The sequence below is a fragment of the Streptosporangium amethystogenes subsp. fukuiense genome (assembly GCF_042665875.1).
In the GTDB taxonomy this organism is placed as follows: Bacteria; Actinomycetota; Actinomycetes; order Streptosporangiales; family Streptosporangiaceae; genus Streptosporangium; species Streptosporangium fukuiense.
In genome coordinates this window covers 5,153,197-5,210,867 of sequence record NZ_JBHTEE010000001.1, presented here as the reverse complement: position 1 = coordinate 5,210,867, position 57,671 = coordinate 5,153,197, and the positions used below count along the sequence as shown (strand labels likewise).

Here is a 57,671-nt window from a genome sequence, read left to right as displayed (position 1 = left end):
GGTGGGCGGCGCGCGCGTCTCCTCGGGTGCGCTGGAGGTCTCCTCGCTGATCGCCTTTCTGCTCTACCTGTTCTACCTGGTCGCCCCCATCGGCCAGCTGGTCCAGGGCGCCACGCAGTTGCAGAACGGGCTGGCCGCGGTGTGGCGGATCCGTGAGATCGAGGCGCTTCCCGTGGAGAAGACGGGCGGCACGGTCCACGAGGCCGGCAGCACCCCGGTCGGGGTCTCCTTCGAGAGGGTGTCCTTCCGCTACGGAGACGACAGGCCGGTCATTCACGACGAGGTCTCCTTCGAGGTGCCCGCGGGCGGGCTGACCGCTCTGGTGGGGCCGTCCGGTGCGGGCAAGTCCACGGTCTTCGCCCTGCTTGAGCGGTTCTACGAGCAGCAGTCGGGGACGATCAGGGTCGACGGCCGCGACATCGAGAACTGGCCGCTGGCCGAGCTGCGCGCCTGTCTCGGCTACGTCGAGCAGGACGCGCCGGTGCTGGACGGCACGCTCAGGGAGAACCTCGTCTTCGCCGCGCCGGGCGTGCGGGAGGACGACATCAGGCGGGTGCTCGCCCGCACCCGCCTGGAGGACCTGGTCTCCAGGCTCCCCGAGGGGCTGGACACCAGGGTCGGCCATCGGGGGATCCTGCTCTCCGGCGGTGAGCGCCAGCGGGTCGCCATCGCCCGCGCCCTGCTGCGCAGACCCCGGCTCCTGCTGCTCGACGAGGCCACCTCCCAGCTCGACGCGGTCAACGAGCTGCGGCTCCGCGAGGTGATCGCGGAGGTGGCGGCGGAGACGACGGTGCTGGTGATCGCACACCGCCTCTCCACGGTGACCGGGGCCGACCGGATCGTGGTGATGGAGGCGGGCCGGGTGCGGGCCGTGGGCACCCATGGCGAGCTGCTCGCCGACGACGCCCTCTACCGTGAGCTGGCCGCCACCCAGCTCCTGCTGCCCGGCTAGTCCCGCCGCCCGGCGGCTGTCCGGCATGGTGAAGGCCGCGCGGTGGTACTGGCGTGGTTGTGTAAATTCATATCGTTCACAAAGGAATAATTCGGACACCGGGCCGATGGTCTGGTTCGCTGTCCGGCGAACCGGGCATCCCCGCCTGTGCGAAGCCTCTCCTTCGCACCGGGGTGCCCCATCGGGCGCGCGCCGCATTCGATCTCCCGATCCCGTCCGTGCGGGACGAAGATCGGGGCGCGACGATCGTTACGGCCACCACCGGGGGGTGTCGCGGGCGTGCCGCTCGCGGCACCCCTTGCCGTGATACGCCTTCCCGGGTTGACCTGTAGCCTCCAGGTGACAAATATGAATGTATTCATTCATTCTTGATGGGGAGGTCCGGGCATGACCGGCAGCCGGGTTGTGCGCGCGCCGCGCGGTACCACGCTCACCGCCAAGGGATGGCCGCAAGAGGCGGCGCTTCGCATGCTCCAGAACAATCTGGATCCCGAGGTGGCCGAGCATCCGGAACAGCTCGTCGTCTACGGCGGCTCGGGCAAGGCCGCCCGTGACTGGCGCTCCTTCGACGCGATCACCCGCACCCTGACCACCTTGGAGGGCGACGAGACACTGCTGGTGCAGTCCGGCCGCCCCGTCGGCGTGTTCCGCACCCACGAGTGGGCCCCGCGGGTGCTCATCGCCAACTCCAACCTGGTGCCCGACTGGGCCGACTGGGAGGAGTTCCGGCGCCTGGAGGCCGCCGGACTGACCATGTACGGGCAGATGACGGCGGGCTCCTGGATCTACATCGGCACCCAGGGCATCCTGCAGGGCACCTACGAGACCTTCGGCGCCGTGGCCGCCAAGCGGTTCGGCGGGAGCCTCGCGGGAACGATCACGCTGACCGCCGGGCTCGGCGGCATGGGCGGCGCGCAGCCGCTGGCCGTGACCATGAACGGCGGCGTGGTGATCTGCGTCGACTGCGACCCCAGGTCGATCGACCGGCGGATCGAGCACCGCTACCTGGACGTCCGCGCCGCCGACCTCGACGAGGCGCTGCGCCTGGCGTACGAGGCCCGCGACCAGCGCAGGCCGTTGAGCATCGGGGTCGAGGGCAACGCGGCCGAGATCGTGCCCGAACTGCTCCGCAGAGGCGCCGAGATCGACGTCGTCACCGACCAGACCTCCGCCCACGACCCGCTGATGTACCTGCCGATCGGCGTGGCCTTCGAGGACATGGCCGACGAACGGGAGAAGGACCCGGCGGGCTTCACCCGCAGGGCCCGCGAGGCCATGGCCAGGCACGTGGAGGCCATGGTCGGCTTCCAGGACGCCGGAGCCGAGGTCTTCGACTACGGCAACTCGATCCGGGGCGAGGCCCGGCTGGCGGGTTACGGTCGCGCGTTCGACTTCCCCGGCTTCGTGCCCGCCTATATCCGGCCGCTGTTCTGCGAGGGCAAGGGCCCGTTCCGGTGGGCCGCGCTCTCCGGTTCCCCCTCCGACATCGCCAAGACCGACCGCGCGATCCTGGAGCTCTTCCCTGACAACGAGCCGCTCGCCAGGTGGATCCGGATGGCCGGGGAGAAGGTCCACTTCCAGGGCCTGCCGGCCCGTATCTGCTGGCTCGGATACGGGGAGCGCCACCTGGCCGGAGAGCGGTTCAACGACATGGTGGCCTCGGGGGAGATCGAGGCTCCGCTGGTGATCGGCCGCGACCACCTCGACTGCGGCAGCGTGGCGAGCCCGTACCGGGAGACCGAGGGCATGGCCGACGGCTCCGACGCGATCGCCGACTGGCCGCTGCTGAACGCCATGCTCAACGTCGCCTCCGGTGCCGCGTGGGTCTCCATTCACCACGGCGGCGGCGTCGGCATCGGCCGTTCCATCCACGCCGGCCAGGTCACCGTCGCCGACGGCACCAGGCTCGGTGCCGAGAAGCTCAACCGGGTACTCACCAACGACCCGGGCACGGGGGTCATCCGTCACGTCGACGCGGGCTACGACGAGGCCGTCGCCGTGGCCGAGGAGCGGGACGTCCGCATCCCGATGCGCGAATCCTGACCGGAGGCGCGGGTCCCGGCCGGGTGATCGGGCTCCGGCCGGGGCGCGCCGGCCCTGATCGGGAGGTGCGCGCACCGATCCGCGTACCGTGTCCCGGCCCCGGGGGGTGAATCCTGCCGGCACCGCTCACTCCCGCCCCGTCCGGGTGTATGAACTACAGCGGGGCGGGGTGGGGGAGGGGAATGCTCGTGGAGTGTCGAGCGGTTGGAGGGGGCGTGGGGGACGGACTCGATCAGCTTCTGGAGGGGCGGCGGCTGTCGCCGGTGCAGCGGCGGATCGCGCGCTACCTGGGCGACCACCTGTCCGAGGCCATCTTCCTGTCCAGCGTGGAGCTGGCCGAGCGGGCGGGGGTCAGCCAGCCGTCGGTGACGAGGTTCGCGATGGTGCTCGGTTTCGCGGGGTATCCCGAGCTCAGACAGGCGCTGCGGCCCCTCGTCGTGGGCGGCCGGAGGCCGTCGCGGGCCAACGACCTGCAGGCGGCCATCGACGTGGAGATCGACAACCTGCGGAGCGTACGCGACGCGCTGGCCGACCCCTCCGACATCTCGGAGCTGGGTGCCAAGCTGGCGGGATGCGAGCCTCTGCCGGTGGTGGGCCTGCGGGTGTCGAGCGGGCTGGCCACCACGTTCGCCTACTTCGCGCGCCGGATCCACCCGGACGTCCGGCTGCTGACCCACGGCGGTTCCGAACTGGCCGACGGCCTGTACGCCGCGCGCCGCGCGGGGGCGAGCTGGCTGGTCGCGGTGATCCTGCCCCGCTACCCGGCCGAGGCGGTGCAGGCGCTGCGCGGCGCCCGGGACCTGGGCCTGCGTACGGCGGTGATCACCGACCGGCGGGACGTGCCCTTCGAGGCCGACGTGGTCCTGGCCGCCCCCGTCGGGGAACGGCTGGTCTTCGACTCGCACACGGCGCCACTGGCCCTGGCCATGGTGCTGGTGGAGGCCATGGCGGACGCGGCGCCGCTGCGCACGCAGGCCCGGCTGGAGGAGTACGAACGGATGACCGACCAGGCGGGGGTCTTCACCGAACGGTTCTGCTGATCCGGATAGGGTGATCGACATGTCTGTACGTCCGACCGCACTGGTCACCGGTGCCTCACGAGGGGTCGGCGCCGCGATCGCCCGCGCCCTGGCCCCCACCCACGACCTGCTGCTCGGCGGCCGCGACTCCGAGGCGCTGGCCGAGACGGCCGCCGCCCTGCCCGGCGCGCGGCCCTGGCCGGTGGAGCTCACCACCGTCACGGAGGCCGACGTCGCCGCCATCGACCGGCTCGACGTGCTGGTGCACAGTGCGGGCGTGCTGCACCTGGGGCGGGTGGAGGAGACCCCGGCCGAGGTGTGGCGGCACACCATGGAGGTCAACGTGATCGCGGTGGTCGAGCTGACCCGGCTGCTGCTGCCCGCCCTGCGCGCGGGGCGCGGTCACGTGGTGCTGATCAACTCCGGCTCCGGGCAGCGGGCCAGTGCCGGCTGGGGCCCCTACGCGGCGAGCAAGTTCGCGCTGCGCGCCTTCGCCGACGCGCTCCGCCTGGAAGAGCCGGAACTCCGCGTGACGACGATCTACCCCGGACGGGTCGACACCGACATGCAGCGTGAGGTGCGGGTCCGGGAGGGCGACTCCTACCGGCCGGAGAAGTACCTGAACGTGGACTCGGTGGCCAGGGTGGTGCAGGCGGCCCTGACCGCGTCACCCGACGCCCACGTCACCGAGATCACCGTCCGTCCCGCCGCAGGCCGCCTGAACTGAGGGGCCGTACGGTTTCTCGCCCGGCGAGGCGGAGCGGCTCCGCGGAGCAGGGGGAATCGGGCGAAGGTGCGGCGGACTCGCCAATGAATGGGATCATTCACATAATGGGAGGGTGTTCGACGAGATGTGGGGTGCCATCGAGCACCTCGGACGTGATGGCCGGACCCGGGGCTACCTGCGAGACGCGTGGTCGCCGGCGGATCTGGAGCTTCGGCGCTGGTTCGGACAGGAGGCGGCCAGGCGCGGCCTCGACCTGAGGGAGGACCGCAACGGCAACCTGTGGGCCTGGTGGGGTGACCCGTCGGTGCGGCCGGGCGTGGTCACCGGCAGCCACCTCGACTCGGTACGGCAGGGCGGCGCCTTCGACGGCCCCCTGGGAGTCGTGTCGGCCTTCGCCGCCCTCGACCTGCTGCGGGCCAGGGACCTCCGGCCCGCGCGCCCCCTGGGGATCGCCTGCTTCAGCGACGAGGAGGGCGCCAGGTTCGGCGTCCCGTGCGTCGGCTCCCGGCTGCTGACCGGAATCCTGGACCCGGACAGGGCGCGCGCGCTGACCGACGACGAGGGCGACTCGCTGGCCGAGGTACTGCGCGGGGCAGGACGCGACCCGGGCGCCCTGGGCCGGGACGAGGAGACCCTGCGGCATGTCGGGGTCTTCGTAGAGCTCCATGTCGAGCAGGGCAAGGACCTGGTCCACCGGGACGCGCCGGTCGGCGTCGCCTCGGCCATCTGGCCGCACGGCCGCTGGCGGTTCGACTTCCACGGCCAGGCCAACCACGCCGGCACCACCAGGCTGGCCGACCGCGACGACCCGATGCTGCCCTTCGCCCGTACCGTGCTCCACGCCCGCCAGGCCGCCGAGCGCGGCGGCGTGGTCGCCACCTTCGGCAGGACGCGCGTGTCGCCCAACAACGCCAACGCCGTCCCCGGACTGGTCAGTGCCTGGCTGGATGCCAGGGGCGGTGACGAGGACGCGGTCAGGACGTTGGTCGCCGAGCTGACCGAGTTCTCCGGTGCCGAGGTCACCGTCGAGTCGTGGACCCCGGTCGTCGACTTCGACGCGGTCCTGCGCGAGCGGGTCGCCGCCGCCGCCGGGGGCGCACCCGTCCTGCCGACCGGGGCCGGACACGACGCGGGCATTCTCGCGTCCGCGGGTGTGCCCAGCGCGATGGTGTTCGTCCGCAATCCGACGGGCATCTCTCACTCTCCGGACGAACACGCGGAGACGGCCGACTGCCACACGGGGGTCGCCGTCCTCGCCGCGGTTTTGGAGGACCTGTGCGCGAGCTGAACTACTGGTGCGAGCTGGCCTGGCTGCCGCCGGGCGAGGCCGTCGCGGGAGTGCTCGTCAAAGTCCACGACACGGTGATCTCCGAGATCGTCACCGGTGTGGCGACCCCGCCCGGCGGAGCCGTCCGGCTGGCCGGGCTGACCATCCCGGGCCTGGCCAACGCGCACTCCCACGCCTTCCACCGTGCCCTGCGCGGGGCGACGCAACGGGAGAAGGGCAGTTTCTGGACCTGGCGCGAGCAGATGTACGAGGTGGCGGAGACCCTCGACCCCGACTCCTATCTCAGACTCGCCAGGGCCGCGTTCGCCGAGATGGCGCTGGCCGGCATCACCTGCGTCGGGGAGTTCCACTACCTGCACCACAGTCCGGGCGGCAGGCGCTACGACGACCCGAACGCCATGGGCCACGCGCTCGTCCAGGCGGCGCGCGAGGCGGGGCTGCGCATCGCGCTGCTGGACGCCTGTTACCTGACCGGTGGCGTCGGCACCCCGCTGAGCGGTGTCCAGCTGCGGTTCGGTGACGGCGACGCCGACGGGTGGGCGGCACGGGCGGAGGCGCTCACCACCCACTACCGGGACGATCCGGACGTGGAGATCGGTGTGGCCGTGCACTCGGTCCGTGCGGTCAGGCCCGAGCAGATCCCGGTGGTCGCCGAGTTCTCCCGCCACCACGCGGTCCCGCTGCACGCCCATGTCTCCGAGCAGCGGGCGGAGAACACCGCCTGCGTGGAGGCGTACTGCGCGAGCCCGGTCCAGCTGCTGGAGGCGCACGGCGCGCTCGGCCCCCGCTCGACCGCCGTGCACGCCACGCACCTGTCGGACGTGGACATCGCGCTGCTCGGCGGCTCCGGCACGCGCGTGTGCATGTGCCCCACGACCGAGCGCGACCTCGCCGACGGCATCGGACCGGCCAGGGCGCTGTTCGACGCGGGGTCGCCCGTCACGCTCGGCTCGGACAGTCACGCGGTCGTCGACCTGTTCGAGGAGGCCCGCGCGGTCGAACTGGACGAGCGGCTGGCCACCGAGCGGCGCGGTCACTGGTCGGCCGCCGAGCTCCTGCACGCCGCCACGGCGGCGGGACACGACTCGCTCGGCTTCGCCTGCGCGGGCATGCTCGTCCCCGGCGCGTGGGCCGACCTGGTGTCGGTGCGCCTGGACTCGGTCCGTACGGCGGGCGCCTCCCCGGCGCACCTGGCCGAGACCGTCGTGTTCGCCGCCACGGCCGCCGACGTGCACTCCGTGGTGTCGGGGGGCCGCCGCGTGGTCACCGAGGGCAGGCACGTACTCGGTGACGTGGGCGGCATGCTCACCGAGGCGATCATCGAGGCACGAGCGGGGAGGTCGGTATGACGAGCGAGGGCCGGCAGGTGAGGAGCACCCTCTTCGATCGCATCGGACTGCTCTACACGGGTGATCCGGCGCGGGAGGAGATCGAGGACGCGGCGCTGGTGGTGCAGGACGGCGAGGTGGTGTGGGCAGGGCCCGCCGGTGCGGCTCCCTGCGCCGACGAGCGGGTGGACGTCGACGGACGTTGCGTGATCCCCGGGTTCGTCGACAGCCACGCCCACCTCGTCTTCGCGGGCGACCGCACGGCCGAGTTCGCCGCCCGGATGGCGGGCCTGCCCTACACGGCCGGTGGCATCCGCACCACGGTGTCGGCCACCCGCGCCGCCTCCGACGTCGAGCTCGTGACGCTCACCGCCGCCCTGGTCTCGGAGATGCTCGCCCAGGGGACGACCACGGTGGAGATCAAGAGTGGTTACGGCCTCACCGTCGAGGACGAGCGCAGGTCCCTGGAGATCGCGCGGGGGTTCACCGAGGAGACCACCTACCTGGGCGCGCACGTGGTGCCCCCCGACGCCTCCTCGGCCGACGAGTACGTCCGCACGGTCACCGGGGAGATGCTGGAGGCCTGCGCGCCGCACGCCCGGTGGGTCGACGTGTTCTGCGAGCGCGGCGCCTTCGACGCCGACCAGAGCAGGGAGATCCTCCTCGCCGGGATGAAGGCGGGGCTGCTGCCGAGGATCCACGCCAACCAGCTGGGCGCGGGCCCGGGGGCGCGGATCGCCGCCGAGGTGGGCGCGGCCTCCGCCGACCACTGCACCCATCTGAGTGACGACGACGTCTCGGCGCTGTCGTCGGCGGGAGTGGTGGCCACCCTGCTGCCCGGTGCGGAGTTCTCCACCCGCTCGCCCTACCCGGACGCCCGCCGCCTGCTGGACGCCGGGGTGACGGTCGCGCTGGCCACCGACTGCAACCCGGGCTCCTCCTTCACCTCCTCGATGCCCTTCTGCGTGGCGCTGGCGGTCCGCGAGATGCGGATGACGCCGCTGGAGGCGATCAGGGCGGCCACGTACGGCGGGGCCAGGGCGTTGCGCCGCGGGGACGTCGGCACGCTGCGGGTGGGAACCAGGGGGAATCTGGTGATCCTGGACGCCCCGACGTACGTCCATCTCGCCTACCGGCCGGGGGTGCCGCTGGTGACACAGGTGTGGAAGGAGGGGCGCCGTCTGGTTTAGCCCTCTTCGCCGGGGGCAGCCGCGGGCCTTGTCGTGGCGCCGGGAGGCATCCTCCCTGAGGAGGAGTTCGGAACCATTCTCCAGGCGTACTTCTTGAGGGAATCTTTGCCCTGATCCAGCCGTTGAAAAGTCAAGCGACGTGTCCGCGCGCATGGGGCGTTGAGCGAGCGGGCGGACACGTCATAAGCAGCCGGAGCGAGGTGCCATCGGATGGCAAGGCCGACGGGGAATCGGACGCAGGATCAGCACGTCTCTGACAGGGATCTGCTCGGAACCTACCTGGCAGAGATCGGCAGGGTGCCCCTGCTCACCGCGGAGGAAGAGGTGGAACTCGCCAAGCGGATCGAGGCGGGTCTCTTCGCTGAGCAGTTGCTGGACGGCGGGTTGACGGAGCCGCGGATCGCGGACGCCGCCGATGAGGAGCTTGAGCGTTTGGCCGTTTCCGGGCGGAGGGCCAAAGATGAATTCATCCAGGCCAATCTACGTCTTGTGGTGGCCGTCGCGCGCAAATATTCAGGGCGGGGAATGCCGCTGATCGATCTGGTTCAGGAGGGAAACCTGGGGTTGGTCCGCGCGGTCGAGAAGTTCGACTACCGGCGCGGTTACAAGTTCTCGACCTATGCCACCTGGTGGATCCGGCAGTCCGTGGGGCGTGCCATTCACGAGCAGGCCCGGCCGGTCCGCCTGCCCACCCACGCGGGTGAGCAGATGACCAGGCTGATGCGGGTCCGCCGGGACATGCTGGCCGAGTTCGACGCCGAGCCGACCGACGCCGACCTGGCGGCGGTGCTCGAACTGCCCATCGAGCGGGTCCGTGAGCTCCGCCGCTGGGCCTCCGACCCCGTCTCCCTGCAGTTGGGCGTGGGCGACGAGGACGAGACCGAACTCGGCGACATGATCGCCGACGACACCTGGGCCGATCCCGAGCAGCAGGCGATGGACGTCCTTGAGCGCGAGCGGCTGGAGGAGTGGCTGACGGGGCTGGAGGGACAGACCCGCGAGATGCTCCGCTGGCGTTACGGCCTGATGGACGGCCGTGAGCACACGCTGACCGAGGTCGGCGAGCGCTACGGCATCGGCAGGGACCGCGCCCGACGCATCGAGCGCGACGCCCTGGCCCGGCTGCGGAAGATGGCCACCGCGGCCTGAGCCGTCTGCGATCCGGCACGCTCCCCGCGGGGGGCGTGCCGGATCGTTTTTTTGGGTGCTTTGGCTCTGTGCTTTGGCTCTGTGCCCGCTGCGGTGGGCGTTCCGGGCGGCCGTCTCAGTTGCCGTCTTGAGATTCAGGCCTCCGGCCTGCTCGGGCGCCATGGTTGCGGGCTTTTTTTAAGCCGCCCGGAACGCCCACCCACCTCCGCTGCACGCGGTCTCGCCGTACGGCGTGCGGGCCGTAGTGGGTTTCTTTCCGGCCGTCCAGTGTGCTGTGCGTGGCTGAAGCGATCTTTACGGGACCGTTCGGCGAGGCGCCGTAGCTGAAGCGCCACTGCGGGAAGGAGCGCAGGGTCGGGCTAGGAGGTACGGGGCCGGGGCGATCAGTTCGTTCCTTCGCCGGGTAGGGAGTACGGCCCAACGTATTCGCCCGGATGAGAGGACATGACGGGCGTGGCGGGGGTCATGCGCGCGGTCATCGGCGGCCCTCGGAAGAGTCGGGTGGTCGCTCACCTGGGCATCTTTTGGGTCATTGGTAAGTCGAGACATGCCCGGTCCGAAACCCGGCGGAAACATCGTGTGGCCGAGATTCACAGATGTGAAACACACAGGGTCGCGCCTTGAAACGGCGGAAGAACACGCTGTGGCGCAACGTCAGTGCGCGGCCGGTCGACGGAGCCCTGGAAGCGTCCACTGCATGTGAAACCGGCAAAACGCCAATTGGAAGGAGGGTCGCTTCGCATGGAGATCGATAGCGGCTCCACAGCCTGGATGCTCGCGAGCACCGCACTCGTCCTGCTCATGACGCCAGGTCTCGCTTTCTTCTACGGGGGCATGACCAGGGCGAAGAGCGTTCTCAACATGATGATGATGTCGTGGGTCAGCATCATCGTCGTGACGATCGCCTGGGTTCTCTACGGTCACTCGCTGGCCTTCGACGCCGTCGGAGACGGCTCCGGATTCCTCAACAAGATCATTGGCGGGCTCGACAACATCGGGTTGAGCGGCCTGGTCGAGACGGCGACCAAGGATGACGGCACCGGTATGCCGAGTCTGGTCTTCTCGACGTTCCAGATGACTTTCGCCATCATTACGGTCGCGCTGATCAGCGGCGCGCTCGCCGACCGGGTCAAGTTCGGCGCCTGGGTGGTCTTCGCCCTCGTCTGGGCGACGGTCGTCTACTTCCCCGTGGCCCACTGGGTGTGGGGCGGTGGCTGGCTGAGCACCCTCGGCATCGAGGACTTCGCCGGAGGCACCGTCGTCCACATCAACGCCGGCGCCGCGGCCCTGGCGGTCGCGCTCGTGATCGGCAAGCGTGTCGGCTGGCGCAAGGACCCGATGCGGCCGCACAACCTCACGCTCGTCCTCCTCGGCGCGGGCCTGCTCTGGTTCGGCTGGTTCGGCTTCAACGCGGGCTCCGAGCTCGCCGTCGACGGCACGACCGGCCTGGCGTTCATGAACACCCAGATCGCCACCGCGGTCGCGGCCGGCGCCTGGATCCTGGTCGAGAAGCTCCGCGACGGCCACTCCACCACCCTCGGTGTCGCCTCCGGTGCGGTCTCCGGTCTGGTCGCCATCACCCCGGCCTGTGGTTTCGTCGACCCCTGGGCGGCGTTCGTGATCGGCGCGCTGGCCGGTGTCGCCTGTGCCTACGCGGTCGGCCTGAAGTACAAGCTCGGCTACGACGACTCCCTCGACGTGGTCGGCGTTCACATGGTCGGCGGTGTCGTGGGCGCGGTGGCGCTGGGCTTCGTCGCCGCCTACCCGTTCGCCGACGGTCAGGAGAAGGGCCTCTTCTACGGCGGTCCGATCTCCCAGCTCGGCGTGCAGGTGCTCGGTCCCGTCGCGGTCGGCGCCTACTCCTTCGTCATCTCCTGGATCATCGCGAAGATCATCGACAAGACGATGGGCTTCCGCATCACCCAGGAGCAGGAGATCGCCGGCGTCGACATCACCACCCACGCCGAGACCGGTTACGACCTCGGCACCATCCACTCCTCGGGTGTCGCGGCCGTCAACGGTCCGGTTTCCACCCCGGCGTCTAAGAAGGTGGACGCATGAGACTCATCACCGCGATCATCAAACCGTTCAAACTCGACGACGTGAAGGCGGCCCTGGAGCAGTTCGGGGTCAAGGGCATGACGGTCAGCGAGGCCAGCGGCTACGGCCGCCAGCGCGGCCACACCGAGGTCTACCGGGGCGCCGAGTACCAGGTCGACCTGGTGCCCAAGGTCCGCCTCGAAGTGCTCACCGAGGAGGACGACGCCGAGGACGTCATCGACGTCATCGTCAAGGCCGCGCAGACCGGCAAGATCGGCGACGGCAAGGTCTGGTCCGTTCCGGTGGACACGGTGATCCGCGTCCGCACCGGGGAACGCGGACCTGAGGCGCTCTAACCGGTGAGAGGCGACACTCGCTCGTACGCCGCGGCTCGTAAGGAACGGGCCGCGGACATCGACCGCTGGCTGACGGACCTGGTCAGGACCGCCTGCGGCACGCCGTACGGGCACAACGGGGGAACGACGAGAAACGACGAGCGCGGCGCCCTCAGCGGAGTCGCGCTCGTCGCGGTCGGGAGCCTGGGCCGCTCGGAGCTCGCGCCGGGCAGTGACCTCGACCTGGTCCTGCTCCACGACGGACGAGATGATGTGGCGCGTATCGCCGACCGCATCTGGTATCCGATCTGGGACTCCGGGATCGGCCTCGACCACTCGGTGCGGACCGTGGACGAGGCGGCGAGGGTGGCCGGGGAGGACCTCAAGGCGGTCCTCGGGTTGATCCAGGCCCGGCACGTGGCGGGAGACCAGGAGCTGACGCGGTCGGTGCGCGAGGTCGTGCTCGCCGAGTGGCGGGCCGACTCCCGGCGCCGGCTGGGTGAGCTGCGCGACGCGGCGGACAAGCGGGCGGAGGCGAGCGGGGAGCTGGCGTTCCTGCTCGAACCCGACCTCAAGGACTCCCGCGGCGGCATCCGTGACGTGCAGGCGATGCAGGCCGTGGCGGCGGCCTGGGTCGCCTCGGCTCCCGGTCCGCGAGTCCGCGAGGCCTACGAGCTGCTGCTCGACATCCGGCACGGGCTGCACCTGGTGACCGCCCGAGGCGCCGACCGGCTGGTGCTCCAGGAACAGGACGCGGTCGCCGGGATCCTCGGCCTGCTCGACGCCGAGGCGCTGATGCGCAGGCTCGCCGAGGCCGCCAGGACCATCGGGCACGCCTTCGACGCCACCTGGCGCACCGTCGACCGGCTGCTGACCGGCCCCACCCCCCGTGGCCGCCGCCCGCTCGCCGACGGCGTCGTCGAGCACGGTGGAGAGGTCGTGCTGGCCCGCGGGGTCAACCCCCGCAAGGACCCGATCCTCGTGCTGCGCGCCGCCGCCGCGGCGGCCGAGGCGGGGTTGCCACTGGCGCCCGCCACGGTCACCACGCTGGCGGCCCAGTCGCCGCCACTCCCCGTGCCCTGGCCGGATGAGGCACGTGATGCCCTGGTGGCCCTGCTGGGCGCCGGGCGTGCGGCCGTGCCGGTCTGGGAGGAACTGGACCAGGCGGGGATGCTGGTCCGCCTGCTGCCCGACTGGGAGCGGGTGCGGCACCGCCCGCAGCGCAACCCGGTGCACCGCTACACGGTCGACCGGCACCTGATCGAGGCCGCCGCCGGGGCCGCCTCGTTCACCCGCGAGGTCTCCCGGCCCGACCTGCTGCTGATATCGGCGCTCCTGCACGACATCGGTAAGGGATACCCCGGGGACCACTCCACCACCGGCGCCGTCGTCGCCCGCGACATCGGGGCCCGGATGGGCCTGCCTCCGGCGGACGTCGACACCCTGGAGACCGTGGTCCGCCACCACCTCCTGCTGCCCGAGACGGCCACCCGCCGTGACCTGGACGACCCGGTGACCATTTCCCGGGTGGCCGAGGCCGTCGGTACGCGCGAGGTCCTCGAACTGCTGGCGGCCCTCGCCGTGGCCGACGGCCACGCCACCGGGCCCGCCGCCTGGAACTCGTGGAAGGCCTCACTGGTCACCGATCTGGTGCGCCGGGTCCGTTCGGCGCTCTCCGGCACCCCGCTGCGGCCCGCGCCCTCGCTCTCGGTGGAGCAGGCGTCCCTGGCCCGACACGGCGGAGGAGCCGTGCGGATCAACGGGGGAGCGGTCACCGTGGTCGCGCCGGACCGGGCCGGGCTGCTCTGGCGTGCGGCCGGGGTGCTGGCCGCGCACCGGATGGTGGTCCGCGCCGCGTCGGCCGCCTCGGCGGGGACGACCGCCGTGATCGAGTTCTCGGTCGTTCCCGAGTACGGCTCGCCGCCCGATCCCGCGACGCTGGAGGCCGATCTGCGGCTGGTCCTGGCCGGTCGCCTGGACATCGAGCAGCGCCTCGCCAGGAGGAGCAGGTCGATGCGCCCGGCACGGGTGCCGGTGGCGCCGCCCAGGGTGAACCTGGTGGATGACGCGTCGAACACCGCGACGGTCATCGAGGTGCGGGCCCATGACCGTCCGGGACTTTTGTGGCGGATCGGTAGAGCATTTGGGGAATGTGGCCTTGACGTACGGGCTGCCCGTGTGGAGACTCTCGGCGCAGAGGCGGTGGACGTCTTCTACGTGGTCGACAGAGCCGGTCGTCCGCTGACCGACGAGGTCCAGCGAGCTCAGATACGAGATCAGGTGCTGGCTGCCCTGAGGTAGCCGCGGATGATCACCCCTTGTCGCCTTAGTAACAATTAAAGGCGATATGTCGTTTTTGTCGATTCTTTCACGTGACCTTGTGGTCTGATGTTGTTCATCTGTGTCGTGATTGAGGGGTAGCGAGAGCTGTGGCGAGGGCGACATCCGATAGCGGGAGTGCTCCGGCACCCGACCGTGGCAAGCGGCTTGCCGCTCGGTTCGGCCTGAAGAACTGGCGTGTCCGTTCGCGTCTGACGGCTCTGATCCTGGTGCCGACCACGGTGGGTGTCGTGCTCGCGGGCACGCGCGTGGTGGCCTCCGTCGACAGCGTCGCCGGGCACCAGCGGACCGCCGCCGCGGCGGAGTACTCCGGCGGCCTCCGGGATCTGGCGCAGGCGCTTGGATTGGAACGTGACAGGGGCGCCTGGGGGTCGTTCCAGCCTTCGGATAAGGGGTTGAAGAAGAGCGAGGAAGCCCAGCGGAAGGTGGTCGACGCACTGGTCAGGAAGGTGCAGCTGGAGGTCCGGGCGATCGACGACTCCTACGGCCCCCGAGCCGTCGAGGCGGCCAAGAGCGTCGCCTACCAGCTGGAAGGCCTTCCCGAGCTGCGTCGCCTGCCGGGTACGACCCGGGTGGAACGTTACAGTTACATGATCGCCCCGCTGCTCAAGCTCCACGAGGAGCTCACGCTGGCCGGCGACGATTCGGAGATCGCCGGCAACACCCGCGCGCTCAGCGCCCTGGCGTACGCCAAGGAGGAGGTCTCCAGGCAGCGCGCCCGCCTGCTGGCCGGGTACTACGCGCCCTCGCTGATCAACCCGCAGGAGATCGAGAAGTTCATCGCCTCCCGTTCCCGTATGAGCGAGTTCGAGGCGGACTTCAGCGTCGAGGCGAGCCCGGCCAACAGCCGGCTCCTCGCCGGCGCCATGATCGACGAGAGGGTGCACCGGGCCGAACTGACCAAGGCCAGGGCGATCGTGCTCGCCAGTGACCCCCGGTACACCGGACGGCTGCTGTCGGGTTCCAACGACGTCAAGCAGTGGTTCTCGGACAACACCGCGGTCCTCGACCTGATGCGGAAGGTCGAGATCAAGGTCGCCGGTGACGTGGTCGCCAGGGCCCGGATGCTGGAGGACGACGAACAGCGCAATGCGATCATCACGTCCGTCCTGATCCTGCTTCTGCTCCTGCTGGTACTCGGCCTCACGGTGGTGATCGCCCGCTCGATGGTGACGCCGCTGCGCCGCCTGCGCGCCGAGGCGCTGGAGGTCGCGGGCTTCAGGCTTCCCGAGGTGGTGCAGCGGCTACGGGTCTCCGGCGACACCAGGACGCCCGAGATCGCCCCCATCCCGATCGAGAGCACCGACGAGATCGGCGAGGTGGCCAAGGCCTTCGACGAGGTCCACCGGCAGGCCGTGCGCCTGGCCGCCGAGGAGTCCGAGCTCCGCTCCAACGTCAGCGCGATGTTCGTCAACCTGTCGCGTCGCACGCAGACCCTGGTCGAGCGGCAGATCTCGCTGATCGACGGGCTGGAGAAGGGCGAGGAGGACGGCGGCCGCCTGGCCGACCTGTTCAGGCTCGACCACCTGGCCACCCGGATGCGGCGCAACTCCGAGAACCTCCTGGTCCTCGCCGGTCACGAGCCGCCCCGCAGGCGCAGCAGGCCGGCCAAGCTCGTCGACGTCGTGCGTGCCTCCCTGTCGGAGGTCGAGGACTACGAGCGGGTCCAGGTCAGGGTGCACCGTACGATCTCGGTCGCGGGCAGTGCCGCCAACGACGTCGTGCACCTGGTCGCCGAGCTGGTGGAGAACGCCATCCAGTTCTCCCCCCGGGCCAGCCGGGTCGTGGTCTCCAGCAGCGCGATCGAGGGCGGCGGCGCGCTGCTCGCGGTCAGCGACCCGGGTATCGGCATGACCCACGAGGAGCTGGTCGAGGCGAACCGCAGGCTGGCGGAGCCGCCCGTCGTCGATGTCTCGGTGTCGCGGCGCATGGGCCTGTTCGTGGTCGGCCGCCTGGCCCTGCGCCACGGCATCCGGGTGCAGCTGCGCCCGCAGGAGGGCGGCGGCCTCGTCGCCATGGTGCTGTTCCCGCCGGAGCTCGTCACTCAGGAGGACCAGCCGGCGCGGACTCCCTCCTGGGGAGCGGAGCAGGCCGCCTCGGGGGACTTCTCCGCCCAGACGTCCACCGGCCGCCCACCCGTCCGGCAACCCTCGTACGGGCAGGGCCAGTCCTCGTTCGAGCATTCCTCGTTCGGGCAAGGGTCGTTCGGGCAGAGTTCTTTCGGTCATGACTCGTTCGGGCAGGTGTCCATCCCGGACGCGTCCTCGTTCGGCTCCGCCTCGTCGCCCGGTGACCATCTCGCCGCGGAACAGCGAGCCTCCACCGGTCAGACGGATTCGTCCGGTGCTCCGGCAGGTGGCGCGCCGCTGCCCAAGCGCCAGGTCGGCGGGCTGAAAGGCGGCGGGGGTGTTCCCGCCCAGGGACTCTCCTCATGGGGTGAGTCCTCGTACGAGTACGGGTACGAGAACCCGGCGGCGGGGGCGATGCCCACGGTGGGCGTCTCCCCGCTCGAAGCCGAGCAGGAGGAGTACCTGCCCATCTTCGCCTCGGTCGAGTCGGCCTGGTTCCGCCGGGTGGACGGCCCGGCGGAAGGAGGGGGGCCCGCGTCCTTCGCACCGGAGAGCACGTCCGACGAGCAGGCCCCCCCACCGGGGGGCGTACCGGTCCACCAGGCGGCCCACGAGCCGTCGGTGGAAGCGGAGGCGGAGCGATCCGCGACGGCGGGCGACCCGGACGGCTGGAACACCCCGTCCGACGCCGGCTGGCGGGCCGCCCAGGCGGTGAGCGACCCCAGTCTTGGCGGGATCACCGCCGCGGGTCTGCCCAAGCGCACTCCCCGGGCGAATCTCGTACCGGGCACGGCCGCTTCCACACCGTCCAGCCCGATGCCGTCCAGTCCGACGCCGTCCGTGTCCCCGGACAGGGTGCGCAACCGTCTGACGAGTTTCCAGCAGGGGGTGCGACGAGGTCGCGCCGAAGTAGCCGAAGCCACTACCAGGAGCCTTACCGACAAGGAGGAGGATGGCTCGTGACGACCCTGAGTCATGAGGCGCGCAGGTTCGACTGGCTGATCACCGAGTTCGTCCGCGGCACGCCCGGTGTCGCACATGCGGTGTGCGTCTCCGCCGACGGACTGAGGATCGCCGGTTCGGAGGGATTTCCGGTCGACAGGGCCGACCAGCTCGCCGCGGTCGCCGCGGGCCTGCTCAGCCTGACCGTGGGGGCCTCCCGGGTGTTCGACGGAGGCCCGGTCACCCAGACCGTGGTCGAGATGGAGCGCGGCCTGTTGCTGGTCATGGCGATCAGCGACGGTTCCGCGCTCGCCGTGCTGGCCTCTTCCGACTGCGACATGGGCCTGGTGGCCTACCAGATGACGATGCTCGTCGAGCGGGCCGGTCAGGTGCTCACCCCCGCGCTCCGCGCCGAGCTACAGTCCCTCCGGGGCCGGTAGTGACCGGGGCCGTGTCGGGTTTTTCCAGGGGAGGGGCCAGTGCGGGGGATTGACAGGAGCGAGGACGACGAGCCGCTGTTCCGCCCGTACACCGTCACCGGTGGCAGGTCGGAGCCCCGTTTCCAGCTGGCCATGGAGACGTTGGTCTCCTCTTCCTTCATCATGGAGGAGGACCTGGCTCTGCTCACCCCCGAGCAGGATGCGATCATCAGGCTCTGTCGCTCGTACCGCTCTGTGGCTGAGATCTCGGCTCTGCTGAAGGTCCCGCTCGGCGTGGCCCGCGTTCTGGTGGCGGATATGGTCGACGAGGGCTTCGTCCGCATCCATCAGCCGCGTCTTAACGAGGGACAACCGGATCTCAACATGCTCGAAAGGGTTCTCAGTGGACTTCGCAGGCTCTAGCCAGGGTGGCCTGACGTCAACGAAAATCGTTGTCGCGGGCGGGTTCGGTGTCGGCAAGACCACGTTCGTGGGGGCGGTGTCGGAAATCCTGCCGCTGACCACGGAGGCGGTGATGACCGACGCCAGTGCCGGGATCGACGACCTGGGGTTGACTCCGAACAAGACCACCACCACGGTCGCGATGGACTTCGGCCGTCTTTCGCTGGACCGTGACCTGATCCTGTACCTGTTCGGCACGCCGGGCCAGCACCGGTTCTGGTTCATGTGGGACGACCTGGTCCGCGGCGCGATCGGCGCGGTGGTCCTGATCGACACCCGGCGGCTGGCCGACGGCTTTCCGGCGATCGACTACTTCGAGGAGGCCAAGCTCCCCTTCCTGGTCGGCATCAACGGCTGGAACGGAGAGTTCCCGCACAACGAGGACGAGGTGCGCGAGGCCCTGACCCTGGCCCCGCACATTCCGGTCGTGCGGACCGACGCCCGTTCCCGGGACTCCGTCAAGGGCACGCTGATCACTCTGGTCGAGCACGTTCTGCGGGTCCGCGCGGCCTACGGCACCTCCGTTTAGCCCTCGTCGCATCCGGGTGGGCCGGTGACCACCCGGATGGAGGCGTCAGTCGGGGAGCCACTCCTTCCAGATGATCCTGTTCGCGTCGATCCACTTCTGGGCCGCCCGGTCGGCGTCCAGGCCGTTCTCCGTCATGTCGTTCGCCACCGCGTTCTGCTGGTCGTTGGTCCAGGTGAAGTTCCTCACCAACTCGTAGGCCCCGCCGCCGGTGTCGGCGAACCGCCTGCTCACGATCTTGTCGAGCAGGTAGGGCGGGTAGTCGCACCTCACCTTGGCGGGGTCGGCGTCGCAGCCGATCGCGTACGGCGGAAGGTTGACCTTCGCCAGCTTGACCTGGGTGAAGAGCCACTGCGGCTGGTAGAAGTACATCAGCAGCGGGGTGCGGTCGCGGGTCGCCCGTCTGGCGGCCTCGATCAGTGCCTTCTCGCTGCCCGCGTAGACGACCTTGTAGTCGAGGTCGAGATTGCGCACCAGGGCCTCGTCGTGCGTGACATATGAGGCGTCCCCGTCGAGCAGTTGGCCTAAATTGCCCGACTTGTCAGTTTTGAAGAGATGGGCGTACTTGTTGAGCTGTCGCCAGTCGGTGATGTCCGGATACTCGTCCACCATCCACTGCGGGACGTACCAGCCGATGACACCCCTGCTGCCGTTTCTTCCCGCGGAGACCGCGACCTTTTTCTCCTCGATGTAGATCTGCTTCTCCGCCTCCCGTCCCCAGTTCTCCACGATCACGTCCACCGTGCCCTTTTCGAGGCCCTCCCAGGACTGGGCCTCGTTGAGCTTGACCGTCTGCACCGGGTAGCCGAGCTCCGTGGTCAGCAGCCGCCCGAGGACCGCGGCGCCGGCCTCGTAGCCCGCCCAGCCGTTGACGGCGATCCGCACCGGCCCGTTGTCGGCGGCCGACGCGGACGGCTGCTCGCCCGTGCACGAGGTGAGCGGCAGGACCAGCGCGGTGACCGCACCGAGCACCGCGACGCGGGTGAGCGCCGAGAGGCGGCCGAGTGCCGGAGGGCGGGTGGGTGGGCGCGGCCCGCGAACCTGGCTCGCGGCGTCGCCGGGTGTGGCCACGTTCTCCTCCAGGGCCCGTCGCTCGGATCAGGTGAACCGAGGACGTGGTGGACTGCGGACGTAGGAGGTCACGATATGGGGTGACTGTGATGACCCACAATGTTGTGATCTTCCAGGGACGGCGTGATTCCGTCCGGCGCTGCTGAGCCGCCGAATGGAACGATGCAAACGACCGTGCGGGCCGGTAAATGTGCGACAGGGGTATTCGGACCACTGAAACCGATGTTCCAGTCATATCTGGAGCTCCAGGTTCTGGTCACCGCTTCACCAGGAATACGCATTTATTGAGCTGTGTTCGCTTGGCCCCATAGGTCGAGATGTGCTCGAATTGCCGGGAACCGCGGGAAATTCGACCAGGGGTTCATCCACCGAGAGGCAGCGTTCGGTGAGCACACAGCGGATCCAAGACGCGGGCAGCGGCCTACGCCCGCGGAACTGGCGGGTGCGACGGCGCCTTGTCGCGCTCATCCTGGTGCCCACGATCGCCGCGGTGCTGCTCGGCGGGGTCCAGGTGTTCGCCTCGATGAGCGCCTCGGACGACTACCGGCGGATCAACGACCTCGCCCGGCTCTCCGGCCACGTCGGCGCGCTCACCCACGAACTGGCCGAGGAACGTGACCACACCGCCTGGTTCATCGCCCTCGGCCGCCCCGCGAGCGGGGTGGAGAACGTGCGGGCCCAGATGGACCTGGTCGACGGTGCCGTGACACGCGTTCGCGAGAGCGGCGCCCTGCTCGGCGGGGAGGTGAGCGGCCGTACCCGGGACGAGGTCGAGACCGCGATCACCCGCCTGGACGACCTCCCCCCGCTGCGTACCCAGGCCCTGGGGCCGACGCTGCTGCCCGACGCGGTCATCGCCGCCTACAGCCTGGTCATCGCCGATCTGATCTCCCTCCACGACGAGCTCGGCAAGGGCACCGCCGACGACGTCCTGTTCGGCCAGGCCCTGACCCTGGACGCGCTCGCCCGCGCCAAGGAGGCGGTCTCGTTCCAGCGGGCGCTGCTGACCGTGGTGCTGGTGGCGGGGCGGTTCGAGCAGGAGCAGATGGAGTGGTTCCTCGGCGCGCTCTCCACGGAGCGCAACGAGAGGAGGACCTTCGCCGCCGAGGCCGGAAGCCGGGACCGCCGCCTCTTCGACGAGGCGGTCAACGGCCGCACCGCCGACCGCGCGGAGTTCCTCCGCGAGCTGGTCCTGCTCCGCGCGGCCTCCGGCACCTCGCTGAAGGGGCTGGACCTGGCGGAGAAGGACGACGCCAAGGAGTGGTACGACGCGGCCACCGTCGTCGTCGACCACATGCGCGGGGTCGAGGAACGGCACGCCCGGGACATCGTGGTACGCAGCCAGCAGCTCGGTGACGCCGAGCAGAGCCACGCCCTGATGGTCGCCATGGCCGTCGTCACCCTGCTGGCGCTCGTGCTGGTGATCACCATCTGGGTGGCGCGCTCGCTGGTCAGCCCGCTGCGGCGGTTGCGCGGGGAGGCACTGGAGGTCGCCGGGGAGCGGCTGCCCGCCTATGTCCAGCGGGTCCGCGAGTCGCGTGAGGGGGAGGTCGTCGCGGACGTGCCGCCGATCGGGGTGCTCTCCCGGGACGAGATCGGCGAGGTCGCCAGGGCGTTCGACGAGGTGCTCAGGGAGGCGGTGCGGCTGGCCGGCGACGAGGCCAAGCTGCGCAACACGGTGAACGCGATGTTCGTCAACCTCTCCCGGCGGAGTCAGAGCCTGGTGGAACGCCAGCTCAGCCTGGTCGAGCGGCTGGAGCGCGGCGAGCGCGACGACCAGCGGCTGGCGGATCTGTTCAAGCTCGACCACCTCGCCACCCGCATGCGCCGCAACAGCGAGAACCTGCTCGTCCTCGCCGGGCAGGAGGTGGCGCGGCGCTGGAGGCAGCCTGTCGAGCTGATGGACGTGGTCAGGGCGTCGCTGTCGGAGGTGGAGAACTACGAGCGGGTGACGAACCGGGTCCGGGCGGAGGTCGCCGTCGCGGGCCCCGCGGCGAGCGACGTGGTCCACCTGCTGGCCGAGTTGGTGGAGAACGCCGTCTCGTTCTCGCAGACGAACACCAGGGTCACGGTGTCCAGCAGCCGGATCGAGGGGGGAGGCGTGATGGTCTCGGTGACCGACCAGGGCATCGGCATGACGCTCGACGAGCTCTCCCAGGCCAACTGGCGGCTGGCCAACCCGCAGGCCGCCGACGCCTCGGTCGCCCGCCACATGGGTCTGTTCGTGGTCGGCCGCCTCGCGCTCAAGCACGGCATCCGCGTCCAGCTTCGCCCCCAGGGGGCCGGCCTGACCGCGATGGTCCTCCTCCCGGAGACACTCCTCGTCACACCACCCCCGGCGCCCCAGCAGGCCGGTTACCCGCGGCTCCCCGCCGCCTTCCCCAAGGGCGTCGTGCCCCTCGCCGGCCCGTCGTTCCCGCAGGCTCCCGGTGCCGAGGGCCTGCCCCCGAGGGTTCCCCTGCTCGCGGCGCCCACCGCGCAGACGTGGCCCGCACCCGCGTGGGACGGGCGGGCGGACGCGGGCGCGCCGAGCGTGTGGAGCCCGCCCCCGGAACGGTCCCGCCCGCGTGGGGAGTTCCCGGAGCCGCACCCCGACCCGCTCGGCCCCCTCCTCCGTCCGGCCCGGGCGGACGAGACAGGGCCGCCGGCGAAGCAGGACGACTTCCTGCCGATCTTCGCCTCGGTCGAGTCCGCCTGGTTCAGGATCGCCGCCTCCCGGGATCCCGGCGAGGCCACGGGCGACCCCGTCCCGGAGAGCCCTCGCAACGAGCCCGAGCCGTGGTCCTCTCCCGGTGACGGGGGCTGGCAGGCCGCCCAGGCGGCGAGCGCGCCCGCACACGGCGGCACGACCGACGCCGGCCTGCCCAAACGCACCCCCAGGGCGAACCTGGTGCCCGGCTCGGTGGCGCCGCCCGCCCGGTCTCGGCCGAACCCGGAACCGGGACCGGGCGCGGCCCCGGTCTCGGCCGAGCGGCTCCGTGACCGGATGTCGAGCTTCCAGCAGGGCGTGCTCAGGGCGCGCAACGAGCTCCCGAACCGGGACCGATAGCCGTGCGGGCCGACGACTCCGACGGTGGGCGGGACGGGCGCTTCGGGTACGAGCCGGAGTACGGCGAACCGGTCGAGGAGGAGAGCTCGCTGGTCCGGATGTACGCCGTGACCGGAGGGCGGATCGTGCCGAGCGCCAAGCTCGCCATGGAGGCGATGGTCTCGACCTCGACCCCGGCTCGGCTCGGCCTGTCCTACATCCGGGAGTACCGCCTCATCAGCGATCTGTGCCGCCGGATCCGCTCGGTCGCGGAGATCTCCGCCCTGCTCGGCGTCCCTCTCGGGGTGACCCGCGTCCTGGTCTCCGACATGGAGTCCGAGGGCCTGGTGCGGATCCACCGCCCCAAGGTCGACGCTGCGGGTCCCGGTCCCGACCTTCTCGAACGCGTCCTCAGCGGCCTCGACCAGATCTGAGGCCCGCCGGGGGTCAGCTCTGGGCGAGCCACCACCTGGCGGCGACCAGCTCGGCCACCAGGGTCTCGGTCAGGAGTGCCACGTCGGGGTCGTCGTCGTGGCGGTAGCGGACGGCGGCCTTGGCGCCGGGAAGGTCGCCGCCGACGGCCAGGACCGTGGAGCCGCGCTGCCGGATCCAGTCCATGGCCTGCTCGTCGTAGCGAGAGCCGGGGAACAGGATGGCGCGGTAGTCCAGGGTCTTGGTGAGGTAGACGTCCACGTGGGCCCAGTCGCCGGTCTCGCACGCGTCGGCCGCCCTGCGCGGTCCCTCCCGGAACATCAGGGCCGACTGCTCGGCGGAGGACAGGTGTTCGGCGGGGGCGATCGTGTAGACGCCGTGCGGGCCGTCGAGCAGTGCCGCCGCCGGCTCCAGCCACTCGTCGCGGCGCTCCAGCAGGTCGGCGGTGGCCTCGGCCGTACGGCGGAGCAGCGCGGGTGAGTCCCCGCCGGAGGCGGTGAGGCGGTTTCCGAGCGCCAGGAGCAGGGCGAGGGTGTGCTGGAAGGTCCGGCAGGCCACGCCGCCGCGCTCCTCGCCGGCCAGCATCGGGACCACCAGGTCGGCGCCCTCGGTGACCGGCGAGCCCGGCGCGTTGGTCAGTGCGAGGACGAAGGAGCGACCGCGTACGCGGGCGACCGCGTCGAGGGTCTCCCTGCTGCCGCCGGTGGCGGAGATGGCGACCACCAGGGTGTCCGGGCTCGGCGGGTAGCTCAGGGCGGCGGAGGCGTACTCGGCCACCGCGTCCACTCCGGCGGCCCGCAGGCGCAGCGCGGCCACCCGGGCGGCGTACCGGGAGCTGCCCATACCGAGGAAGACCACCCGCCGGATCCGGGAGGGGATTCCGGAAAACGGGTCGTCGGCCTCCAGGGCGCTCGCCAGGCCGGTCAGCGCGGCGGGCTTGGCCTCCAGATCGGCGAGGTACAGCTCGGGAATCACGTGCTCTCCTTCATCGGGTTCACCGGTCACCGGTAACGGGACCGCAGTACGCCCATCGGGGCGTAGCGCCAGCGGGGGAGATGCCGGGCGGCGTAGACGAGCTCGCGGCACTCCTGTTCGATCTCGAACGGGCGCAGCAGGGAACGGTCCAAAAGCTCGGCGTGGCCCAGTTCGGCCAGGCGGTCCGAGTAGGCCGACTCCAGGGTGGCGCGGGCCGCGAGGGCCCACTCGGCGATCATCGCCGGATCGGCGTCGCGGCGCCTGATCGCGACCTGGCCGACGTGTTCGAGGCTCGTGGTGAGCTGGGCGAGGTCGCGGGCGGCGGGCTGGAGGGGGGCGGCGTCCGCGACGGTCGGGTTGCCGTCGAAGTCGATCACGGCGTACCCGTCCCGCCAGCGGAGCAACTGGCCGACGTGCAGGTCGCCGTGGATGCGGATCAGCGGGGTGGCGCCCGCGGCGGCCAGCGGAGCCAGGTCGGCGCGGAGCGCGCCGGCGTGGGCCGCGAGCCACTCGCCGTCCTCGCCGTCGGTCAGCGCCAGCGCCTCCTCCAGCGCCTCGCCGGCCCGCGGCGACCACGGGCCCTCCGCCGTGCGTACCGGGTCGGGGAAGGTCGCCGACGGGGTCGCCATCGCCGCGTGCAGGTCGGCCGAGAGGGCGCCCAGGTCGGCGGCGAAGGAGGTGCCGAAGGAGACGGCCTCGTCCACGCACCACTCCCAGCCGTCCCTCGCCTCGGGAAGGTAGGCGGTGACGAGGGCGAGCAGCGTCTCGGAGCCGTCGTCCGCGCGCCGGGAGAGGGCCGCGTAGGGCGTGGCGGTCGCGGTGAAGCCGACCGAGGTCAGGTGCGCGAACATGTCGGGCGCGGGCGCCGGGAGTGGTACGGGCGGGGTGAGCCACTTGACGACGACCCGTTCGCCGACGACCACGGAGTGGTTGGTCTGGTCGACGTCGAAGCCGCGCTCACCCGTCCCGACGGCTCCGTCGATCCATGACAATTGAGTGTCAGTTGAGATAAATGTGGCGGCCGGGGAGGGAAGCGGATGGAACCGGCGCACCCTGAAGGGGGATGGATCCACGCTGGTCAGAGCATCGAGGAGCGCGCTGCTCCGTCCGTCGCCGGCTCGGGGAACCGTGTCGAGCCGGTTCCAGATTGAAGCTGGATTTAACAAACGGACCCAACTTTCCGGGGGTGATGTCGTGGGAAGTCTTGCTCAAGATAATGTTGACTGCAACACTCCTGCTTTGGTCTGCCGTGTCCCCAACGGCCGGTCTACCCCACTTACACTGAATTCTGAAGGAGTAGCGGCCGTGTCCCGCACTCGGTACCCCCGTAATCTTCCGGCTGTCGCCCTGGCCGCCGGCCTCGCGCTCGCAGTCTCGGCATGTGGCGGGGAGGCCGCGGACACCGCCGCGCCCGCCGCCAGCGCCTCGTCGGCGCAGCTCAACCCGAACGCCGACCTCTCCAAGCAGAGCATCACCATCTCCGTCTGGGACGGCTACACGCCCAAGGAACTGGCCACCGAGGTCAAGGAGAAGCTCAAGACCGAGCTCAAGGTCACCCTGCACGACACCAACGAAGTGATCATGGCGAAGCTCACCGGCGGCGCCGACACCGGTCTCGACGTGGCCTTCGTCTCCGGTCAGTACGCCCAGGCCCTCAACGAGGCCGGCCTGCTCGAGCCGCTCCACCCCGAGCTCATCCCGAACCTGGCGAACCTCTACCCTGAGGCCAAGGAGCTCTCCTACGACAAGGGCAACGTCTTCTCGGTCCCCTACACCTGGGGCACCACCGGCATCTGCTACCGGACCGACCTGGTGAAGACCGCCCCGACGAGTTGGAACGATCTCCTCAACCCGCCGGAGGAAGCGGTCAAGAAGGTCACCATGATGACCACCGAGCGCTGGCTGGCCCTGCCCGCCATCAAGGCGCTCGGCTACTCGGTCAACACCAAAAGCGACGAGGAGATCGCCAAGGTCAAGGAGGCGCTGCTGAAGGCCAAGCCGAAGCTGCTCGCCTACGACGACACCACCTTCGGCGAGAGGCTCAAGACCGGCGAGGCCGTGATGGTCGAGGCGTGGGACGGCTGGTGCCCGACCACCGAGAAGAACATCAAGTTCGTGGTGCCCAAGGAGGGCAGCGACCTGTGGGTGGACACCATGGTCGTGCTGAAGTCCTCCAAGAACAAGGAGGCGGCACACGCCTTCATCAACTACATCCTGGACCCGAAGGTGCACGGTTGGGCCGCGGAGAACATCCTCTACAAGGTCCCGAACAAGGCCGCGATGGACGCGATGAACGCCGAGCTCAAGGCCGCCAACGCGCCGCTGCAGATGAGCCCGTCCGACCTGCTCAAGGGTGAGTCGATCATCGACCTGGGTGAGGACTCGCTGAAGTTCACCAGGCTCGCGACCGAGGTCGCGGCCCAGCAGTGACACGCTCCACCGCTTCCGGCGCGTCCGTGCGATCACGGGCGCGCCGATCGCGTGCCCTGGGAAGGCTCGTCTTCCTGGGGCCCGGACTGACATACCTGATCGTCCTGCTGCTGATCCCGCTGGCGTTGCTCATCAGCTTCACGGTGTTCCGCAGGGGCCGCTTCGGCGGCGTGGTCTACGAGCCGACGGGCGAGAACTTCACCCGCCTGCTCGACCCCCTCTATCTCGACGTGCTGGTCGGCTCGCTGAAGCTGGCCGCGATCGCCACGCTGATCGCCCTGCTGGTCGGCTACCCGACGGCCTACCTGATCGCCCAGCTGCCGCGGAAGTGGAAGACGATCGCGCTGGTCGCGGTCGTGCTGCCGTTCTGGACCAACTTCCTGGTGCGCATCTACGCCTGGATCGTCCTGCTGAGCGGTCCCGGGTTGGTCAACACCACCCTGATGGACCTGGGACTGATCGACAAGCCGCTGGAACTGCTCTACAACCAGGGCACCATCGTCACCGGCCTGGTGTACTCCTACCTGCCGCTGATGGTCCTGCCGCTGTACGCGGCGATCGAGAAGCTGGACCCGCAGCTCCGCGAGGCGTCGGCCAACCTCGGCGCCGGACCCGTCCGCACGTTCGCCTCGGTGACGCTGCCGCTGACCCTGCCAGGCGTGCTCACCGGTTGCCTGTTCGTGTTCGTACCGAGCTTCGGCAACTTCATCATCCCCGAGCTGCTCGGCGGTGGCCGTTCCATCATGGTCGGCAACCTGATCAGGGACCAGTTCCTCAAGGCACGCGACTGGCCGTTCGGGTCCACCCTCGCACTGGCGCTGATCGCCGTGCTGATCGTCCTGCTGCTGGCGCAGGCATGGAGTGCCCGACGTGCGTAGACCCCGACTGCTGTACGTCCCCTTCTGGGCGACCTACGTCTTCCTCTACGCGCCGATCGTCGTGCTCGTCGTGATGTCCTTCAACTCCGGTGAGTCCCCCTACGTCTACGAGGGCTTCGGCCTGAAGTGGTACGGCGCGCTCGCCGAGAACGCCGCGATCCGTGAGGGCCTGGTCAACACTCTGATCGTCGCGGTGGGCTCCACGGTGCTGGCCACGGTGCTCGGCACCCTGCTGGCCGTGGGCCTGGCCCGCCACACCAGATCGCGGGCGCTCGACGCGCTCGGCGTGCTGCCGGCCGTGCTGCCCGACCTGGTGCTGGGCATCGGCCTGCTGGTGTTCTACGCCACGATCAAGTCGACGCTCGGGCTGCACTCGGTGCTGCTGGCGCACACGGTGTTCGGCATGGCGTTCGTGACCGCGGTGGTCCGCACCCGGCTCACCCACGCCGACACCTCCCTGGAGGAGGCGTCCAGGGACCTGGGCGCGACGCCGTTCACCACGTTCGTCCGGATCACCCTGCCGCAGCTGGCGCCGGGCATCCTGGCCGGCGCGCTGCTCGCGTTCACCCTCTCGATCGACGAGTTCGTCATCGCGTTCTTCACGGCGGCGCCCACCACGCCGACCCTGCCCATCGTCATCTACTCAATGGTCCGCTTCGGGGTCACCCCCGAGATCAACGCCCTGGCCACGCTGCTGCTGCTCGTGAGCTTCACCGCGGTGATCGTGACCCAGCGGATGACCCGACTGACGGAGTCGCTGTCCTAATGCTGAAGATCACCGGTGTCAGCCGTCGGTTCGGTGACGTCACGGCGCTGTCGGACGTCTCCCTGGAGATCCGGCAGGGCGAGTTCTTCGCGTTGCTCGGTCCCAGCGGCTGCGGTAAGACGACACTGCTGCGGATCCTGGCGGGCTTCGAGTCGCCCGACGAGGGCACCGTCACGCTCGACGGCGACGACCTGCTCGGCCGGGCGGCCCACCGCCGCCCGGTCAACCTGATGTTCCAGTCGTACGCGCTCTTCCCGCACATGACCGTGGCCAAGAACGTCGCGTACGGCCTGGAGCGGGAGAAGCTGGGCAGGGCGGAGATCCGCCGCCGGGTCGACGAGGTCCTGGAGAAGGTCGGGCTGGCGGCCATGGCCGGGCGCAAACCGCAGCAGCTCTCCGGCGGTCAGCGCCAGCGGGTCGCGCTGGCCCGCGCGATCGTCAAGCGGCCGCGCCTGCTGCTGCTGGACGAGCCGCTGTCCGCGCTGGACAAGAAGGTACGCGCGGAGATGCAGCTGGAGCTCAAGCGACTCCAGAACGAGGTCGGCATCACCTTCGTCGTGGTCACCCACGACCAGGAGGAGGCCATGTCGCTGGCCGACAGGATCGCGGTCTTCAACGCCGGCGGGGTCGAGCAGGTGGACGCCCCGGTGGAGCTGTACGAGCACCCGCGCACGCCGTTCGTCGCCGGCTTCGTGGGGGCCAACAACATCTTCGAGGGCAGGGCCTGCTCGGTCGGCCTGGCCGCCGAGGAGCTCGGCATCCTTCCCGGGAACTCGGGCCTGCCCGACGGCACGTCCGCGTTGCTCGCCGTACGGCCGGAGCGGATCAGGCTGGACGACCAGGGCAAGGGCGTGCTGAGCGGCGAGGTGGTCGACGTGAGCTTCTACGGCGGCATCTCGCACGTGTCGGTACAGGTGAGCGGGCGCCGGCAGCCCGTGCTGGTGGCCACCCAGGGGGCCACCCAGGTCCAGACGGGGTCTGAGGTGGCGCTCGGCTGGGCGGAGGGGGACGGAGTGCTGATCCCTCAATGAGACGAGTTGAGCGGGTGGTTCGTCGCGGTCCTGGCGTAGTCGAGGATGAGTTCCGCCGCCTCCTGCGGGCCGATCACCGGGTGGCGGGCCGTTATGCGATAGCCGTACGCATCCTCGAGCGCGACCAGGTTGCGGGCGATGAGCAGGGAGTCGCCCGACAGCGTGAAGGTCTCCAACGCGGCCCCGGTGTCCAGGATGCTCTGGTAGAGCGAGACCTGGCGATCGTAGAGGGTGGTCAGCAGCAGGGCGTACATCCTGTTGCGGGGCGCGGCTCCGCCGAGCTCGTTGAGCAGCCGGACGTCCGGGTCGTCCGGACCGTGCGGCAGCCCCGAGCGGACGGTCACGACAAGCTTCTCCGCGGGGTCACGCATGCCTTTGATCCGCTTGAGCCGCTGCTCGTAGAAGCGCTCCATCCCGGCGTGGTGGGCGTCGACCAGCAGTTCGCTGAGACGCGGGTAGTGATACAGGACGGCCCCGGAGGTGAGCCCGGCCTCCTCCGCGACATGGTTGAGGTGCACTCCCTCGGTGCCGTGCCGGATGATCGCCCGATGTGCGGCCGCGATGAGATCCAGGCGCCGGTCCGCCCGTCCCTTGCGCGTCATATTCCCCCGCTCATTGAAAACCACGCTCTGTGCCGGGGTCCATAGTGACCGTTTTCCAGGTTTTTTGCTAGCCGAGAATTTCACCATTCTTCAAAAGCCGCAACCTCTAGACGTAAGGAGGCGTGATGTCCCTCACGATCCTGTTCATGCCGGAGAGCGCCTACGGGCCGACGAACAACTGCATCGGCATCGGTGACATTCTTCGTAAGCGTGGGCATAGAGTCGTTTTCGCAGCTGAGGCCTCCTGGAAGGGGAAATTGGAGGCCCTCGGATTCGAGGAGGACCTGGTCGATCTCGCGCCGCCGACCGAAGAGGAACAGGACCCCGGGCAGTTCTGGAAGGACTTCATCAGGGACACCGCGCCGGAATACCGGAAGTCGACTCTGGAGCAGCTGGAGACGGTCACCAAGCCGATCTGGGAGGCGCTTATCGACGGCGCCAAGTACTGCGAGCCGCAGTTGAAGGAGATTATCGAGCGCGTCCGGCCGGACGTCATCGTCGAGGACAACGTCATCACCTTCCCGGCGCTGCTGACGGCGGGCAAGCCGTTCGTCCGGATCGTCTCCTGCAACCCGCTGGAGGTGCGCGGCGAGGGCGTCGCCCCGGTCTTCTCCGGGCTGCCCGCCGACGACCGGTCGCAGTGGGGTGCCTTCAACGCCGAGTACGACCGCACCCACCGCGAGATCTGGACCGCCTTCAACGAGTGGGTCGTCGAGCAGGGCGCCGACCCGCTGCCGGACCTGGACTTCATCCACGAGGGTGACCTCAACCTCTACGTCTTCCCCGAGATCGCCGACTACGTCGACGCCCGGCCGCTGGGCGACTCCTGGCACCGCCTGGACTCCTCGGTGCGCGAGACGGACGGCGGCTTCGAGCTCCCCGCGTCGCTGGCCGACCGGGACGGCTCGCTGGTCTACTTCTCGCTGGGCTCGCTCGGCTCGGCGGACGTCGCGCTCATGCAGCGGACCATCGACGTGCTGGCCACCACCCCGTACCGCTTCATCGTCTCGATGGGTCCGCTGCACGAGGAGATCAAGCTGGCCGACAACATGTGGGGCGCCGAGTTCGTCCCGCAGACCAAGATCATTCCTATGGTCGACCTGGTCATCACGCACGGCGGCAACAACACCACCACCGAGGCGCTGCACTTCGGCAAGCCGATGATCCTGCTGCCCCTGTTCTGGGACCAGTACGACAACGCGCAGCGCGTCCACGAACTCGGCTACGGTGTGCGCCTGTCCACCTACACCTTCTCCGACGAGGAGCTGACCGGCGCGCTGGACAGGCTCCTGGGCGACGGCGCGCTCCGTGAGCGCCTGGCAGCCGCGGGCGAGGAGATCCGCGGGCGGGACGGCCTGCGCAGGGCGGCCGACCTGATCGAGCAGGCCGGGGCCTGACGGCTCTCCGCACCACCACGATGAGGGAAGTTCCATGGGCAAGTTGATCAATCCGGCGACCGGCGAGATCCTGGGGGAGGTCGCCGACACCCCGGTCGAGGAGGTGGCCGCCGCCGTGCGGCGGGCCCGCGTGGCGTTCCGGGAGTGGAGCGCCGCGACGCCGGCCGAGCGGGCCAGGGTGCTGCTGCGCTTCGCCGATCTCGTCGAGGCCGACGCCGAGGAGCTCACCCGGCTGGAGGTCATCGAGACGGGCAAGCCCGCGGCGGTCTTCCGCGACGGCGAGCTGCCGTTCGCGGCGGACAACCTCCGCTTCTTCGCCGGGGCGGCCCGCTCGCTGGACGGCACCGGTGCGGGGGTGCTCAGCTCCGGCTACACCTCGCTGCTGGTGCGTCGTCCGGTCGGTGTCGTCGGATCGATCGCCCCGTGGAACTTCCCCCTGGTCATGGCGGTGTGGAAGATCGGTCCCGCGCTCGCCGCGGGGAACGCGGTGGTCATCAAGCCCGCACCGCAGACGCCGGGCACCACGTTGCGGATGGCCGAGCTGTTCGCCCGTGCCGGCGCGCCCGAAGGGCTGCTCCAGGTGGTGCTGGGCGGTGCCGAGGTGGGCGAGGCCCTCGTCACCGACCCCGGCGTCGACATGGTGAGCGTCACGGGCTCCACCGCGACCGGCCGCGCGGTCATGCGCGGCGCCACGGGCTCCCTGAAGCGGGTCCACCTGGAGCTCGGTGGCAAGGCTCCGGCGCTGGTCTTCGGTGACGCGGACCTGTCCGAGATGGCCAGGGGCGTCGCGATGGGCGCCACCTACAACACCGGCCAGGACTGCACGGCCGCGACTCGCGTCTACATCTCCCGGGAGGTGTACGACGAGGCGGTCGAGGCGCTGCACGCGACGCTGGCGCGGATCAGTGTGGGCGACCCCTGGGATCCGGCCACCGACATCGGCCCGCTGATCTCCGAGGGGCACCGCGACCGCGTGCACGGCTTCGTGGAGCGTTCCGTCGCCGCGGGCGCCTCCGTGCTCTGCGGCGGTGCCCCGCTCGAAGGGCCCGGGTTCTACTACCCGCCCACCCTGGTTTCCGGCGCGACCCAGGACAGTGAGATCGTTCAGGGTGAACTTTTCGGTCCGGTACTGATCGCCCTGCCCTTCGACGGAGAGGACGAGGCGGTCCGGCTGGCCAACGACACCGTCTACGGGCTGGCCTCATCGGTCTGGTCCAGGGACGTGGCCAGGGCACTGCGCGTGTCGCATCGGCTCGACGTGGGCGTGACCTGGGTGAACGACCATCTGCCCATCGCCTCTGAGGCGCCGCACGGCGGGGTCAAGGGGAGCGGCTTCGGCAAGGACATGAGTCAGGAGGCGGTTGGGGAATACTCTGTGACCCGCCACCTGATGATCAAGCACCAGGCTCCGGAGGTGAAGGATTCCTTCCGGCCGGCCTGAAAACTTTGTAGCCGTATGTCCTTTTTGCGGGGATTTGTCGGCATTTACTCCATTCGAAGTGACATAAAGGATGTGCTCAAATTGCTTTCGCCGCTTCCAAATCCGGCGAGGGGTTACGTAGGCCAGTGATGACACAAGACCGCCGGAGCCACCGCGCGTCAGGGGTGGGCAGTCGACTCCTGCCGGCGAACTGGCGCGTGCGTCCCCGTCTGGTCGCGCTGATCCTGCTCCCGACCGCCGCGGCCGTCCTGCTCACCGGACTTCAGCTGACCACCGCCCTCGCCACGGCCGGCGAGTACCGCCGGATGACCGAGGTCGCCTCACTGGTCGAGTCGCTCGGCACGCTCGCCCACGAGATGGCCGAGGAGCGCGACCTCACCGCCTGGTACGCCGCCGGCGCCACGCGTTCCCGGCTCACCAAGGTCAGGGAACAGCGCGGGGTGGTCGACCGGAGCAGCAAGCAAACGCTGACCGCCATGGAGGCCCTCGACGAGTCGCAGGCGGCCCGCGTCCGTACCGAGGTCGCCCAGATCCGCCGCTGGCTCGACGGTCTCCCCGGCCTGCGCAGGCTGATGACCGACGGCAGCGTGCTGCCCCGGGCGGCCCTCGGCATGTACTCGCGGATGATCTCCGACTTCATCACCCTCCACGACGACCTGGGCCGCAGCGGCGGCGACGAGCGCCTCATCGGTGACGCGCTCGCGCTGGGCGCGCTGACCCGGGCCAAGGAGCAGGTCGCCAGGCAGCGGGGCACCCTCCTGGTCAGCTTCCTGGACGGCAAGTTCGACTTCGACGACCCCGCCGACCTGCTGGGCGCGTACCGGAGCCAGCAGAGCGAGGAGAACGCCTTCCGGGCGACCGCCTCGGCCGCCGACATCAAGCGCTTCCGCGACGTGGTCAACGGCCCCAAGATCGACCAGGCCGACTCCATGCGGGCTCTCGTCATGTCCCTCATGCGGGAGAACAAGCCGCTGGAGCGGATCGGCGGCGGCTGGCTCAGGAGCGCCGACACCTGGTACGCCGCCTCCTCCGCGATCGTGGACAACATGCGGACCGTCGAGCGCGGCCTGTCGGCCGCGGTGGTCGCCCGCAGCCAGGAGATGGAGAGCGCCGAGCAGCGCAGCGCCGCGATCTCCGGTGTCTCGATCCTGGTCCTGCTGGTCCTGATCCTGCTCATCACCGCCTGGGTGGCCGGCACGCTGGTCCGGCCGCTGCGCAAGCTGCGCAGCGAGGCGCTTGAGGTGGCCGACACCCGGCTGCCCGAGACCGTCCGGGTGCTGCGGGAGTCCGGAGACCACGCTCCGAACATCGAGGTGCCCTCCATCGGGGTGGCCTCCCGAGACGAGATCGGGGAAGTGGCCAGGGCCTTCGACGAGGTCCACCGCGAGGCCATCCGGCTGGCGGGTGACGAGGCCCGCCTGCGAAGCAACATCAACGCGATGTTCGTCAACCTCTCCCGGCGCACCCAGTCGCTGGTGGAACGCCAGATCGACCTCATCGACGACCTGGAGCAGGGTGAGCAGGACGAGGGCCGCCTCGGCAGCCTCTTCAAGCTGGACCACCTGGCCACCCGCATGCGCCGGAACTCCGAGAACCTCCTGGTCCTCGCCGGTCAGGAGCAGAGCCGCCGGTGGAGTGAGCCGGTTCCGCTCAGCGACGTCGTCCGCGCCTCGCTGTCGGAGGTGGAGAACTACGAGCGGGTGAACCTCCGGGTCGAGTCGGGCATCTCGATCATCGGCCAGGCCGTCAACGACATCGTCCACCTGGTCGCGGAGCTCGTCGAGAACGCGATCTTCTTCTCGCCGCAGGACACCAAGATCACGGTGACCAGCAACGGCAACGAGATGGGCGCCGTCATCCTGGCGGTCACCGACGCGGGCATCGGCATGAGCGACGAGGAACTGGCCGAGGCCAACCGCCGGCTGGCCGAGCCACCCGCGGTGGACCTGTCGGTCTCCCGCCGGATGGGCCTGTTCGTGGTCGGCCGCCTGGCCATGCGCCACGGGATCAGGGTCCAGCTCAGGCGCCCGGAGACCGGTGGCCTGAGCGCCGTCGTACTCCTGCCGGTGCAGGTGGTGGCCCAGGGCGCGGGGGTGCCCGAGATGGCGATGGCCGGACAGGGCGGCATGCCGTCCGGTTCCTTCGGCGGTCCCGCGAACTCGTTCTCCTCGGTGAACCCCGACCCGTTCGGCTCCACTCCGAACGCGGACCCGTTCGGGACCGGCGCCGGGCGCGGTGGCCGATCGCCGGTCGGCCTCGGGCAGCCCGCCCAGACGCCTCCCCAGGTGCCGGCACCGATGTCCGGAGATCTCTGGTCGGGGCCGGTGGTGCCCGCCTCCGCGGTGGAGGACCTGTGGTCGTCGCCGCTGGCGTCGACCCCGGCGCCGTCGTTCCCCTCGGCCTGGCCCGAGACCCCCTCGTCCGATCTGTGGACACCGCAGCGGCTGGAGCCGGTGGAGAACACCCAGGCCCTTCCCGTGGTCGAGGTCTCGCCGACGGAACCGGAGCCGGAGGAGTTCCTGCCGATCTTCGCGGCGGTGGGGTCCGACTGGTTCCGCAGCAGCACGTCCGTCGCACCCGAGCCGGAGCAGGAGGCGGAGCCCGATCCCGAGCCTGTCGCCGAGGCCAGGCCCCGGCTGCTGGAGCAGCGGGTCAGGCGGGGCCCGCAGGGACTGGAGACCCAGAACTTCCCGCAGATCTCGCACCCCACGCCGCAACCCCAGCAGCAGCAGGGGCAGCCGCCGCAGCAGCAGGCACAGCCGCCCAGACCGGCTGCGCCCGCGGCCGACAGGCAACCGTGGAGCACCCCCTCGGACCAGGGCTGGGCGGCCGCGGAGGTCGCCAAGAAGCCGGTGGAGGGCGGCGTGACCGGATCGGGCCTTCCCAAGCGGGTGCCCAAGGCGAACCTCGTTCCCGGAGCCGCCTCGGCGGCACCGGCTGCGCCGGCCCCCCCGATGCCGCCGATGTCGGCGGATCGGGTGCGCAGCCGCCTGTCCAGTTTCCAGCAAGGCGTACGGCAGGGACGCGCTGAGATGAGCGAGCGTGCCAAGGCCGTCGAGGGAGAGAACCAGCAGTGAACAACCAACTCAGCCAGGCCGCCCGCGGCTTCAACTGGCTGATCACCGAGTTCGTCAAAGAGATGCCCGGAGTGGCGCACGCGGTGATCGTCTCCGCGGATGGGCTCCCGCTGGCCTACTCCCAGGGATTTCCCAAGGACCGGGCGGACCAGCTCGCCGCGATCACGGCCGGTCTGATCAGCCTCACCCAGGGTGCCTCACGGGTCTTCGAAGGCGGTCCTGTGGCACAGACAGTGATCGAGATGCAGCGGGGCCTCCTGCTGACCATGTCGATCAGCGATGGTTCCGCGCTGGCCGTACTGGCCTCGCCGGACTGTGACATGGGCCTGGTGGCCTACCAGATGACACTGCTCGCAGAGCGTGCCGGGCAGGCGCTTACGCCTGCGCTACGGGCCGAACTGCAGTCGGTTCAGCGATAGGGGGGTGATATGGACGCACCAGGTTGGCGTGGGCCGGGGGAGGAACCCCAGAACACGTCTCAGGCCAAGAGCGGGCGAGACCGGTTGATTCGCCCGTACGCTGTGACCGGGGGCAGGACCGCCCCCCGGATGCAGCTAGCTCTTGAGGCACTGGTCTCCTCGGCGACGTTGGCGGGAGTGGATCCCGCCACGCTTTCCACGGAATATCAGGCGATCATTTCGCTGTCCCGGCAGGTGCGCTCGGTCGCCGAGCTCTCTGCCCTGTTGCGCATGCCACTCGGCGTGACCCGGGTACTGATCGCGGACATGGCAGCCGAGGGCCTGGTGCAGATCCATCAGCCGTCGCTGGATGCGGGTAAGCCGGATCTCAATTTGCTTGAAAGGGTGCTCAGTGGGCTTCGCAGGCTCTGACGCCGGGATGACGTCGACGAAGATCGTCGTCGCCGGCGGGTTCGGTGTCGGCAAGACGACCTTTGTCGGCGCGGTCTCCGAGATCATGCCGCTGACCACGGAGGCGGTGATGACAGAGGCCAGCGCGGACGTCGACGACCTCTCGCACATCCCGACAAAGCGAACCACTACGGTCGCCATGGACTTCGGCCGGGTCTCGCTGGACCGCGACCTGATCCTGTACCTGTTCGGTACGCCGGGTCAGCACCGGTTCTGGTTCATGTGGGACGACCTCGTGAAGGGCGCGATCGGTGCGATCGTGCTCGTCGACACCCGGCGGCTGGCCGACAGCTTCCCGGCGATCGACTACTTCGAGGAGGCCGGACTACCGTTCGTCGTGGCCCTCAACGGGTTCGGCGGATCGCACATCCACGGAGAGGAGGAGGTGCGGGAGGCTCTGACGATCTCCCCGCACATCCCCGTCGTCCGGACCGACGCCCGGTCCAGGGACGCGGTGAAATCGACCTTGATCACCCTGGTCGAGCACGTCCTCACCCTCAGGGTCTGATCTCCTGACGCGGGTCTCGCCCCTTCGAAGGGGCGAGACCCGTGTCTTTTTTCCCGCGACCATCGATTTCACGATGGTCGTTTCTTTTCTGTGCGGAAAGCGGATGAAACAGCGGCGGCCGGTGACGTGAGCCTCACGTCGCCGGCCGCCGCTGTTTCGCGAGCCTGATGCCGGCCTTTACGCCGGCTCTGAATAGGCTCCTGAATAGAACTCTAGATAGGCAGGGCCTCGACAATCGAGGCGCCACCGGGCAGTTCCACCTGCCGGCTGAGCCGGAAACCGGACTTGCCCAGGAGCTCGGCGTACTCGGAGGTGCTGCGTTCCATGCCCTCGCCGAAAAGGGCGAGCATTCGCATGTCGATGTCCTTACTGATGTGCGGCCTGTCGCCGTCCGGCACCACGGCCTCGACCAGGAGCACTCGGCCGTCGTCGGAGACGGCCTCCCTGACATTGCCCAGAATCCGCACCGAGTCCTCGTCGGACCAGTTGTGGATCACACTGCTCAGCAGGTAGGCGTCCGCCCCGCCGGGCACCGAGACGAAGAAGTCGCCGTCCACGAATTTGCACCGGCCTTCAAGACCGGCCTCGGCGAAGAAGTCCCTGGCCGTGCTGACCACCTGTTCCTGGTCGAACAGCACGCCGTCCAGATCTGAGTGTGCCTTCAGGACGGCGGCCAGGATGTGCCCCTTGCCGCCGGCCACGTCCACCAGGGTCCGCACCCCGGAGAAGTCGTAGCGGGAGGCCACGGCGTCCGCGAACGGCTGGGCCCTGACCGTCATGTAGTCGTTGAACAGCGCGCCGGCCCCGGGGTTGGCCCTCAGATAGCCGTAGAGGTGCCCGTGCCGTTCGACGAAGCCCGACCTGCCGGTGCGCACGGTCTGCGGGACCATGCCCATGCCGTACCAGAAGCCCTCCTCGGAGATCATCCGTATGGCGGGGCGGAGCGAGCCGGGCAGGTCGGCGCGGAGGGTGGCACCCGCCTCGGTCAGCTCGTAGGTGCCGGGCGCCGTGGTCGCGACCATGCCCATGGCGGCGAGCTGGCGGAGCACCCTGCCGAGCGCGGAGGCGTCGGCGCCGCAGCGCAGTGCGAGCTCGTCAACGCTCAGGGCGCCGTCTCGCAGGTGGTCGGCGCAGCCCAGTTCGGCCATCGTGGCCAGGGCGGCGAAACGGGAGACGCCACCGATCGCATCCCAGACCGGTGCCTGTGGGTGGCTCATGGAAATCCTCTCTGCGATGTGCGGTCCCGAGGGAGGACCACCACGCTTCGGCGGACGTTTTGAAGAGGGCTTCAGGAGGTCGAGGGCGACGGGCTCCGCATGCCGCGCACCAGGCGGCCGACCTCGGCGCGCAGGTGCACGAAGTCGGGGTGCTCGCGGGTGGTGATCTGGTCGCGCGGTCCCGGCAGGTCCACGCGCAGGTCACCGACGATCCCGGCGGGGGCCTTGGACAGGACCACGACGCGGTCACCGACGTAGACGCTCTCGTCGATGTCGTGGGTGATCAGCACGATGGTCATGTTGTGCAGGTTGCGGACCCGCAGGGTCAGGTCCTCCAGGTCCTCACGGGTCTGGGCGTCCACGGAGCCGAAGGGTTCGTCCATCAGCAGCAGGGCCGGGCGGTAGGCCAGGGCGCGGGCGATGGACACCCTCTGCTGCATGCCCCCGGAAAGTTGCCACGGGTACTTGGCCGCGGCGCCGTCCAGGCCGACCTCCTCCAGGGCCTCCATCGCCGCCTGTCCGCGTTGCCGCTTGTCCATTCCCTTACGGCGCAGTGGGAGCGAGACGTTGTCGACCACCGACATCCAGGGGAACAGGGAGCGGCTGTAGTCCTGGAAGACCACGGCCAGGTTGTCGGGGGTCTGCTCGACCTGGGCGCCGTTGAGCGTGACCTGGCCGCCGCTGGGCCGTAGCAGTCCCGCGATGGAGCGCAGCAGTGTGGACTTGCCGCATCCGGAGGGGCCGACGATGCACACCAGTTCACCCTGGGCGACCTTCAGGTTGATGCCGCCCAGCGCGTTGTGGGCGCTCGGCCCGCTGCCGTAGGTGTGGGACAGATTCGTGATCTCAAGCACAGCAGGTCCTCAGGTCGTCTGCTTGGCGGAGCGGTGCCAGGACAGGACACGTCGCTCGGCCGCCAGGAACGCCGAGTTGAACACGTATCCCAGGATGCCGAGCACCACGATGGTTCCCCACACGCCGGAGAAGTCGTATGACCTCTGGGCGTCCAGAAGCTGGAAGCCGATCCCGTCGGTGCTGCCGACCAGTTCGGAGAGCACCATGAGGATCAGCGCCAGTGACAGGCTGACCCGGAGCCCGGCGAAGATCTTCGGCATGGCCGAGGGCAGGATGATCCGGAACAGCCGCTCACCGCTCGACAGCCCGAAGACCCTGGCGGTGTCCAGGTGCTGGCGGTCGACCTGCCGCGCCCCCTCGGAGGCGTTGATCAGGATCGGCCAGACGATGCCGAACGCGATGAAGCTGATCTGCATCCGGGGGCCGATGGCCAGCAGCGCCATGAAGAAGGTGAGCAGCATGGGCGGCGGGATGGCGCGGGCGAACTGCACCAGGGGGTCGATGAAACGGAAGAGCAGCGGGGAGCGGCCCAGGGCGACCCCGAGGACGATCCCGACGACCCCGGCCAGCACCCATCCGGCCAGCAGCCGGCCGATGCTCACCGGGATGTTCGTCAGCGCCGCGTCGGTCAGCCAGAGCCGCTCCGCGGGGCCGGTCAGCCACATCGTGTACATGCTGGTCGCGATCTGCGACGGCGGCGGGAAGCTCAGCATCTCGATGCCGCGGGTGATCAGCTCCCACAGCAACAGCACGACGGGCACCGGCCACAGCCGGACCACGCCGCGCAGCAGGCCGTTCATCAGACCACCTCCGTACGGGCGGTGTGCCAGCGGAAGATCCGCCGTTCCGCGAGCACGAACAGGCCGTTGGTGATCACGCCGATGATCCCGGCCCAGATGGCGGCGGCGATGATGTACTCCACCGCGTCCGCGCTGCCGCCGCTCTCCAGGACGTAACTGCCGATGCCCTGGGCGCCGCCGCCGAGCAGTTCCGCGCTGATCGCCACGATGAGCGCGATCGCCGACGCCAGCCGGACACCGGTGGCGATGAAGGGCGCCGTGCTCGGCAGGGAGACGCGCCACAGCACGGCCGACTTCCCGAACCCGAAGCTGCGGAGCGTCTCCTTGGCGAGCGGGTCGACGTCCTTGAGGCCGTACATCGTGTTGATCAGCACGGGCCAGGTCGCCGCGTAGACGATCAGGGTGACCTTCATGTCGAACCTGTCGGAGAACACGGCGAGCGCCAGCGGGATCAACGCGATCGACGGAATCGGGCGCAGGAACTCGAGGATCGGCCGGAGCGCGCTCTCCACCCGGGGCAGGCTGCCGAGCAGGAATCCGGCGGGTACGGCGAGCGCGACCGTGAGCAGCAGTCCAAGAGCCCAGGCCCCGAGGGTCGAGGCGACGTCGGAGAGGAACTCGCCGTCGGTCACGAGTGCGGTTGCTCGACCCAGCACTGTGGAGGCCAGCGGGAAAACGAGCGGATCGATCAACCCGGTCCGGCCCGCGACCTCCATGACGCAGAACAGCCCTGCGACGCCGAGGGCGCCACAGAGCAGTCTGTTGTCGAGCGGGTTGTGCCGTGTCACCCGAGGTTGCCGGGAAGGAGGGTCTTGGCCTGGATCGGGCTCTTCAGGTAACCCTGCTCGACCATCAGATCGGCGACCCGCTGCAGGCGGGTCTCGTCAAGGCTGGTCGGGAAGGATCCGAGGGTGATCACGGCGGCGGTCGCAGCGTCGATCTTGGTGTAGGTCGGCAGGATCTGCTCGACGGCCTTGCGGTCGGTGGCGGAGATCTGCTGGGCCTTGGCGATCGCCCGCTGGAAGGCGGCGACGGTCTTGGGGTTCTCGGTGGCGAAGCTCTCCATGACGACCACACCGGCGATGGGGAAGTCCGCCGTGGAGTCGACCATCGTGTCGGCGAGCTTCTGGGCGCCGAGGTTCTTCTGCACCGCGGTCAGGGCCGGCTCGGTCATCCAGGCCGCGTCGACGACCTTGTTGGCCAGCTGGGCGCCCATCTCGGGGAAGGGGAACTCCAGGAACTGCACGTCGGCCTCGGTGAGGCCGTGCGTCTTGAGCACCGAGGTCACCGCCAGGGTGCCGATGTTCTTCTTGCTGTTGACCGCGATCTTCTTGCCCTTGAGGTCGGCGGGCGTCTTGATCGAGGAGTCCTTGGGCACCATGAGGTTGAACGAGTTCGGCGCGGCCTGGTAGAGGTCTGAGATGATCTTCATCTTGTTGCCGGCCGCGACGGCGAGGAAGGCCGAGACGTAGTTGGTCTGGGTGGCGTCCAGAGACCCGCCGATGAGGGACTGCTGGGCCTGGGCTCCGCCGACCACCGGTTCGATGGTGACGGTGAGTCCCTCGTCCTTGAAGTAGCCCTTGTCCTTGGCGATGTAGAGCGCGGCCGAGTCGGGGATCGGCAGCGCGCCGATCTTGATCTGAGTCTTCTCCAGACCATCCGCGTTCGCGGCGGTGGTGTCAGTGGACTTGTCGGAACCTCCGCAGGCGCTCAGCACCAGGGCGGCGGTGACTCCTGCGATGACGGCCCGGCTCGCAAGTGTGAACCTCATGGGTCTCCTTAGCTGCATTAGCTGCATTTGACCGCCCCTGCCGGAACTCGCGGTGACTCATCGGGCGACATGAAGGGGGTCCCGGGAGGCATGTTGGTCAAGGGGGGGTTTGCCGACCGCGGATCAGAGTAGCGGAGTAGATCAGTCAAATTACAAATATCACCCCTTTCGCCCCTATCGCCCCGAAGCTACAAAGCAGGCATACGCCACCCAGTTGCCACACCCGTAACAATCAACAGATAGATCCGCATAGCGGGCATAAGCAAAGATGTCAATAAATCTGTTTCGCAACTTTGTGGAAGTTTGTGGTTACGGGGCGGAGAGTCATCGCCCGATTACGGACGTGGTGTGCCCGTTCGGTGGGAAATGTGAGTTATGTGCTGTTGGCCGAACTCATCCGGCTGTGCTCCAATAACCCCTACCCCATGGATGCGTCGGCGTCACTCGCACATCATTGCGTGACGCGATCCCCTCCAAGCAGACGATCCGAGGAGAGGCAGCGGAGGCCAGTGAGGACAGCGTCAATCCCCAGCGAACGCGAATCCGGGCTGGCACCTGCCCTGGGATTCGACAACCAGGGGGGGCAGCCGCAGAGCGGCCCGGGCCAGGACCGGGACGATTCCGGCTCCGAGAGGTCTGCGAGGAACGGCGGCAAGCTCGCGCTCAAGAACTGGCGGGTGAGATCGCGACTGATCGCGCTCATCGTCATCCCCACGGCCGCCGCGATCGTGCTGGGCGGCCTGCGGGTCACCACCTCGATCAGCAGCGCCGCCGAGTACGAGCGCGTGCGTACCACCGCCGAACTCACCGCGGGCCTGAGCCGCCTGGTCGACGAGCTGCAGATCGAGCGTGACCTGTCGGCCCGGTACGTGGCACAGGGCCGGCTGAGCACCGGCAAGTCGAATCTGCGCAAGCAGTACGAAAGCGTCGATGGCGTCGCCGGCGAGGTGCGCACCCGCATCAACGGCATCATCAACGACAGCGGCGTCATCGAGTCGTTCGGGGCTCGGAGCAGGAATGAGCTCACGCAGATCCGCAGCCGCATCGACGAGCTCAAGAGCCTGCGTGACGCGGCGACGGCCACCCAGCTACCGGCCCAGCCCACGATCGCCGCGTACTCCCGTACCATCACGGACCTGCTCGCCCTGCACGACGAGATCATTCAGGGCGTCGCGGACCAGGAGATCACCGCCAGTGCGGTCGCGTTCGCCGCGCTGGCCAGGGCCAAGGAGCAGGCATCCAGGGAGCGGGCGAACCTCGCCATCGCCCTCGCCGTCAGGGGGTTCAGCGCGGAAGGCCTGAACGCCATGCTGGCCGCCCGGGCGCAGTTCGACAGCGAGCTCGCGACCTTCCGCTCCGAGGCCTCGGTCGCCCAGCGCCAGCTCTACGACGACACGGTCAGCAGCCAGAAGAAGGACCGCGCGGCGGCCCTGCGCGCCCGCGCCATCTTCCTGGCCCTCAACGGCCAGCCACTGAGGAACGTCGACGTCTCCAGGACCGGACTCGGTGACCAGACGACGTGGTTCGACGCCTCCAGCGACATCATCGAGCGCATGCGCACGGTGGAGGAGCAGGTCGCCGACACCCTCATCACGCAGAGCCGGGTCCTGCAGGAGTCGGAGCAGCGCGGGGCGCTGATCGCCGCCGGGTTGAGCGTGCTGCTGCTCATCTTCGTCCTGATCGTCACCGCGGTCATGGCGCGGTCGCTGGTCAGGCCGCTGCGCAGGCTCCGTACCGAGGCGCTGTCCATCGCCGGTCAGCGTCTCCCCGAGACCGTCCAGAGCATGCGTGAGAGCGGCGAGGTCTCGACCACGGACATCACCCCGATCGGTGTCGCCTCCGACGACGAGATCGGTGAGGTGGCCCGGGCCTTCGACGAGGTCCACCGCGAGGCCGTGCGACTGGCGGGCCAGGAGGCCACGCTGCGGAGCAACGTCAACTCGATGTTCGTCAACCTCTCCCGGCGCAGCCAGACCCTGGTGGAGCGCCAGCTCTCCCTCATCGAGAGCCTGGAGCAGGGCGAGCAGGACGAGGGCCGGCTCGGCAGCCTCTTCCGCCTCGACCACCTCGCCACCCGCATGCGCCGCAACTCGGAGAACCTCCTGGTCCTCGCCGGTCAGGAGCCCGCCCGCCGGTGGAGCCAGCCGGTCCCGCTCATCGACGTGGTCCGCGCCTCGCTGTCGGAGGTCGAGAACTACGAGCGGGTCGACCTGCAGCTGTCCGCGGGCGTGGCCGTGGCCGGAACCTCCGTCAACGACGTCGTCCACCTGATCGCGGAGCTGGTGGAGAACGCGATCTCCTTCTCCCCCAGGGAGACCAAGGTCATCGTCTCCAGCAACCGCATCGACGGCGGCGGCGTGATGGTCTCGGTGACCGACATCGGCATCGGCATGACCGCCGAGGAACTCGCCCAGGCCAACTGGCGACTGGCCAACCCGCCGGTGGTGGACGTCTCGGTCTCCCGCCGGATGGGCCTGTTCGTGGTCGGCCGCCTTGCCCTGCGGCACGGCATCCGAGTCCAGCTCAGGCAGCAGGACAGCGGCGGCCTGACCGCCATGGTCCTGCTCCCGGAGAACCTGCTCGCCGTCACCGCCCGCCCGGGAGGCGGTCCCGGTGCCATGCCGCAGAGCGGAGACTGGGCCGGGTCCATGGCCTCCATGGACCGCCCGCCCGTGCTGGCCAGCCCCGCGGCTCCCCAGATGCCGTCCTTCGCCTCGTTCGAGGCCGCCCACCAGAACTCGTTCGCCTCCTTCGACCTGGGGCAGCAGTTCAACTCCTTCGAGGCCTCGCAGCCTCCCTTCGGCGGTGGCCAGTTCGGGCAGGCACCCGTCGACACCCCATGGCCGGGACAGCTTCCGCCGCCCGGCGCCACCCCCGGTCACGGCTGGCCGGACGCCTCCCAGCCCGACCCCGTCGCGTGGCACCAGGGTCAGGGCACCCCGTCCAGGAACGACGCCGGAACATGGTCGGGGGGATCGGGCGCGCCCGCGCGCGGTGACGCCCCCGTCTGGCCCGGCGGACAGAACAGGGACGGCGGCTCCGACGTCTGGTCGAGCTCCTCGTTCCGCGGCGGCGACTCCGGAGGCTGGCCGTCCAGCGGCAACTCCGGCCCGTTCGGGCGACGCCCGTTCGACGCGGCGGACAACACCGGCCCGCTGCCGGTGATCCCCGCCTCCTCGCCCATGGAAGAGGCGAAGGAGGAGTTCCTGCCGATCTTCGCGGCCGTCGAGTCCGACTGGTTCAAGAAGGTCGAGCCGGTCCAGGCCGCCGAGGAACGGGGCGAGGAGGTCGAGGCGGCCCAGCCGTCCCAGGCCGTTCAGGAGACCGTCCAGCTCTCACAGCAGGCCGCCGCCCCCCCGCAGGGGAACGGTTGGTCGTCACCCGCCGACGTGGGCTGGCAGGCGGCCAAGGCCGCCAGCGAGCCCTCACTCGGCGGGATCACCGGTTCCGGGCTGCCCAAGCGGGTGCCCAAGGCGAACCTGGTGCCCGGCACGGCCGCGCCCGACCTGGGCGCGGCTCCCCAAACTCCCGCGCTCCGGCCGACAGTCTCCCCGGAGGCGGTGCGCAACAGGCTGGCCAGCTTCCAGCAGGGCGTACGGCAGGGCCGCGCGGCCGCCAGGGGCGGAGCCGCGGACGGACGGCCGTATCCCGACTTCGGACGGGACGTTGAAGGAAACAAGGAGGACCGGTGAGCGAGCTCATCATGGTCGCCAAGGAGGATGACACGTGCGCGAAATGAGCCAGGCCGCCCGGGGGGTCAATTGGCTGATCACTGACTTTGTGAACAACGTCCCAGGTGTGGCGCACACAGTCGTCGTGTCGGCGGACGGTCTGCCGTTGGCGTATTCCGACGGGTTTCCCAGGGACAGGGCGGACCAGCTGGCCGCGGTCGCGGCCGGCCTGATCAGCCTGACCCAGGGCGCCTCGCGGGTTTTCGAAGGCGGTGCGGTCACCCAGACCGTGGTGGAGATGCAACGAGGGCTGCTCCTCATCATGTCCATCAGTGACGGTTCCTGTCTGGCGGTGCTGGCCGCCGCCGACTGTGACATGGGACTGGTGGCCTACCAGATGACGATGCTCGTCGAGCGGGCAGGCCAGGTGCTGACCCCGGCCGTCCGTGCGGAACTGCAGTCTTCCCACTCACGGTGACGGCGATGACGCTAGGAGGCTGTCGTGGCAGGCCGCGGCTGGACCGGTGAGGGCGACCCGCACGGCGGGTTTCCCTACCATTCGATGGACGACCCCCACCGGCAACAGGTGGGGCCCTCGCATCTCATGCAGCCGGCGCCGTCGGAGCAGAGCTCCCTCGTTCGTCCGTATGCCGTGACCGGGGGGCGTACCGCCCCCCGGACCCAACTCGCCCTGGAGGCCCTGGTCTCCTCGGCGACCTCCATACATCACGATTTATCCACCCGCACTCCGGAGTATCAGGCGATCAGCGCCCTGTGCCGGCAAGTGCGTTCGGTCGCTGAGATCTCCGCGATGCTCCGCATCCCGCTCGGCGTGACCCGGATCCTGGTCGCCGACATGGCCGCCGAGGGTCTGATCCAGCTGCATCAGCCTCAGCTGGACGCGGGCAAGCCGGATCTCAACCTGCTGGAAAGGGTGCTCAGTGGACTTCGCAGGCTCTAGCCGCGGCGGCGGCCTGTCATCGACGAAAATCGTCGTCGCCGGGGGATTCGGTGTCGGTAAGACCACGTTCGTGGGGGCGGTGTCGGAAATCCTGCCGCTGACCACGGAGGCGGTGATGACCGACGCCAGCGCCGGGATCGACGATCTCGGCCTCACCCCGAACAAGACCACCACCACGGTCGCGATGGACTTCGGCCGGGTCTCGCTGGACCGCGACCTGATCCTGTACCTGTTCGGTACGCCGGGTCAGCACCGGTTCTGGTTCATGTGGGACGACCTCGTGAAGGGCGCGATCGGTGCGATCGTGCTCGTCGACACCCGGCGGCTGGCCGACAGCTTCCCGGCGATCGACTACTTCGAGGAGGCGAAGCTCCCCTTCGTCGTCGCGGTCAACGGGTGGGACGGCAACTACCTGCACGGCGAGGAGGAGGTACGCGAGGCGCTGACGCTGGCGCCTCACATCCCCATCTCCAGGACCGACGCCCGCTCGCGCGACGCGGTGAAGGCCACGCTCATCACGCTTGTGGAGCACGCGCTCACCATGCGAATGGCCGTTCCCGGCTGGGGCCGCTGACCCCGGGAGGGCGTCAGTCGCACCTCCCAGCGGATAGGCTGGGAGGTCGAGTCGCAGACCTGTAGCGCAGAGGCTGGCCAATCACGTGTTCGAGACGCTTTCCGACCGGCTGACATCGGTCTTCTCCTCCCTTCGATCCAAGGGTCGGCTCTCCGAGGCCGACATCGACGCGACCTGCCGCGAGATCCGCATCGCGCTCCTCGAGGCCGATGTCGCGCTGCCCGTGGTCAAGGCGTTCGTCGCCCAGGTCAAGGAGCGCGCCCGCGGCGCCGAGGTCTCCCAGGCGCTGAACCCGGCGCAGCAGGTCGTCAAGATCGTCAATGACGAGCTCATCGAGATCCTCGGCGGCGAGACCCGGCGGCTCCGCTATGCCAAGAACCCGCCGACCGTCGTGATGCTCGCGGGTCTGCAGGGTGCGGGCAAGACGACCCTGGCCGGCAAGCTCGCCCGCTGGCTGCGTGAGCAGAACCACACGCCGCTGCTGGTCGCCGCCGACCTCCAGCGGCCCAACGCGGTACAGCAGCTCTCGGTCGTGGCCGAGCGCGCGGGCGTCGCGGTCTACGCGCCCGAGCCGGGAAACGGCGTCGGCGACCCGGTAGCGGTGGCCCGCCAGTCGATCGACCACGCCAAGCGGCAGCAGCACGACATCGTCATCATCGACACCGCGGGCCGCCTGGGCATCGACCAGGAGCTGATGAGGCAGGCGGCGGACATCCGCGACGCGGTCTCGCCCGACGAGGTCCTCTTCGTCGTCGACGCGATGATCGGCCAGGACGCCGTCGGCACGGCCCAGGCGTTCATGGAGGGCGTCGGTTTCGACGGCGTCGTGCTGACCAAGCTCGACGGTGACGCCCGCGGCGGCGCCGCGCTGTCGGTCCGCCACATCACCGGCAGGCCGATCATGTTCGCGTCCACCGGTGAGAAGCTCGAGGACTTCGACGCCTTCCACCCGGACCGGATGGCCTCCCGCATCCTCGACATGGGTGACATCCTCACCCTGATCGAGCAGGCCCAGAAGACCTTCGACGAGGCCGAGGCCGCCAAGATGGCGAGCAAGCTCACCTCGGGCGAGGGCTTCACCCTGGAGGACTTCCTCGAGCAGATGATGATGGTCCAGAAGATGGGCCCCATCAAGAACCTGCTCGGCATGATGCCCGGTATGGGGCAGATGCGTGATCAGCTGAACCAGGTGGACGACCGCGACCTCGACCGGATCGCCGCCATCATCCGCTCCATGACCCCCGCCGAGCGTCACAATCCGAAGATGATCGACGGCTCACGCCGTGCCCGTATCGCGAAGGGCTCCGGTGTGACGGTGACCGAGGTGAGCGGCCTGGTCACCCGCTTCTTCGACGCTCAGAAGATGATGAAGCGGATGGCCGGCGGCATGGGCATCCCCGGGATGCCCGGCGGTCGCAAGGGGGCCAAGGCCGCGCAGAAGAAGGCGGCCAAGGGACGCAGGGTCAGCGGTGACCCGCGTAAGGCGGCCCTCGGCAAGGCCGCCCCCGACAAGTCCGGCGAGCCCGCGACCCCGGCGGGGAACGGCCTCCTCGGCAAGCTCGGTTCCCGGCAGCAGCTGCCTCCCGGCCTGGAGCTGCCGCCGGGCTTCGACCCCTCGAAGTTCAAACTCCCCGGTCAGAAATGAGCGATGGACCCTTCCACGCGCGTGCCAGATGGATCTGGGTGATCATCGTCTCGGGGTTCATCCTGGTGGCCGTGCTCGAACTGCTCGGGGTACGTCCGAAGTAGCGCTCCCACCACGGCATCCCGGCCGACGGATCGTACGGCGGGTAGGCGGGCCGCGCGGGTGCTCCCGGGGGTGCGGGGATCTCCGGCGCCTGGGCGGCTCCCGGCAGGATCGGCGCCTCGGGCAGGACGGGGGCTCCGAACCGTGAGGCGGTCCCCGGGGGTTCGAGTGTCTCCGGCGGGGCGGGTGCTCCCGGCCGCGCCGGAGCCCCGGGCAGGAGCGGGGCCTGAGGAGGCAGGGACGTTCCTCCTCCCGTGATCACGGCGGGGGGCGGGGCGGACGCCGGCGGCGCGTCGGCCTGACCGGCAGGGACCGCCCTGATGGTCAGCACCGCTCCCAGCACGGTGATGGATCCGGTCGCGGTCAGCAGCAGAGATCTGAGGGTGGTTGCCACGGCGGCCATTTAGCGCAGCAGGCCGGACCCGCCGGGGGCCCGGACACACGTGGATTACCGAGATTTGCCCTCCGGCCGCCGCAGGGGATGGCCGTGGATTGGCCGGGCACCCCCGCGCGTCTGGCACAATGACATGTTGGAACATCGTGACACGTGGTTGCCCTCTCACTCCCGCGTGCCATGCCTGTCCCTCGATCGGTCCTCTCCTCGTGCCCCACTCGATGAGACACCGCTCACCCACGCTCTAATGCAGGAGAGACCACACCAGTGGCAGTCAAGATCAAGCTCAAGCGGCTCGGCATGATCCGCAACCCGCAGTACCGCATCGTCATCGCCGACAGCCGCACCAAGCGTGACGGCCGGGCGATCGAGGAGATCGGCCTCTACCACCCGAAGGAGAACCCCTCGCGCATCGAGGTCGACTCCGAGCGGGCGGCCTACTGGCTGGGTGTCGGCGCGCAGCCGACCGAGCCCGTCCTCAAGCTCCTCAAGCTCACCGGCGACTGGCAGAAGTTCAAGGGCGAGTCGGCTCCGGCTCCGCTCCTGGTCGCCGAGCCCAAGGCCGACCGTCACGCCGTCTACGAGGCCGCGGCCAAGGAGGCGCTGTCTCTGGAAGCCGCCACCACGCCGAAGAAGTCGACCCGCAAGGCGGCTCCCAAGGCTGAAGAGGCCCCCGTCGAGGCCCCGGCTGAGCCCACCGCGGCCGCCGAGGAGAAGCCGGAAGGCGAGGCCTGAGGTGCTTGAGGAGGCCCTCGAGCACCTGGTGAAGGGCATCGTCGAATATCCCGACGACGTCCAGGTGCACGCTCGCCGCATCCGCAGCGGGCGTGTGCTTGAGGTCCGGGTGCATCCCGAGGACCTCGGTAAGGTCATCGGCCGCGGTGGCCGTACGGCCAAGGCGCTTCGCACGGTCGTGAACGCCCTCGGCGACGGCAAGTACGTCCGGGTCGATCTGCTCGACCTGAACGAGGCCCGCTAGCCGCCGGACGCGTCCAATCGAGCGAACGGGCCACCCGCCCAGCGCGGGTGGCCCGTCTGCTTTCCACCGGCACCACTATGTGAGGAGGCGGGCGTGCAGCTCGTCGTAGGGCGGATCGGCCGCCCGCACGGACTCCGCGGAGACGTGTCCGTGGAAGTACGCACCGACGAGCCTGACAGGCGCTTCGCCCCGGGCACGGCCCTGGCCACCGACCCCGCCTCGGCAGGCCCGCTGGTCGTCGAGTCCCGCCGCTGGCATTCGGGCATCCTGCTGGTCAGGTTCGAGGGCGTGAGCGACCGGGACCACGCCGAGGAGCTCCGCGGCACCATGCTCGTCATCGACTCGGCGGACATCCCGCCGTCCGACGATCCCGACGAGTTCTACGATCATCAGCTCATCGGCCTCGCCGTGGTCAAGACCGACGGCGAGCGGGTGGGCGAGGTCTCCGACGTGCTCCATCACGGCCAGGACCTGCTCGTCGTACGGCGTGGGAAGGCGGAGGTCTACGTGCCGTTCGTCAAGGCGCTGGTCCCGGTGATCGACCTTGAGAAGGGCATCCTCGTCGTGGACGCTCCGGCGGGACTGCTCGATCCGGACGAGATCGTCTGACATGCGCGTCGACGTCATCTCGATCTTCCCCGAGTACTTCGCCCCCCTGGACGTCTCCCTCATCGGCAAGGCCCGCGAGCGCGGCATCCTCGACGTCCGTCTCCACCAGCTCCGCGACCACGCCCACGACGTGCACCGCACCGTGGACGACACCCCCTACGGGGGCGGCCCCGGCATGGTCATGAAGCCCGAACCCTGGGGAGAGGCCCTCGACGAGGTCCTCGCCGCGGATCCCACGGCCCCGCCGCGGATGATCGTGCCGACCCCCAGTGGTGTGCCCTTCACCCAGAAGCTGGCGATGGAGTACGCCGCCGAGCCCTGGCTGCTGTTCACCCCGGCCCGCTACGAGGGCATCGACTCCAGGGTGATGGCCGAGTACGGCGCGCGCATGCGCGTGGACGAGGTCAGCATCGGCGACTACGTGCTCGCCGGAGGCGAGGTGGCCGTGCTGGTGATGATCGAGGCCATCGGGCGGCTGTTGCCGGGCGTACTCGGCAACGTCCACTCGGCCGTGGACGACTCCTTCGCGCCCGGTGCGATGGAGAACCTTCTCGAAGGTCCCGTCTACACCAAGCCGCCCGAGTGGCGGGGGCACGAGGTGCCGGAGATCCTGCTCTCCGGGCATCACGGAAGGATCGCCCGATGGCGGCGGGACCAGGCACTGCGCCGCACCGCGAGGAACCGGCCCGAACTGCTGGCGGCGCTCGCCCCGCAGAGCCTGGACAAGCACGACAGGCAGCTCCTGTCCGAGCTCGACCGGCCCGGGACCGGACCCGCCGACCCGGCTCCCTGACCGGTTACGTCCCCTGACCGGCAGAGTCGCCATGAGGGCTGGTACGGTCGCCCTGACCGGCTGATTTCCGGTCGGTCGGGAAAATATGGCAGACTGAAGCGTTGCCGCCGACCGTCCATGGGTCGGCGCGCACTGCCGGAAGAGCGACCCGGCTCCCGAGACACAGTCCACTTCAGCACGCGTGTCCATCACGACGCCGCCCCGTCGCGGCCGGATGGACCTCCGGGTGCGTTCAAAAACGAGGTACCACTGCCATGCACACGCTGATCAGCGAGCTCGAGAAGTCCGCGCTCCGCACCGACATCCCGGACTTCCGGCCCGGTGACACGCTTGAGGTCCACGTCCGGGTCATCGAGGGCAGCAGGTCCCGTGTCCAGGTCTTCAAGGGCTTCGTCCTTCGCCGCCAGGGCGGCGGCGCCCGCGAGACCTTCACGGTTCGCAAGGTCAGCTACAGCGTCGGCGTCGAGCGTACCTTCCCGGTGCACAGCCCGGTCATCGAGAAGATCGTCCTGGTGACCCGTGGCGACGTCCGCCGGGCCAAGCTCTACTACATGCGCGACCTGCGCGGCAAGGCCGCCCGTATTCGCGAGAAGCGCGAGGCCCGCTAGGCGCGCGCCAGTCGCCGCCCTGGCCCGCGCCCTCTTTTCCGGGGAGCGGGCCAGTCGCATGTAAGGAGGTTTGACCTCCTATGGCAATACGCATGGCTATGCGGTACCCCGTCACTCGACCACTTGGTGCCGCCCATCATCTAGGCTCGTCAGCGATGACTAGCGAAGACCGGGAGTACGGCGCAGTCTCGCGTCGACCTGTCGAGGACGAGGTGGACGTGGTCGCCGAAGACACCCAGAAGAACGCCAAGAGCGACAAGGACAAGAAGAAGGGCTCCTTCTGGAAGGAGCTGCCTGTTCTGATCGTGGTGGCGGTGGTGCTCGCTCTCATAATCAAGACCTTCGTGATCCAGGCGTTCTACATTCCTTCGGAGTCGATGGAGAACACCCTCCTCACGAACGACCGGGTCCTGGTCAACAAGCTCGTCTACCGCGTCCGGGACATCGAACGCGGCGACGTGGTGGTGTTCTCCGGGGTCGACTCCTGGGATCCCGAGATCGACCTCGAGGAGCCGTCCAACCCGGTCGCGGGGTTCTTCCACTGGGTCGGAACCGCCTTCGGCGTGGTCCCCGGCGAGAAGGACTACATCAAGCGGGTCATCGGCGTCGGTGGCGACACGGTGAAGTGCTGCGACGCCCAGGGCCGGGTGACGGTCAACGGGGTCCCCCTCGACGAGGACTACCTCTATCCGGGTGACGTGCCGTCCCAGAAGTTCTTCGAGGCCAAGGTCCCCGAGGGCCGCCTGTGGGTGATGGGCGACCACCGGATGGTCTCCCTCGACTCTCGCTCCCACCTGGGCGATCCCGGCGGCGGGACGATCTCGGTGGACAAGGTGATCGGCCGGGCCTTCGTGATCGTGTGGCCGTTCTCCAGGGCCACGACCATTCCCATTCCCGACACCTTCGGTCAGCCGGCTCTCAAGGCCGCCGCGGCTGTGGGAGGCGCGACCCCGTTCCTCGCGGGCTTCGCGGGCGCGGTGCCGCTGGTGCTGTGGCGCCGTCGCCGGCTTTCGAGGCGGTAGCCGAACCTCATGACCGCGGAACCCGAGGCTGACAAGAACAAGAAGTCCGGCAAGGGCGGCAACCTGCGCGAGTCGCTGTTCCTGCTGGTGTGCGGGGTGGCGGTGGCGCTGCTGTTGCAGGCCTTCGTCTTCCAGTCGTTCTGGATCCCGTCGGAGTCGATGGAGAACACCCTTCAGGTGGGTGACCGGGTGGTCGTCAACAAGCTGCACGGCGACGCCGAGCGTGGCGACATCGTGGTCTTCAAGGGCTGGAACGACGAGGACACCATCAAGCGGGTCATCGCGGTCGGCGGTGACACGGTGAAGTGCTGTGACGCCCAGAAGCGGATCACGGTCAACGGAGTGCCGCTCGAAGAGGGCTCCTACCTGCACCCCGACGACCTCCCCTCGGGGGACGCGTTCGAGAAGGTGGTCCCCGCCGGGAGACTGTGGGTCATGGGCGACCACCGCACCGCCTCCGCCGACTCGCGCGCCCACGAGGAGCAGAAGGAGGAGGGCACGATCCCCGAGGACGACGTCGTCGGCCGTGCGGTGGCGATCTACTGGCCGTTCTCCCGGGCCACGATCCTTTCGAGGCCGGAAAGCTTTCTCAAGGTGAGATAGCGGTACCGAATGCACCGGAGGGGGCGTACTCTCTGGTCATGGTCGCTGTGTCACCCGAGGTGTCATGACGGTTGCGTTTCGCCCCAGGCCCAGCGTGGTCCGGCGCGATCTAGGGCTGTACGGCTACGAGCGGGCCCTTGACCGCCGCGGGCTCGGTCCCGTGGCGGGGGTCGACGAGGCGGGCCGGGGCGCCTGTGCCGGGCCTCTGGTGGTCGCCGCCGTGATGCTGGGCGGCCGGATCGACGGCCTGGGTGACTCCAAGCAGCTGACGGCCTCCCGGCGCGAGGCGCTGTACGAGCGGATCGCGGCGACCGCGGAGGCGGTGAGCGTGATGGTGATCCCGCCGGGTGAGATCGACGCCCGCGGTCTGCACAGATCCAACATCGATGGGATGCGCAGGGCCGTGGCGCGACTCTCCCGTCAGCCCGGCTACGTTCTCACCGACGGGTTCCCCGTTCCCGGGCTGCCCGTGCCGTCATTGGGGGTGTGGAAGGGAGATCAGGTCGCGGCCTGCATCGCCGCGGCCTCGATCGTGGCCAAGGTGACGCGGGACGAGATGATGGTCGCGTTACACGAACGTCATCCCCGGTACGGATTCGCCGCGCACAAGGGGTATGGCACTGTCGATCATCGCAGGGCTCTCAGCACCTACGGTCCGTGTCCGGACCACCGCTTCTCGTTCTCGACGGTGGCACGGTCAGGAGCGGGCGAGGTGATGGGTGAGAATGAACTGGGGGCCGGTGCCGTCTGATCGGGCGGGCCGGGGTGTGCGTTTAACAGGAGGACCGGTATGAGCGCAGAGGATCTCGAGAAGTACGAAACCGAGATGGAGCTGCAGCTTTACCGTGAGTATCGCGACGTTGTCGGCCTGTTCACATACGTCGTGGAGACTGAGCGGCGCTTCTATCTCACCAACTCCGTCGATCTCGACGTGCGGACCGCCGAGAACGGCGACGTGTTCTTCGACGTGAAGATGCAGGACGCCTGGGTCTGGGACATGTACCGGCCCGCGAGGTTCGTCAAGAACGTCCGAGTGGTGACCTTCAAGGACGTGAACGTCGAGGAACTCGCCAAACCCGACCTGGAGATGCCGAAGGAGGGCTTCTCCTCCTGAGAGGATTTACGGCCTTTTGACCATTGCCGAACCGGGGAGAACGCTGTCCACAGGCGCGCCTCGTGTTCGGCCGGTTGTCCACAGAATCCCGTTCGGCTCGTCGGGGGCGCGGTGAGCTGAGCGAAGGTCGGGAACCGGAGGTGGTTCCATGGCCGCGAAGGACGAGCTCGGCAGGTACGGCGAACAGGTCGCCGTCGACTATCTGCTCGCACACGACCTGCAGATTCTGGATCGCAACTGGCGATGCCCGGACGGGGAGATCGACGTCGTCGCCCGGGAGGGGCGCACGCTCGTCGCGGTGGAGGTGAAGACCCGCTCCGGTCGCCGTCACGGCACCGCCTTCGAGGCGGTCACCGATGCGAAGATCGCGCGTCTGCGCATGCTCGTGGCCAGATGGGTCGCCGAGCACCGGGAGACGTGCGACGCGATCCGCGTCGACGTCGTCGCCCTTGAGCGGTTCGCCGGGGATTTCGCCATCCGCCACGAGCGGGGGGTGTGCTGATGTCCCCTGGCCTGTCCTGGATCGTTCGTTCCCCACGTCCCGCCCGGTGGGAGGTGAGGTGAGTGGCCGTCGCACGCACGCGCTGCGTCGCCCTGGTCGGGGTGACCGGCCGTCTCGTCGAGATCGAGGCCGACATCGGCAGCGGTGTCGCGGGTCTGCACCTGATCGGCATGCTGGACACCGCGCTGAGCGAAGCCCGCGACCGGGTCCGCTCCGCCCTGGTCAACAGCCGGTACGCGTGGCCCGACGCCCGGATCACCGTCAGCCTGTTTCCCGCCAGCCTGCCCAAGCGGGGCAGCCTCTTCGACCTGGCGATCGCGATGGCCCTGCTCGCGGCGGCCGGATTCGTGCCCGCGGCCAGGGTCGCCGAGCCGTTCTTCCTGGGTGAACTGGGTCTCGACGGCTCGGTGCGGCCGGTGAGGGGTGTTCTCCCCGCGGTGCTGGCGGCCGTCGCCGCGGGTGCCCGCACCGTCGTCGTCCCCGCGCGCAACGCCGCCGAGGCGGGCCTGGTGCCGGGCGTGACCGTGATCCCCGCGACCACCCTGGGGGCGCTGGTGAGCGGGCTGCGGAGCGGCGAGTCGCCGGGAGGCGTCCTGGACGGTGCCGGAGATCCCGGTCACCGGGCCGCGCGCCCGCTCCCGTCGGGATGTCCCGGCGAGACCGTCCCCGGGCACGACCTGGGAGATCTGGGAGACGGCGCCGCCGGTGGCGCCGAGGACGGTCCCGACCTGGGAGACGTCGCCGGGCAACCCGTCGCCCGCCGCGCGCTGGAGGTCTGCGCCGCCGGTGGCCACAACCTCTGGATGCTCGGTCCTCCCGGCACCGGCAAGACCATGCTCGCCGAGCGGTTGCCGACCCTGCTGCCGGCCCTGGAGTGGGATCAGGCCCTGGAGGTGACCGCCATACACTCGGTCGCCGGAGTGCTGCCCAGGGATCGCCCCCTGCTGGTCCGCCCGCCGTTCGTGGCGCCACACCACACCGCGACCGTCGCGTCCGTCATCGGCGGGGGCAGCGGGATGATCCGTCCCGGTGCGGTCTCACTGGCCCACCGGGGAGTGCTCTTTCTCGACGAGGCCCCCGAGTTCTCGACGACCGTTCTCGACGCGCTCAGGCAGCCGCTCGAATCGGGCCGGGTGACGGTCTCCAGGGCGCTGGGGGCGGTGACCTTCCCCGCCAGGTTCGCGCTGGTGCTGGCGGCCAACAGGTGCCCGTGCGCGCGGCCCTCCACCCCCAAGGATCCGTGCGGGTGCGCTCCCGCCGCCCGCCGCCGCTATCTCGCCAGGCTCTCCGGCCCGCTGCTCGACCGGGTGGACGTCAAGGTCAGCCTGGCCAGGTCGACCCGGCGCGAACTCCTCGCCGACCGCCGCTTCATCGAGCCCAGCAGGGTGGTGGCGGAGCGGGTGCTGCTCGCCCGTGAGCGCGCCGCCAAGCGGTTCGCGAACACGCCGTGGCGCTGCAACGCGGAGATGCCCGCTCGCGCCCTCCACGCCGAGTACCGGCCGCCGCCCGCGGCGATGTCACCGCTGCTCCGGTATCTCGACAGCGGCCTGTTGAGCGCCCGGGGTCTTGACCGGATCATCAAACTGGCCTGGACCCTGGCCGATCTCGCCGGCAAGGACCGGCCGGAGCCGCACGAGACCAACTCCGCCCTCGGGCTGTGGCTGGGGGAGGAACGTTGAACGACAGGCTCGCGCGTCTCACTCTGATGCGCCTGGCCGAACCGGGTGACACCGCGATGGGCGCGCTCGTCGCCCTGCGCGGCCCGCAGGCCGCCGTCGCACTGGTCCGGGAGGGCGCCGCGGACGCGGATCTCACCCGATGGTTCGCCGACACCCACGGCCGCCCGGCTGGGGGTCCCGGTCCCTGCGACGAGGACTCCGGTCGGTACGGCAGGGGCTCGGACCGAGGTGGGGGAGGGGCCGGTGTGCCCGACGGCGTCTCAGGCAGCGTCTCAGGGGCGGGCGGTGGCAGGAGGGCCGGGTGGGACGGACGGCTCGCGGCCAGGTTCGACCGGATGGTCGCCTCCTGGGCGGCCCGGCTGAGGACGGCCGACCCCGAGCGCGATCTGGCCGAGGGCGAGCGGATAGGCGCCAGGCTGGTGATTCCCGGCGATGCCG

At 69.7% G+C, this 57,671-nt stretch carries 54 protein-coding genes (2 of these 54 only partly in view); 44 read left to right on the top strand and 10 right to left on the bottom strand.

What is annotated here, in order from left to right:
* From ACFQVD_RS22200 to ACFQVD_RS22130, 15 genes are all read left to right on the top strand, one after another.
* Positions 1-952 carry the 3' portion of an ABC transporter ATP-binding protein gene (locus ACFQVD_RS22200; RefSeq protein ID WP_343972032.1) on the top strand. The gene continues 776 nt to the left of window position 1, outside the view, so 952 of the gene's 1,728 nt are visible here — the last part of the coding sequence; the start codon falls outside the window, past its left edge; it ends in the stop codon at positions 950-952.
* A 387-nt stretch (positions 953-1,339) separates the two neighbouring features.
* Positions 1,340-2,995, top strand: a complete 1,656-nt coding sequence (gene hutU, locus ACFQVD_RS22195) for a urocanate hydratase (protein ID WP_343972029.1) — start codon at positions 1,340-1,342, stop codon at positions 2,993-2,995.
* Between the two features lie 215 nt (positions 2,996-3,210).
* On the top strand, positions 3,211-4,035 hold the full coding sequence (locus ACFQVD_RS22190; protein ID WP_343972026.1) for a MurR/RpiR family transcriptional regulator: 825 nt from the start codon (positions 3,211-3,213) through the stop codon (positions 4,033-4,035).
* A 19-nt stretch (positions 4,036-4,054) separates the two neighbouring features.
* Positions 4,055-4,741, top strand: a complete 687-nt coding sequence (locus tag ACFQVD_RS22185) for an SDR family oxidoreductase (RefSeq protein ID WP_343972023.1) — start codon at positions 4,055-4,057, stop codon at positions 4,739-4,741.
* 124 nt (positions 4,742-4,865) lie between these two features.
* The gene (locus tag ACFQVD_RS22180) at positions 4,866-6,029 is read left to right on the top strand and encodes an allantoate amidohydrolase (RefSeq protein WP_343972088.1); all 1,164 of its coding nucleotides are present in this window, start codon (positions 4,866-4,868) and stop codon (positions 6,027-6,029) included.
* Positions 6,017-7,378, top strand: a complete 1,362-nt coding sequence (locus ACFQVD_RS22175; RefSeq protein ID WP_343972020.1) for a formimidoylglutamate deiminase — start codon at positions 6,017-6,019, stop codon at positions 7,376-7,378. The genes ACFQVD_RS22180 and ACFQVD_RS22175 overlap by 13 nt, the downstream gene beginning before the upstream one ends.
* The gene (hutI, locus tag ACFQVD_RS22170) at positions 7,375-8,547 is read left to right on the top strand and encodes an imidazolonepropionase (protein ID WP_343972017.1); all 1,173 of its coding nucleotides are present in this window, start codon (positions 7,375-7,377) and stop codon (positions 8,545-8,547) included. Before ACFQVD_RS22175 ends, hutI begins: the two co-directional genes overlap by 4 nt.
* Positions 8,548-8,757: 210 nt before the next feature.
* Positions 8,758-9,696, top strand: coding sequence for a sigma-70 family RNA polymerase sigma factor (locus ACFQVD_RS22165; RefSeq protein WP_343972014.1), 939 nt, complete (start codon positions 8,758-8,760; stop codon positions 9,694-9,696).
* Positions 9,697-10,437: 741 nt separating this feature from the next.
* Positions 10,438-11,757 carry an ammonium transporter gene (locus ACFQVD_RS22160; RefSeq protein ID WP_343972011.1) on the top strand — a complete coding sequence of 440 codons (1,320 nt, stop codon included), beginning with the start codon at positions 10,438-10,440 and terminating at the stop codon, positions 11,755-11,757.
* Positions 11,754-12,092, top strand: a complete 339-nt coding sequence (locus ACFQVD_RS22155) for a P-II family nitrogen regulator (RefSeq protein WP_030906290.1) — start codon at positions 11,754-11,756, stop codon at positions 12,090-12,092. Before ACFQVD_RS22160 ends, ACFQVD_RS22155 begins: the two co-directional genes overlap by 4 nt.
* 3 nt (positions 12,093-12,095) lie before the next feature.
* The gene (locus ACFQVD_RS22150; protein ID WP_343972007.1) at positions 12,096-14,372 is read left to right on the top strand and encodes a [protein-PII] uridylyltransferase; all 2,277 of its coding nucleotides are present in this window, start codon (positions 12,096-12,098) and stop codon (positions 14,370-14,372) included.
* Positions 14,373-14,620: 248 nt separating this feature from the next.
* Positions 14,621-17,443, top strand: a complete 2,823-nt coding sequence (locus ACFQVD_RS22145; protein WP_343972004.1) for a sensor histidine kinase — start codon at positions 14,621-14,623, stop codon at positions 17,441-17,443.
* Positions 17,440-17,862 (top strand): roadblock/LC7 domain-containing protein, encoded by a 423-nt coding sequence (locus ACFQVD_RS22140; protein WP_386271924.1) that lies wholly within the window; start codon positions 17,440-17,442, stop codon positions 17,860-17,862. The genes ACFQVD_RS22145 and ACFQVD_RS22140 overlap by 4 nt, the downstream gene beginning before the upstream one ends.
* Before the next feature lie 39 nt (positions 17,863-17,901).
* Positions 17,902-18,264, top strand: a complete 363-nt coding sequence (locus ACFQVD_RS22135; RefSeq protein WP_343972001.1) for a DUF742 domain-containing protein — start codon at positions 17,902-17,904, stop codon at positions 18,262-18,264.
* A 10-nt stretch (positions 18,265-18,274) separates the two neighbouring features.
* Positions 18,275-18,832 (top strand): GTP-binding protein, encoded by a 558-nt coding sequence (locus ACFQVD_RS22130; protein ID WP_343972082.1) that lies wholly within the window; start codon positions 18,275-18,277, stop codon positions 18,830-18,832.
* Between the two features lie 45 nt (positions 18,833-18,877).
* On the opposite strand, the gene ACFQVD_RS22125 is transcribed toward ACFQVD_RS22130, so the two are convergent.
* Positions 18,878-19,900: an ABC transporter substrate-binding protein gene (locus ACFQVD_RS22125; protein ID WP_343971998.1), complete on the bottom strand. Its 1,023-nt coding sequence runs from the start codon at positions 19,898-19,900 to the stop codon at positions 18,878-18,880.
* A 442-nt stretch (positions 19,901-20,342) separates the two neighbouring features.
* On the opposite strand from ACFQVD_RS22125, the gene ACFQVD_RS22120 reads away from it, so the two are divergent.
* Both ACFQVD_RS22120 and ACFQVD_RS22115 read left to right on the top strand, forming a co-directional pair.
* A complete protein-coding gene (locus ACFQVD_RS22120; protein ID WP_386271922.1) occupies positions 20,343-22,949 on the top strand; it encodes a sensor histidine kinase in 2,607 nt (868 codons plus the stop codon).
* A gap of 2 nt (positions 22,950-22,951) precedes the next feature.
* Positions 22,952-23,362, top strand: a complete 411-nt coding sequence (locus ACFQVD_RS22115) for a DUF742 domain-containing protein (RefSeq protein ID WP_343971992.1) — start codon at positions 22,952-22,954, stop codon at positions 23,360-23,362.
* A gap of 13 nt (positions 23,363-23,375) precedes the next feature.
* On the opposite strand, the gene ACFQVD_RS22110 is transcribed toward ACFQVD_RS22115, so the two are convergent.
* Together ACFQVD_RS22110 and ACFQVD_RS22105 are read right to left on the bottom strand one after the other, a co-directional pair.
* A complete protein-coding gene (locus ACFQVD_RS22110; protein ID WP_343971989.1) occupies positions 23,376-24,335 on the bottom strand; it encodes an SIS domain-containing protein in 960 nt (319 codons plus the stop codon).
* Between the two features lie 26 nt (positions 24,336-24,361).
* Positions 24,362-25,327 carry a hypothetical protein gene (locus ACFQVD_RS22105; RefSeq protein WP_343971986.1) on the bottom strand — a complete coding sequence of 322 codons (966 nt, stop codon included), beginning with the start codon at positions 25,325-25,327 and terminating at the stop codon, positions 24,362-24,364.
* Between the two features lie 313 nt (positions 25,328-25,640).
* Between ACFQVD_RS22105 and ACFQVD_RS22100 the strand changes: the two genes are divergently transcribed.
* From ACFQVD_RS22100 to ACFQVD_RS22085, 4 genes are read left to right on the top strand one after another with little or no spacing between them, the layout of a single operon-like run.
* Entirely contained in the window at positions 25,641-26,765 is a 1,125-nt protein-coding gene (locus ACFQVD_RS22100; protein ID WP_343971983.1) for a polyamine ABC transporter substrate-binding protein, read from the top strand.
* Positions 26,766-26,791: 26 nt separating this feature from the next.
* A complete protein-coding gene (locus ACFQVD_RS22095) occupies positions 26,792-27,643 on the top strand; it encodes an ABC transporter permease (protein ID WP_343971980.1) in 852 nt (283 codons plus the stop codon).
* Positions 27,636-28,409: an ABC transporter permease gene (locus ACFQVD_RS22090; RefSeq protein WP_343971977.1), complete on the top strand. Its 774-nt coding sequence runs from the start codon at positions 27,636-27,638 to the stop codon at positions 28,407-28,409. The genes ACFQVD_RS22095 and ACFQVD_RS22090 overlap by 8 nt, the downstream gene beginning before the upstream one ends.
* Complete coding sequence (locus ACFQVD_RS22085) at positions 28,409-29,440, top strand: ABC transporter ATP-binding protein (RefSeq protein ID WP_343971974.1); 1,032 nt, start codon at positions 28,409-28,411, stop codon at positions 29,438-29,440. The genes ACFQVD_RS22090 and ACFQVD_RS22085 overlap by 1 nt, the downstream gene beginning before the upstream one ends.
* Here ACFQVD_RS22085 and ACFQVD_RS22080 read toward each other — a convergent pair.
* The gene (locus ACFQVD_RS22080) at positions 29,434-30,042 is read right to left on the bottom strand and encodes a TetR/AcrR family transcriptional regulator (protein ID WP_343971971.1); all 609 of its coding nucleotides are present in this window, start codon (positions 30,040-30,042) and stop codon (positions 29,434-29,436) included. The two genes, ACFQVD_RS22085 and ACFQVD_RS22080, sit on opposite strands and share 7 nt — an antisense overlap.
* Positions 30,043-30,167: 125 nt before the next feature.
* Here ACFQVD_RS22080 and ACFQVD_RS22075 point away from each other — a divergent pair, with 125 nt between their 5' ends.
* The 6 genes from ACFQVD_RS22075 to ACFQVD_RS22050 all read left to right on the top strand — a co-directional run bounded on the left by ACFQVD_RS22075 (position 30,168) and on the right by ACFQVD_RS22050 (position 37,334).
* Complete coding sequence (locus ACFQVD_RS22075) at positions 30,168-31,439, top strand: glycosyltransferase (protein WP_343971968.1); 1,272 nt, start codon at positions 30,168-30,170, stop codon at positions 31,437-31,439.
* 34 nt (positions 31,440-31,473) lie between these two features.
* Positions 31,474-32,880: an aminobutyraldehyde dehydrogenase gene (locus tag ACFQVD_RS22070; protein ID WP_343971965.1), complete on the top strand. Its 1,407-nt coding sequence runs from the start codon at positions 31,474-31,476 to the stop codon at positions 32,878-32,880.
* A gap of 197 nt (positions 32,881-33,077) precedes the next feature.
* Positions 33,078-35,957, top strand: a complete 2,880-nt coding sequence (locus tag ACFQVD_RS22065) for a sensor histidine kinase (RefSeq protein WP_343971962.1) — start codon at positions 33,078-33,080, stop codon at positions 35,955-35,957.
* Complete coding sequence (locus ACFQVD_RS22060; protein ID WP_030906232.1) at positions 35,954-36,376, top strand: roadblock/LC7 domain-containing protein; 423 nt, start codon at positions 35,954-35,956, stop codon at positions 36,374-36,376. The genes ACFQVD_RS22065 and ACFQVD_RS22060 overlap by 4 nt, the downstream gene beginning before the upstream one ends.
* A 9-nt stretch (positions 36,377-36,385) precedes the next feature.
* The gene (locus ACFQVD_RS22055; protein ID WP_084195143.1) at positions 36,386-36,787 is read left to right on the top strand and encodes a DUF742 domain-containing protein; all 402 of its coding nucleotides are present in this window, start codon (positions 36,386-36,388) and stop codon (positions 36,785-36,787) included.
* Between the two features lie 7 nt (positions 36,788-36,794).
* Positions 36,795-37,334: a GTP-binding protein gene (locus ACFQVD_RS22050; RefSeq protein ID WP_343971950.1), complete on the top strand. Its 540-nt coding sequence runs from the start codon at positions 36,795-36,797 to the stop codon at positions 37,332-37,334.
* Between the two features lie 212 nt (positions 37,335-37,546).
* On the opposite strand, the gene ACFQVD_RS22045 is transcribed toward ACFQVD_RS22050, so the two are convergent.
* The 5 genes from ACFQVD_RS22045 to ACFQVD_RS22025 all read right to left on the bottom strand — a co-directional run bounded on the left by ACFQVD_RS22045 (position 37,547) and on the right by ACFQVD_RS22025 (position 41,977).
* The gene (locus ACFQVD_RS22045; protein WP_343971947.1) at positions 37,547-38,551 is read right to left on the bottom strand and encodes a methyltransferase; all 1,005 of its coding nucleotides are present in this window, start codon (positions 38,549-38,551) and stop codon (positions 37,547-37,549) included.
* A gap of 71 nt (positions 38,552-38,622) precedes the next feature.
* A complete protein-coding gene (locus ACFQVD_RS22040; protein WP_343971944.1) occupies positions 38,623-39,405 on the bottom strand; it encodes an ABC transporter ATP-binding protein in 783 nt (260 codons plus the stop codon).
* Positions 39,406-39,414: 9 nt separating this feature from the next.
* Positions 39,415-40,206 (bottom strand): ABC transporter permease, encoded by a 792-nt coding sequence (locus ACFQVD_RS22035; RefSeq protein ID WP_343971941.1) that lies wholly within the window; start codon positions 40,204-40,206, stop codon positions 39,415-39,417.
* Positions 40,206-40,994 (bottom strand): ABC transporter permease, encoded by a 789-nt coding sequence (locus ACFQVD_RS22030; RefSeq protein WP_343971938.1) that lies wholly within the window; start codon positions 40,992-40,994, stop codon positions 40,206-40,208. The genes ACFQVD_RS22035 and ACFQVD_RS22030 overlap by 1 nt, the downstream gene beginning before the upstream one ends.
* A complete protein-coding gene (locus ACFQVD_RS22025) occupies positions 40,991-41,977 on the bottom strand; it encodes an ABC transporter substrate-binding protein (protein WP_343971935.1) in 987 nt (328 codons plus the stop codon). Before ACFQVD_RS22025 ends, ACFQVD_RS22030 begins: the two co-directional genes overlap by 4 nt.
* Before the next feature lie 509 nt (positions 41,978-42,486).
* Between ACFQVD_RS22025 and ACFQVD_RS22020 the strand changes: the two genes are divergently transcribed.
* The 5 genes from ACFQVD_RS22020 (at position 42,487) to ffh (ending at position 48,828) form a co-directional block, all read left to right on the top strand.
* Entirely contained in the window at positions 42,487-45,669 is a 3,183-nt protein-coding gene (locus ACFQVD_RS22020; protein WP_343971932.1) for a sensor histidine kinase, read from the top strand.
* Between the two features lie 43 nt (positions 45,670-45,712).
* Positions 45,713-46,126, top strand: a complete 414-nt coding sequence (locus tag ACFQVD_RS22015) for a roadblock/LC7 domain-containing protein (RefSeq protein WP_326646986.1) — start codon at positions 45,713-45,715, stop codon at positions 46,124-46,126.
* Positions 46,127-46,150: 24 nt separating this feature from the next.
* Entirely contained in the window at positions 46,151-46,609 is a 459-nt protein-coding gene (locus ACFQVD_RS22010) for a DUF742 domain-containing protein (protein WP_386271913.1), read from the top strand.
* Between the two features lie 13 nt (positions 46,610-46,622).
* Positions 46,623-47,183, top strand: coding sequence for a GTP-binding protein (locus tag ACFQVD_RS22005; protein WP_343972073.1), 561 nt, complete (start codon positions 46,623-46,625; stop codon positions 47,181-47,183).
* An 85-nt stretch (positions 47,184-47,268) separates the two neighbouring features.
* On the top strand, positions 47,269-48,828 hold the full coding sequence (gene ffh, locus ACFQVD_RS22000; protein WP_343971929.1) for a signal recognition particle protein: 1,560 nt from the start codon (positions 47,269-47,271) through the stop codon (positions 48,826-48,828).
* Here ffh and ACFQVD_RS21995 read toward each other — a convergent pair.
* Entirely contained in the window at positions 48,806-49,324 is a 519-nt protein-coding gene (locus tag ACFQVD_RS21995) for a hypothetical protein (RefSeq protein ID WP_343971926.1), read from the bottom strand. The genes ffh and ACFQVD_RS21995 overlap by 23 nt on opposite strands.
* A gap of 267 nt (positions 49,325-49,591) precedes the next feature.
* Between ACFQVD_RS21995 and rpsP the strand changes: the two genes are divergently transcribed.
* The 12 genes from rpsP to dprA all read left to right on the top strand — a co-directional run.
* The gene (rpsP, locus tag ACFQVD_RS21990; protein WP_343971923.1) at positions 49,592-50,059 is read left to right on the top strand and encodes a 30S ribosomal protein S16; all 468 of its coding nucleotides are present in this window, start codon (positions 49,592-49,594) and stop codon (positions 50,057-50,059) included.
* Position 50,060: 1 nt separating this feature from the next.
* Positions 50,061-50,303 carry an RNA-binding protein gene (locus ACFQVD_RS21985; RefSeq protein ID WP_030906210.1) on the top strand — a complete coding sequence of 81 codons (243 nt, stop codon included), beginning with the start codon at positions 50,061-50,063 and terminating at the stop codon, positions 50,301-50,303.
* Positions 50,304-50,396: 93 nt separating this feature from the next.
* The gene (rimM, locus tag ACFQVD_RS21980; RefSeq protein WP_343971919.1) at positions 50,397-50,912 is read left to right on the top strand and encodes a ribosome maturation factor RimM; all 516 of its coding nucleotides are present in this window, start codon (positions 50,397-50,399) and stop codon (positions 50,910-50,912) included.
* A gap of 1 nt (position 50,913) precedes the next feature.
* The gene (gene trmD, locus ACFQVD_RS21975; protein WP_343971916.1) at positions 50,914-51,705 is read left to right on the top strand and encodes a tRNA (guanosine(37)-N1)-methyltransferase TrmD; all 792 of its coding nucleotides are present in this window, start codon (positions 50,914-50,916) and stop codon (positions 51,703-51,705) included.
* Between the two features lie 254 nt (positions 51,706-51,959).
* On the top strand, positions 51,960-52,313 hold the full coding sequence (gene rplS, locus ACFQVD_RS21970) for a 50S ribosomal protein L19 (RefSeq protein WP_343971913.1): 354 nt from the start codon (positions 51,960-51,962) through the stop codon (positions 52,311-52,313).
* A gap of 155 nt (positions 52,314-52,468) precedes the next feature.
* Complete coding sequence (gene lepB / locus ACFQVD_RS21965; RefSeq protein ID WP_343971910.1) at positions 52,469-53,335, top strand: signal peptidase I; 867 nt, start codon at positions 52,469-52,471, stop codon at positions 53,333-53,335.
* 9 nt (positions 53,336-53,344) lie between these two features.
* Positions 53,345-53,938, top strand: coding sequence for a signal peptidase I (gene lepB / locus ACFQVD_RS21960; RefSeq protein WP_343971907.1), 594 nt, complete (start codon positions 53,345-53,347; stop codon positions 53,936-53,938).
* Between the two features lie 64 nt (positions 53,939-54,002).
* Positions 54,003-54,689, top strand: coding sequence for a ribonuclease HII (locus ACFQVD_RS21955; RefSeq protein ID WP_343971904.1), 687 nt, complete (start codon positions 54,003-54,005; stop codon positions 54,687-54,689).
* A 39-nt stretch (positions 54,690-54,728) separates the two neighbouring features.
* Positions 54,729-55,052, top strand: a complete 324-nt coding sequence (locus tag ACFQVD_RS21950) for a DUF2469 domain-containing protein (RefSeq protein WP_030511723.1) — start codon at positions 54,729-54,731, stop codon at positions 55,050-55,052.
* A 148-nt stretch (positions 55,053-55,200) separates the two neighbouring features.
* A complete protein-coding gene (locus ACFQVD_RS21945; RefSeq protein ID WP_343971791.1) occupies positions 55,201-55,554 on the top strand; it encodes a YraN family protein in 354 nt (117 codons plus the stop codon).
* Between the two features lie 62 nt (positions 55,555-55,616).
* Positions 55,617-57,233: a YifB family Mg chelatase-like AAA ATPase gene (locus ACFQVD_RS21940; protein WP_343971790.1), complete on the top strand. Its 1,617-nt coding sequence runs from the start codon at positions 55,617-55,619 to the stop codon at positions 57,231-57,233.
* A protein-coding gene (dprA, locus tag ACFQVD_RS21935) for a DNA-processing protein DprA (RefSeq protein WP_343971789.1) crosses the window boundary here: on the top strand, positions 57,230-57,671 show its beginning. It continues 872 nt past the right edge of the window; only the first 442 of its 1,314 coding nucleotides appear in the window; its start codon is at positions 57,230-57,232; its stop codon lies beyond the right edge, outside the window. The genes ACFQVD_RS21940 and dprA overlap by 4 nt, the downstream gene beginning before the upstream one ends.

Coding starts and splice junctions, on each gene's coding strand:
- hutI (WP_343972017.1), top strand. CDS start 7,375: ATGACGAGCGAGGGCCGGCAGGTGAGGAGCACCCTCTTCGATCGCATC.
- ACFQVD_RS22070 (WP_343971965.1), top strand. CDS start 31,474: ATGGGCAAGTTGATCAATCCGGCGACCGGCGAGATCCTGGGGGAGGTC.
- ACFQVD_RS22155 (WP_030906290.1), top strand. CDS start 11,754: ATGAGACTCATCACCGCGATCATCAAACCGTTCAAACTCGACGACGTG.
- ACFQVD_RS22165 (WP_343972014.1), top strand. CDS start 8,758: ATGGCAAGGCCGACGGGGAATCGGACGCAGGATCAGCACGTCTCTGAC.
- ACFQVD_RS22160 (WP_343972011.1), top strand. CDS start 10,438: ATGGAGATCGATAGCGGCTCCACAGCCTGGATGCTCGCGAGCACCGCA.
- ACFQVD_RS22185 (WP_343972023.1), top strand. CDS start 4,055: ATGTCTGTACGTCCGACCGCACTGGTCACCGGTGCCTCACGAGGGGTC.
- lepB (WP_343971910.1), top strand. CDS start 52,469: ATGACTAGCGAAGACCGGGAGTACGGCGCAGTCTCGCGTCGACCTGTC.
- ACFQVD_RS21955 (WP_343971904.1), top strand. CDS start 54,003: ATGACGGTTGCGTTTCGCCCCAGGCCCAGCGTGGTCCGGCGCGATCTA.
- rplS (WP_343971913.1), top strand. CDS start 51,960: ATGCACACGCTGATCAGCGAGCTCGAGAAGTCCGCGCTCCGCACCGAC.
- ACFQVD_RS22035 (WP_343971941.1), bottom strand. CDS start 40,206: ATGAACGGCCTGCTGCGCGGCGTGGTCCGGCTGTGGCCGGTGCCCGTC.
- trmD (WP_343971916.1), top strand. CDS start 50,914: ATGCGCGTCGACGTCATCTCGATCTTCCCCGAGTACTTCGCCCCCCTG.
- ACFQVD_RS22055 (WP_084195143.1), top strand. CDS start 36,386: ATGGACGCACCAGGTTGGCGTGGGCCGGGGGAGGAACCCCAGAACACG.
- ACFQVD_RS22045 (WP_343971947.1), bottom strand. CDS start 38,551: ATGAGCCACCCACAGGCACCGGTCTGGGATGCGATCGGTGGCGTCTCC.
- ACFQVD_RS22085 (WP_343971974.1), top strand. CDS start 28,409: ATGCTGAAGATCACCGGTGTCAGCCGTCGGTTCGGTGACGTCACGGCG.
- ACFQVD_RS22180 (WP_343972088.1), top strand. CDS start 4,866: ATGTGGGGTGCCATCGAGCACCTCGGACGTGATGGCCGGACCCGGGGC.
- lepB (WP_343971907.1), top strand. CDS start 53,345: ATGACCGCGGAACCCGAGGCTGACAAGAACAAGAAGTCCGGCAAGGGC.
- ACFQVD_RS21945 (WP_343971791.1), top strand. CDS start 55,201: ATGGCCGCGAAGGACGAGCTCGGCAGGTACGGCGAACAGGTCGCCGTC.
- ACFQVD_RS22015 (WP_326646986.1), top strand. CDS start 45,713: ATGAGCCAGGCCGCCCGGGGGGTCAATTGGCTGATCACTGACTTTGTG.
- ACFQVD_RS22050 (WP_343971950.1), top strand. CDS start 36,795: ATGACGTCGACGAAGATCGTCGTCGCCGGCGGGTTCGGTGTCGGCAAG.
- ACFQVD_RS21950 (WP_030511723.1), top strand. CDS start 54,729: ATGAGCGCAGAGGATCTCGAGAAGTACGAAACCGAGATGGAGCTGCAG.
- ACFQVD_RS22080 (WP_343971971.1), bottom strand. CDS start 30,042: ATGACGCGCAAGGGACGGGCGGACCGGCGCCTGGATCTCATCGCGGCC.
- ACFQVD_RS22075 (WP_343971968.1), top strand. CDS start 30,168: ATGTCCCTCACGATCCTGTTCATGCCGGAGAGCGCCTACGGGCCGACG.
- ACFQVD_RS22025 (WP_343971935.1), bottom strand. CDS start 41,977: ATGAGGTTCACACTTGCGAGCCGGGCCGTCATCGCAGGAGTCACCGCC.
- hutU (WP_343972029.1), top strand. CDS start 1,340: ATGACCGGCAGCCGGGTTGTGCGCGCGCCGCGCGGTACCACGCTCACC.